This is a genomic window from Sphingomonas sp. Leaf33 (genome assembly GCF_001421785.1).
In the GTDB taxonomy this organism is placed as follows: Bacteria; Pseudomonadota; Alphaproteobacteria; order Sphingomonadales; family Sphingomonadaceae; genus Sphingomonas.
The window spans coordinates 946523-1000506 of the sequence record NZ_LMLB01000001.1 but is presented as its reverse complement, the minus strand read 5'-3'; the positions used below and the strand labels follow the sequence as shown (position 1 = coordinate 1000506).

The window sequence follows — 53984 nt, the reverse complement described above, 5'->3', positions numbered from 1 at the left end:
GACCGAGGCCGCCAGGCGCGGCGACCTGACGGTATCGGTATCGGCGACGGGCAAGCTTGCCCCGACCAACCAGGTGACGGTCGGGTCGCAACTGTCGGGGCTGGTCACGCGCGTCGTCGCCGACGTGAACGACCGGGTCGTCGCGGGTCAGGCGCTCGCGCTCATCGATCCCGAACAGATCGACGACCAGATCCGCGCCAGCCAGGCGCAGATCGCCGCCAACCAGGCGCAGGTGACGCAGGCCCGAGCGACGGTGGCGGAGGCGCAGGCGCAGCTCAACCGGCTGGAGGAAGTCTATCGCCTGTCCAACAAGCGTGTGCCCTCCGAAGCCGAATTGCAGACCGGCCGCGCCAATTACAGCCGCGCGGTCGCCGCGTTGAAGGTCGCGCAGGCCAATGTGACGGCCGCACAGGCCCAGCTTGCCCAGTCGCAGACGCAGCGCCAGCGCGCGATCATCCGGTCGCCGGTGTCGGGCGTCGTGCTCGCCCGCGCGGTCGATCCCGGCCAGACGGTCGCGGCGTCGTTCAACACCCCGACGCTGTTCGTCATCGCCGAAGACCTGTCGAAGATGAAGCTGGAAGTCTCGATCGACGAGGCCGACGTGGGCGAAGTGAAGACGGGGCAGAAGGCCACCTTCACGGTCGACGCCTTTCCGGGACGCACCTTTCCGGCACAGATCACGCGCGTCGATCTCGGCTCCAACCTGACGGTCAGCAGCGCGTCGTCGTCCAGCAGCGCGACGACGACCAGCGCGACCACCGGCCAGGTCGTGTCGTATGCCGCGGACCTGAGCGTCGCGAACCCCGACCTGACGCTACGCCCCGGCATGACCGCGACCGCGGACATCGTGACGACGCAGAAGCAGAACGTGCTGCTGGTCCCGAACGCCGCACTCCGCTTCCGCCCCGCGGCCGGCGGCCAGGGCGGCAACAGCGGGATCGCCGGATCGCTGGTGATGCGCGGCCCCCGCCGCGGACAAGGCAACGAACGCCAGGTGTCGACCAGCCGCGGTGCGCAGCAGACCGTCTATGTGAAGGGCGCCGACGGCACGCCGCAGCAGGTCCGCGTCGTGACCGGCGACACCAACGGCCAGATGACCGAAGTCATCGGCGGCGACCTGAAGCCGGGGATGCAGGTCATCACCGGACAGATGGCGAGCGATGCAGACACGCAGACCAAGGCTGGCGGGTCGGGCCGGCGCTCGGGCGGCGGTGGAGGTGGCCGTGGGCAGTAACGCCTGCAAAGCCCTCTCCCCCGCGGGGAGAGGGTTGGGAGAGGGGCAGGTGTCTCACCGAGACCGTCGTCTATGCGAGACCCCGCCCCCTCTCCCCGGAGGGGAGAGGGAGTTGTGAGCATCATCTCCCTGCGCGGCGTCACCAAGACCTATGGCGCCGGCGCGACGATGTTCCAGGCGCTCAAGGGCGTCGACCTCGACATCGAGGCGGGCGATTTCGTCGCGGTGATGGGGCCGTCGGGTTCGGGTAAGTCGACGACGATGAACATCCTCGGCTGCCTCGACGTGCCGAGCGGCGGCAGCTTCACGTTCCGCGGCCACCCTATCGAGACGCTGACCCGCGACCAGCGTGCGCTGCTGCGACGCAAGTATCTCGGCTTCGTGTTTCAGGGCTTCAACCTGCTGTCGCGCACGTCCGCGCTGGAGAATGTCGAATTGCCACTGCTCTACCGCGGCGAGGACAAGACGACGCGCCGCGAGCTGGGCATGGCGGCGCTCGACAAGGTCGGCCTTGCCAACTGGTGGGACCATACGCCCGCCGAACTGTCCGGCGGCCAGCAACAGCGCGTGGCCATCGCCCGCGCCATCGTGACCCAGCCCGACGTGCTGCTGGCGGACGAACCGACCGGCAATCTCGATTCGGAGCGCTCGGTCGAGATCATGGAACTGCTGACCGACCTCAACAGGAATTCGGGGATAACGGTGCTGATGGTGACGCACGAACCCGACATGGCGGCGTTCGCGCGAACCATCGTGCATTTCAAGGATGGCCTGGTCGAGCGGATCGAGCGCAAGACGGAGGTGGCGGCGTGACCAAAAACCACCGGTGCTCCCGCGCAGGCGGGAGCCTAGAGCCGCAAGCTACGCCCCTTGTAACCCTGGGCTTCCGCCTGCGCGGGAGCACGAGGACGTAATGCTCGGCACCACCTTCATCCTCGCGATCCGCTCGATCCGGCGCCACCTGCTGCGCTCGTTCCTGACCATCCTCGGCATCGTCATCGGCGTCGGCGCGGTCGTCACGATGGTCACGCTCGGCAAGGCGACCACGTCGGCCGTCCAGGCGCAGATTTCGGCGCTGGGCACGAATGTCCTCCAGATCCGCCCCGGCCAGGGCTTCGGTCGCGGTGGCGGGGGGCCGCGGCCGCCCGACTTCAAGCCCGAGGATGTGGACGCCATCCGCCGCCAGGTGACCGGCGTTACCGCCGTCGCCCCGCAGGCGCAGGCGACCGGCACCGCGATCTACGAAGGCAGCAACTGGTCGACGACGATCAACGGCACGACATCCGCGTATTTCCAGGTCCAGCCGTGGCCGCTGACGACCGGCCGCACCTTCATGCCGGCGGAGGAAGCCGCGGGGAAGGCCGTCTGCATCATCGGCAACACCGTCTACACCAACCTGTACCGCGGGGGCCAGGCGGTCGGCACGCGGATGCGGATCAACGGGATCAGCTGCGACGTCATCGGCGTGCTGACGACGCGCGGGCAGCAGGGGTTCGGCGGCGACCAGGACGACGTGGTCATCATGCCGCTGAAGGCGGTGCAGCGCCGCTTCACCGGCAATCGCGACATCCGCCTGATGCTGGTCGGCGTAAACACCGCCTTTTCGACCAGCACCGTCCAGTCGGGGATCGAGGACCTGCTGCGCGAACGCCGCAACATCTCGGGCGGCAAGCAGGACGATTTCAACATCTTCGACACCAAGCAGATCAGCGACACGCTGACCGGCACGACGACGATGCTGACCAACATCGTCGCGGCGGTCGCGGCGATCAGCCTGATCGTCGGCGGCATCGGCATCATGAACATCATGCTGGTGAGCGTGACCGAACGTACGCGCGAGATCGGCATCCGCCTGGCGATCGGCGCGGTGGCAAGCGAAGTGCTGTTGCAGTTCCTGGTCGAAGCGGTGGTGCTCTCGATGCTCGGCGGGCTGGTCGGCCTGGGCATCGCGCAGCTGGCCATCGCGGGCATCACGCCCCTGATGAAGGTGCCGTGGACGTTCGACCTGCAGATCAACCTGATCGCCTTTGCGATTTCGGCGGTGATCGGGGTCGTGTTCGGCTTCTTTCCGGCGCGGCGCGCGGCGGCGCTGAATCCGATCGACGCGCTGCGACACGAGTAAGGGCGGGCAACCCGCGAAGGCGGACACCGGTTCACGCACGGCAGCCACAAACCCGTCGTCCCCGCGCAGGCGGGGACCCACCTCGCGGACTGTCCTCTTGGCAAGCGCGGGAGATGGATTCCCGCCTTCGCGGGAATGACGGAGCTTTACCCCTGTGGCCGGGTGATCGTCAGTTCGGGCGCGTGGACCAGCGCGCGCAGCGCCTCCAGGTCTTCCGGCGTGTCGATGTCGATCAGTTCCGCGGGCGATGTCACGACGTGCTTGCCCGCCTGAACCAGGTCGCGCGCGCCGGCGTCGCCCTCCAGCGACATCAGGAAGTCGAACCGCCCCGCCCCGAACACGGCCGGCGGGCGCGGCTGGGTGCCGTCGCTGGATGCCACGACCGCATCGTCCGAGTCCGCCGCCTCCAGCAGGCGATAGATATGTGCAGCAGTTACGCGCGGCATGTCGGCGAGCGCGATCAGCACCGCCTTTGCGCCTGCGCCCTTCGCAGCTTCGACCCCCATCCGCACCGATCGCGCCATGCCGTCCTGCGGCTGGTCGTTGTGGAGGACGTGGTACCCCTGGAAATCGAGCGAGCAGCCGTCGCGCACGACGAAGCGGTCCTTGAACGGGATGTCCTCGAGCGCGGTCACGACGTGCAGCCCGACCGGCTTCTTCAGGAACTCCGCCTCCAGCTTGTTGCCGGTTTCGAAGCGCGACGAGCGCCCCGCCGCCAGCAGGATCAGGACAGTATCTTCAGCGCGGATCATTGAACGCTCCTATCATGGCGGCGGCGATCGACAGTGCGATCTCGGCCGGGCCGACCGCGCCGATGTCGAGCCCGACGGGCCCGTCGACGCGGTCGATCTGGTCTGGGGTCAGCCCGGCCGCAGCCAGTCGCTCTCGGCGGGCGGCGTGGCTGCGGCGGCTGCCGAGCGCGCCGACGTACGCCGCGTCGGTCGCCAGCGCGGCGATAAGCGCGGGGTCGTCGATCTTGGTATCGTGGCTGAGCGTCACCACCGCGGTCGAGGGGCCGGGCGTGTAGGCGGCGATTGCTTCGTCGGGCCAGCGATCATCGAGCGTGACGCCGGGAAACCGCTCTTCGGTCAGGAAGCGCGCGCGCGGATCGATGACGACGGTGCGGATGCCGAGCGTGGCCGCAAGCGCGGCGAGCGATTGCGCGATCTGCACCGCGCCGACGATCAGCAGCATCCGCGGCGGATCATAGCGGTTGACGAACGCCTCCCCGGTCTCGAGCGGGCGAAGGTCGCTATGGCCCGTCGCGAGGTCGGTCGCCACGACCAGCGCCTTGCCCTGCCCGCGCGCGTCGTCGATGCGGTCGAACAGTTCGGGGTCGAAGCCCTCCGCCGATACCGGCTGGACCAGTACCGCGATCTCGCCGCCGCACGGCAGGCCGACTTCCCAGGCCGCGGCATCGGCCACGCCGTAGCGCTTCACGACGGCGGGGGCGCCGGCGATCACGTCGGCCGCGGTCGCCAGAATGTCTGTCTCGACGCAGCCGCCCGACACCGACCCTTCGAACCGGCCATCGGCGTGGACGAGCATATGGCTGCCCCGCGGGCGCGGCGCCGAGCCCCAGGTCGACACGACCGTCGCCAGCGCAAGCGGCTCGCCCCGCCACGCGCGCGCGGCGGTCAGGACGCTGTCGTTATCGGCCATGGTCAACCCTTCCGCTACCGGGCCGTGGGCGATGCGGGCAGCGACCGGGCTTGGCAAGCCCCGGCGGCGATAACGGCTCGGATGGTCGATAGGCGCAAGTGACTGGTCCCGTGATGACAGCCACGCTAACGCTTGTTCCCGGTCAGGTATCCGGGACGAAAGGACAGTCGCATGTCGGCAGGATGGGCGCTGGTTCTGCTCGCCGCGGTCGGGCACAGTGGCGCGATGTCGGACCCCATCGTCATCGCCCACCGCGGCGCCAGCGGGCTGCGCCCCGAACACACCATCGCGGCCTACATGCTGGCGATCGAACAGGGCGCCGACTTCATCGAACCCGATCTGGTCCCCACGAAGGACGGCGTGCTGGTCGCGCGGCACGAGAACGAGATTTCGGAGACGACCGATGTCGCCGCGCATCCCGAATTCGCCGCGCGCAAGGGGACGAAGACGATCGACGGTGCACGCGTGACCGGCTGGTTCACCGAGGATTTCACGCTGGCCGAACTGAAGACGCTGCGCGCGAAGGAGCGGCTGCCGCTGCTGCGCGGGACGGCGCATGATGGCAAATTCGACGTGCCCACCTTCGCCGAAATCATCGCGCTCGCCAAAACGCACAAGGTCGGCGTCTATCCCGAGACCAAGCACCCGACCTATTTCGCGTCGATCGGGCTGGAGACGGACACGCCGCTGGTCGCGCAACTGAAGGCGGCCGGCTGGGACCGCGCCGATGCGCCGGTCTTTATCCAGTCGTTCGAGGTCGCGAACCTGAAGCGGCTGAAGGGGATGACCAGGGTCCGCCTGATCCAGCTGATGGATGCAAAGGGCGCGCCGGCCGACGGCACGCAGCCGAACTATGCCGCGATGGCGACGCCGGCCGGGCTGACCGCGATCGCCGCCTATGCCTACGGTATCGGCCCGAACAAGACGATGATCCGCGACGGCGACGCGGTGCCGACAAGCCTGGTCGCCGATGCCCATGCCGCGGGGCTGAAGGTCCACCCCTGGACGTTCCGGGCGGAGAATTTCTTCCTGCCGGCATCGCTGCGCAGCGGCATCGATCCGCGCGGACACGGGCGGCTACGCGATGAAATCGCGCGCTATCTCGAACTCGGCGTCGATGGTTTTTTCACCGACTTTCCGCTAGATGGGTCTAGCGCCCGCGACGCTCGCCGGCTGCGTTGAGCCTTGGGGGCCTGTATCGATGCGTAAAGTCCTGATCCTGTTGCCCTTCGCCGCGCTCGGCCTGTCGGGCTGCATCGCCAAGACTGCGGTCGATCTGGTCACCCTGCCGGTGCGCGCGGCGGGCCAGGCCGCCGACTGGGCGACCACCAGCCAGGACGAAGCCGACCGCAACTATGGCCGCCGGATGCGCCAAGCCGAAGCGCGCGAAGGCCGGGAACGCCGCGACTGGCAGAAGCGCTGCCGCAAGGACCCGCAGGGTTGCGGGTCGTACGATGGGTATGTCGCCGCGCAGGACGGGCGCGTGCACTAAGGCCGCCGGTGTGATGAAGCCATCTCCGTCATCCCCGCGAAGGCGGGGATAAATAGGCGCTGGTTCCCGTTGTGAATCGAGAAGTCAGCCAGAATTGATCCCCGCCTTCGCGGAGATGACGGGGGTTGGGGGCGTACCCAAAGTCTTCGCCACCGCAACCAGCACGTCCGGGTGCAGCTGCACCGCCAGATGCCCGCTGTGCACTTCGATCTCGCGACAATCCCCGCCGCGGCACGCCGCGCCTGCGACCAGGCCGTCCGAAGCGCTCCAGATCGCGGTTCCCGGTACCGGCAGCGGGCGGACGACTTCGGTCGCCAGCGCCGCCACATGCGGGTCGTCGACGCGCTCGCCCGTAAGCAGCTCGAACGCGCGCCAGACCCGCGTCGCGCGGGGATGCGCGGCATAGGGCGAACTGATCGTGACGACTTCGCGCACCAGATCGGGCCGGCGGTGCGCGACCAGCCGCGCCATGATGCCGCCCAGCGACACGCCGACCAGCGTCACCGGCTGCCCCGCCTCGGCCGCCAGCGATGCGACCTGTGCGACCAGCCGCTCGGCCTCCATCCCCACCGTCCGCGACCCGAAGTTGCGCCCCAGCCCCCAGCCGCGCGCGTCGTGGCCGATCCGACGCAGGTAGGTGCGCAGCGCGACGTTCGACCGGTCGCTGTTGAACATCCCCGGCAGGATCATCACCGGCCGCCCGTCACCGGACTGGCCCGCATCCAGCCGCCGCCAGCGCAGCGCCAGCCGCGCGACCGTCATTGCCGCGCGCGGCCATTCGCGAAAGGTCAGGGTCAGCGGCGGCGGGGGCAGGAGCGCGGTCATTGCGGCAACCAACGCATGACGCTGGCGGAAGTTGGCGTCCACGCGGCCGTACGGACGCCCGCGTGGCGCAGCGCTTCCCCGGTCCAGCTATTGCAGGTGCGGATCGCGCTGTAGCGGCCGTGCGCGGGATAGAAGACATCGTCCGGGCCATAGCCCGCGGTCGTGGCCCCGCCGGCGAAGCTCGCGCGGATGAACGCACTCAGTCGGGCGAATTCCTCCGGCCGCAGGATGACCGAGCGCACGTCGGGGCCCGGCACCGGCTCGGCCAGCGCATCGACGTGCATCACCGTGCGCTCGCTGCCCAATGCCGCGCGAATCACCGTCATCGGCCGCAGGTCGCGCCACGTCGGCGTCTCTACGTAAAAGGCGCGATCGCCCCAGCCGAAGCTGCGCCAGCGGTGCCAGGCATAGCGCGGATCGGCGAAGTCGCGCGGGCGGACGATGTCCCCCCATCCGTCCGCCGGCAGGACGATCCCGGTGTGGATGCCGTTGTCGATCACGTAGATGCGGATGCCCGTGCCGGCCTGGCGCCAGTCGCGGTTGACCGGCCACCATCCGCCGACCGCCGCCGCCGTCGCCCACAGCGCGATCGCGATCAGCGGCAGCGCGAGGAGCCAGCGAAACGCGCGGTATCGTATCATTTGCAACTATGCTAATCCCTGGTCATGGCCGACGACACCCACGTACTCGCCGCCCCGCCGCCGGGCGCCAACGCCGACTGGACGATCCCGCAGGAGTGGTCGCACTATACGGCCGAGGAACATGCCACCTGGGATACGCTGTTCGAGCGCCAGGCGAAACTGCTGCCCGGTCGTGCGTCCGAAGCGTTCCTGCGCGGGTTGGACGTGCTGAAGCTGTCGAAGCCGGGCATCCCCGATTTCGAGGAACTGAGCGCGCGGCTGACCGACCTGACCGGCTGGAGCGTCGTCGCCGTCCCCGGCCTGGTCCCCGACGACGTGTTCTTCGACCATATGGCCAACCGCCGCTTCGTCGCGGGCAATTTCATCCGCCGGCCCGACCAGCTCGATTACCTCCAGGAGCCCGACGTCTTCCACGACGTGTTCGGCCATGTCCCGATGCTGGCCGACCCGGTCTTCGCCGATTACCTCGCCGCCTACGGCCGCGGCGGCCTGCGCGCGCTGGAACTGGGGTCGCTGAAGCAGCTCGCGCGCCTCTACTGGTACACCGTCGAATTCGGCCTGGTCGCCGAGCCCGAGGGGCTGCGCATCTACGGCGCGGGCATCGTCTCCAGCTTTTCCGAATCGAAGTTCGCGCTCGACGACCCTAGTCCCAACCGCATCGGCTTCGACATGAAGCGGGTGATGCAGACCGACTACCGGATCGACGATTTCCAGCAGACGTACTTCGTCATCGACAGCTTCGACGACCTGCTGCGCCAGACCGTCGAAACCGACTTCGCGCCGCTGTACGACGAGATCGTCGGCAAGCCGGCAATCCCGGTCGATGCGGTGCTGAAGGACGATCACGCCATCACCGTAGGCACGCAGGATTATGCGCGGGGGAAGATAAGCTAGCGCTGCTTCTTCGTCAGCGTCGCGGTGAAGTCGGGGTCCTTCTTCGCGACCCAGTCGACGAATTTCCGGATGTTCGGGTTATCCAGCAGGCCGGTCACGTCCATCCCGTGCCGTTGCAGCTCGGAATTGGTGAAGTTGGCGATCAGCGTCTGCTGGCAGATCGGGTGCATCGGCACCACGTCCTTGCCGCCGCGGCTCTTGGGCACGGGATGATGCCAGACGATCGTGCTGCCGGTCGGTCGGCCGCATAGCCAGCAGGGCACCGGAGCGGCCGGGGCGTCGTCCTCCGGCTTCAGGTGATCATAGGGGTCCTGCTTCGAACGTCTGGCCATGGCTCGCTTCACCTGTCGTCTCGCCGCCCCCTGTAGCCGAGCGATCCGCTACGTCCTATGCAAACCACCGCGCACCGCCGGGGAAATGAACGATGACGACACCGACGAAACCCTGGGACGCAGCGGTGGTCCGCACCTGGCTGGAGCGTCGGCACGCGGCGGCGCGGCTCGATCAGGCGGCGGCGGACCGGCGCGGGTACGAAGCGCGCGACGATTTCGACAAGGCCGCGGCCGAGGAATGGGTCTGCCGCACCTTGAAGGGCGATGACAGCGTCGACGACCGGGTCGCGTTCGCCGCGCGGCTGAAGGCACTGATCGGCCAGGACGACTATCCCGCGACCGGGCTGCACGACGACATCCGGTTCGACCGCCACGTCCGCACCTATCTGCGCAAGGTCGCCAAGATGACGAAGGAAAACGCAGGCTTCGAGAAGCTTTTCCGGCACCAGTGAAGGGCGGATCGGGGGGAAGAAGCCCTTCGCTGGCGCTCCGGGAGTTTTACGGGAAATCGCGCCCCGCGCGATTTCTGCTCCGTAAAACTGGTGGACAGGGCTGGATTCGAACCAGCGTACGGGAAACCCGGGCAGATTTACAGTCTGCTGCCTTTAACCACTCGGCCACCTGTCCATCAGGTCTGCGCTTCCGGTAAGAAGCGGTCGCTCGTGGTGAAGCGAGGCGCGCCCAATGCCCAAGCGGATGCGTGCTGTCAACGCACCTTTGTGCGATGCGAGTTGCCTTGCGCCCCGCCCGTCCCCCGCATAGCAGAGTGGCAGCTCGAAAAATTCGACAAAGGGGACATCCATGCGCCGCTTGGCACTCGCGCTCGCCGCCACCACTTCGCTTGCCGCCGCCCTGCCCGCCACGGCGCAGACGGTCGACCGCACGCAGATCCAGCGGATCATCGACGAAGGCACCAACCAGTCCGAGGTCATGGTCAACAGCCAGTATCTGATGGACATGATCGGCCCGCGCCTGACCAACTCGCCCGGTATGCGCAAGGCCGAAGCCTGGACGATGGACAAGTTCCGCGACTGGGGCCTGAAGAACGTCCACAAGGAAGGCTTCGACTTCGGCCGCGGCTGGTCGATCGAGCGCGCCAGCGTCCGCATGGTCAGCCCGCGCCCGCTCCAGCTGACCGCGATCCCCATCGCCTGGACGCCGGGCACGAACGGCACGATTACCGCACCGGTCATCGTCGCGCCGATCTCGGCCGAGCGCCATTTCGACAAGTGGCGCGGCAAACTTTCCGGCAAGATCGTCATGATCTCGCGCCCGACCAACGGGTCGGAGGAAACCGACGCCCCGTTCGAGCGGCTGACCGGCGACCAGATCGCCAAGCTCGATACCTTCCGCCAGCCGCGCTACGACCCCGAAGCCGCCGATCGCCGCATGAAGCGCAACGACTTCGCCAAGAAGCTCGTCGCGTTCCTCAAGGCCGAGGGCGCGGTCGCCTATGCCACCGAAAGCTACCGTGACGGGATGCTGGTCCACGGCGAAGGCTATCTGTTCGGCGTCGGCGATACCTCCCCCCTCCCCGGCATCCAGCTGGCGGCCGAGGACTATCGCCGCCTGGCCCGCATCGCCAAGGCCGGCCCCGCGCCGACGCTGGAAGTGATGAGCGACGTCCGTTTCGACGACAGCGATCGCCAGGCGTACAACATCATCGCCGAAATCCCCGGCACTGATCCCAAAGCCGGCTATGTCATGGCCGGCGGGCACCTCGACAGCTGGGTCGCCGGCGACGGCGCGACCGACGACGGCGCGGGCGTGATGATGGTGATGGAGGCCGCACGCATCCTGTCCAAGATGAACGTGCGCCCGAAGCGCACCATCCGCTTCGCGCTCTGGTCGGGCGAGGAACAGGGCATCCTCGGCAGCCTGGCCTATGTCGAGAAGCATCTGGCGACGCGCGGGACGGGCACGAACACGCAGACCGGGCTCGACCGCTACATGGGCTGGGGCAACCGCTGGCCGGTGACGCCGCAGCCGGGCTACAACGACCTGGCGGCGTATTTCAACATCGACAACGGCGGGGGCAAGCTGCGCGGCATCTATGCCGAACAGAATATCGCGGCGGCACCGATCCTGCGCGAATGGCTCAGCCCGTTCGCCAGCATGGGCGCCAAGGACGTCGTGATTTCCAAGACCGGCGGCACCGACCATGTGTTCATGCAGGCGGTCGGCGTGCCCGGGTTCCAGTTCATCCAGGATCCGCTGGATTATGATTCGCGCACCCACCACTCCAGCGCCGACACGTTCGACAAGCTGAAGGGTGACGACATGCGCCAGGGATCGATCGTGCTGGCCGGAATGCTGCTGCAGGCCGCCAACGCCGACAAGCCGCTGCCGCGCGGGCCGCTGCCGCAGCAGCCCAAGGTCACCGATCCGTTCGCCTACGCCGATCCGGACGAAGACCGGTGAGCCGCCGCCCGCCCAAGACCGGGCACCGCCCGGGCAAGTCCGCCGCATCGTCGCGTCCCCGGTTCTGGGGGCGCCACCCGGTACTGGCGGCGCTCGCCAACCCGGAACGCCGCATCCGCAAGATCTGGGCGACACCCGATGCGGTCGGGCTGCTCGGCAAGCCCGACCCGTCGATCCCGCTGCTGATCGCCGATGCGCAGGACCTGGCACGGCTGGTGCCGAGCGACGCGCCGCACCAGGGGCTGGTGGCGGAGGTCGATCCGCTGGAGGACATCTGGCTGGGCGACCTGCTGGCGCAAGGGTCGGATGACGAACGGCCGATCATCGTGCTCGACCAGGTGACCGACCCGCACAACGTCGGCGCCGTGCTGCGTTCGGCCGCGGCGTTCGACGCACTCGGCATCGTCACCCAGGATCGCCACGCGCCACCCGAATCCGGCGCGCTGGCCCGCTCCGCCTCGGGCACGCTGGAAACCGTGCCGTGGGTCCGCGTCGTCAACCTGGCGCGCGCGCTGGAGGAGATATCGGAAGCGGGATACTGGCGCATCGGCCTGACCGGCGCCGGCACCGCGACGCTCAGCGAGGCGCTGGGCATCCGCAAGGTCGCGCTCGTGCTCGGGTCCGAAGGCGAAGGGATGCGCCAGAATGTCGAGGCGCACTGCGACCAGCTCGCGCGCCTGCCGATTTCCGACAAGGTCGAAAGCCTGAACGTGTCGAACGCCGCGGCGATCGCGCTGTACGCGGTGGCGGCGACGCGGTGAGCGCACCCCGGCTGGCGATCGCGACCACCGGGCTGACCAAGTCGCTCGGTGGTGCCTGCGTCGTCGACGATGTCGCGCTCGCGGTGCCGGCGGGGTCGGTCTATGGCTTCCTGGGCCCCAACGGTGCCGGCAAGACGACGACCATGCGATTGCTGCTGGGGCTGATGCGGCCCGATGCGGGCGACGTGCAGTTGCTGGGCCATGCCATGCCCGGCGATGCGCGCGCCGCGCTGGCGCGGATCGGGGCGTTTATCGAGACGCCGGGGCTGTACGATCACCTGAGCGGGCGCACCAACCTGGACCTCACGCGGCGCCTGCGCGATCTACCGGCGTCGGAAATCGACCGTGTGCTGGACCTCGTGGACCTGACCGACGCGGCGAAGCGGCGGGCGGGCACCTATTCGCTGGGGATGAAGCAGCGTCTGGCGCTTGCCCGTGCCCTGCTCGGCCGGCCGGAGCTGTTGCTGCTGGACGAACCGACCAACGGCCTGGATCCGGACGGTATCATCGCCATGCGCGACCTGATCCGCACCTTGCCGCAGGCGAGCGGCTGCACCGTGTTCGTGTCCAGCCACCTGTTGAGCGAAGTCGAGCAGATGGCGACGCATATGGGCATGATGCGGCGCGGACGGCTGGTGCTGCAAGGCGAGGTCCGCACGCTGATCGGCACCGCGCAGACGGTGCGGATCGCGCTTGGCGACGCGGTTCGCGGGGCGGCGCTGCTGAACGCGGCCGGGCTGGATGCGACGATCGACGGCGATGCACTGGTCCTCGCCGGCGATCCCGACGCGATGCGCGCCGTGATCGCCGCGGCCCTGCGCCATCTGGTCGGTGCCGGGATCGAGGTGTTCGGTGCGGTGCCTGAAACGCGCTCGCTGGAGGGGCTGTACCGCGACACGGTCGCACGTGAGGAGGCGGCATGATCGTCCTGCTATACGCCGAGGTGACGAAGCTGCGCGGGTCGCTCGCGCTGCTGCTGGCGGTCGTCGCCCCCGCGCTGCCAGCGCTGCTGGTCTTCCTGGGCATGATCGGCAGCCGCAAGGTGCCCGCCTGGGGCAGCATCTACCTCAGCTTCTCCTTGCCCGTCTGGTCGCTGTTCCTGATGCCGATGACGATCGCCGCCTTCGTGGCGCTCGTCGGCCAGATCGAACATCGCTCGCGCGGGTGGGATCACCTGCTGACCCTGCCGATCCGCCGCTGGCAGCTGTTCGCGGCAAAGCTGGTGGTGACGGTCGCGGTCATCGTCGGCATGACGCTGCTGATGCTTGCCTTTGCCACCGCAGCGGCGGCGCTGGCCGGATCGATCCGCGGTACCATGCCGGTCGGCACGATCCCGTGGCGTATGGTCCTGGATCGAACCGCCGCGATGCTTGTCGCCAGCGGGCTGTTCAGCGTCATCCTGCTGTGGACGGCGCTGCGCTTCGCCAGTTTCGTCGTGCCGCTGGGCGTCCGCATCGCCGGCGTCCTGGTCGCGCTATCGGTCGCGATCGCGCGAACGGACAAGGCGGATTACTTTCCCTGGCTGTTGCAGGTGAAGGTATTTCAGTCGCCCGATCCGTGGGTGTACGGCGCGATCGGCGGCGTCGGGGGCGCGGTGCTGGCGGTGGCGATGGTCGCTGCGATGGCGCGGCAGAGTTTTCGATAGGTTTCGGCGCACTGCACGGCTGTCCGTCAGCCCCGCCTCCCCGGGATTGACAAGGGAAGAGGAAAGACAGCCCAACGTCCGTTCGTGCTGAGCTTGTCGAAGCACCGTACTTCGTGCCGCGGGCGGTACGCGGGCGCATTGCAGAACCTAGCCTGGAAGAGTTCAGCACGAACCAGCATGAGAGCGGGAAGAGCGCCGCGGCAAAGCCGCGTTGTCGGTCGGGGCTTCCAGCGCGCCGACTCTCCCGCCACGCCGTCAGACGGGACGGCTTCGCCGCCCCGCTGCCCGCCGTGGCGAGTCCGCGACTTTGCTAACGCAAAGCCGCCGGCCGCCCGCTATGCCTTCTCCAGCGTGCATTGCAGCGGGTGCTGGTTCTGCTTGGCGAAGTCCATGACCTGGCCGACCTTGGTCTCGGCGACTTCGTAGCTGAACGTCCCGCACACGCCGACGCCCTTCTGGTGGACGTGCAACATCACTTGCGTCGCCTGGTCCATATCCATGCGGAAGAAGCGCTGGAGGACCAGGACGACGAATTCCATCGGCGTGTAATCGTCGTTCAGCATCAGTACGCGATAGGGCGTGGGCTTCTTGGTCTTGGCGCGGGTCTTGGTCGCGACGCCGATGTTGGTGCCGCCGTCGTCGTCGTCGGGGCGCTGGCCGGAAGCGGCGATGGGAGAGAGGTTATGCGTCACGGGCGGTAAAATATGCGCAGGGGCCGCTGCGGACAACCCTGATGCGCAGGCATTATCCATGAAAAAGGGGCGGCCGCCGCGTGGCGCCCGCCCCTGATCCCGGAATGCCGTCACCGGCACTGCCTGCACTTACGCGGCGGTCTTCACCTTCTCGACCGCAACGGCGAAGCGGTTCGACAGCGGCTGCGCGGCATCGCTGGTCAGCTTGATCATCGCTTCGGTCGTCTTCGACGACTGGGCAACCGCCTGGTCGAATGCCGAGCGGACATACTCGCTCTGCAGCTGGAAGAATTCGGTCGGCGACTTGACCGACGACAGGCTCTTCAGCGCGGCCGTCATGCCCTCGAACGAGCGGCGCGTGTAGTCGGCGGCGTCCTGGCCGAGCGTTTCCATGCCCTTGGCAGCGATCTTGCCGGCCTCGACCATCGCTTCGACGTTGCCCTTACCGAATTCGCCCATGTCGGCGACGCTGGTCTGGCTCTTCGAGAACATCGCCTTGGCGCGCTCGCTGACGTCGTTGAACATCTTCGGGGTTTCGAACTTGGTAGCCATGAAAGTCACGTCCTTCTTCTGCGTTGGAGCGACCTCGGGGGTCGCGGTAACGGCGGTTTCGACCGCCTTCTTAACGGGTTCGACGATGGCGGTCTTGACCGCCTTGGCGACGGGCTTGACGGCCTTCGCCACCGTGCGCCTGGCGGCTTTCGCCGTAGCGACGGGCGCCTTGACGGCGGCGGCGACCTTGGCCGGAGCCTCGATCATGGCCGCCTTCACGTCGGGAGGCGCGGCAGGCTTCGCCGGCTCGATCGCCTTGGCAACCGGTTGGGCGACCTTCGCCGCCGCAGCGACGGGCGCAGTCGCCGCCTTAGCCGCAGCCGTGGCGACCGGCTTGGTCGCTTCGGCCTGCGTGATTGCGGTTTTGGTCACCGCGTTCGCGACACCGGCAACCGCCTTGCCAGGCGTCGTCGGCGCGGTCTTCGGAGTCTTGCTCGCCATCATGCACTCGCAGTTTTGTTGCAGTGCACAAATAAGCGGCGAAACACGCGATTACAAGCGGATTTTTGTGCGCCGCAGCATAACCGGTTCTCACGAATAAAAGCGGCCGGACTCCACGGTGTCAGCGGGCGCGGACATACTCCCCCGGAGCATCGGCCAGCGCCGGACGCCCGCCCTTCCCCGGCACCCGCGCACCGCGAACCTTGACCATCTTGTCGCCTAGCGCGCGGACCCAGTCGATCCAATCCGGCCACCAGCTGCCCTTGGTCTCGGTCGCGCCGGCGACGAACTCGGCCAGCGACTCCACCTTCGCCGGATTGGTCCAATACTGGTATTTGCCTGCCGCCGGCGGATTGACGACCCCGGCGATATGGCCCGAGCCCGCCAGCACGAACTTCAGCGGCCCGGCGAAATGATGCGTGATCTTCCACACGCTGTCGGCCGGCGCGATATGGTCCTCGCGCCCCGCCTGGACATAGGTCGGCGTCTTTACGCGGGTCAGGTCGAGCGGCACGCCGAGCACGCTCAACGACCCCGGCACGACCAGCCGGTTGTCTCGGTACAGGTCGGTCAGATAGCTCTGGTGCCAGCCCGCCGGCAGGTTGGTGACGTCGCCGTTCCAGTGCAGCAGGTCAAACGGCGCATAGTCCTGGCCCATCAGGTAGTTGTTGCTGACGTAATTCCAGATCAGGTCGCGCCCGCGCAGCAGGTTGAACGTCACCGCCATGTAGCGCCCGTCGAGATAACCGTCGGTCGCTAGGCTGCGGATCATCGCCAGCTGTTCGTCGTCGACGAAATGCTGCAATTCGCCCGCACCACAGAAATCGACCTGCGCGGTGAAGAAGGTGGCACTCGCCGCCTTCTCCGCCTGCCCCCGCGCCGCCAGCACCGACAGCGTCGCGGCGAGCGTCGTGCCGGCCACGCAATAGCCGATCGTGTGGACGGACGGCACGTCGAGCAGGTCGCGAATCGTGTCGATCGCATCCAGCTGCGCGGCGACGTAATCATCCCACTGGATGTCGGCGAGGCTCGCGTCGGCCGACTTCCACGACACGACGAAGACGCTCAGGCCCTGCGCCACCGCCCAGCCGATGAAGCTCTTCTCCGGCGTCAGGTCGAGGATGTAGAAGCGATTGATCCATGGCGGAAAGATGACCAGCGGCGTCTCCAGCACCTTGTCGGTCGTCGGCGTATATTGGATCAGTTCGTACAGCGGCGTGCGGTGGACGACCTTGCCCGGCGTCGTCGCGATGTTGCGCCCGACCTCGAACGCGTCCGTATCGGTGTGGGTCAACTGCCCGCGCTGGATGTCGCCCAGCATGTTCTGCAGGCCCTTCAGCAGGCTCTCGCCGCGCGTCTCGATGGCTTTCGCGATGACCTGCGGGTTGGTCGCGGCGAAGTTCGACGGGCTCATCGCATCGACGAAGCCGCGCGTCGCGAAGCGCAGGCGTTCGCGCTGCGCGTCATCGATGCCCTCGACCTGGTCGACCGACTTCAGCAGATGCTCGGCGATCGTCAGATAGCTCTGGCGCAGGAAATCGAACACCGGCTGCTCGCGCCATTCGGGCGCCTTGAACCGCTTGTCTCGCGCCTGTTCAGGCGTCTCGGCGAACGGCTCGGCAGCGGCGGGATCGAGGAAGCGTTGCCACAGCTTCATCGTGTCGGTCCAGAAATCGGCCGAGGCCTGCAACATCTGCTGCGGGTCGATCGCCATTGCCGGGATGGCGGGCGTCAGGATCTTGGGCGCCGACTGGACCGCGTCGATCCCCGCCTCCAGCATCATCTGCTGTGCGCGGCCCAGCACCCAGGTCCAATGCTGCATGTCGGCAAGGCTCGGCACGGTCGGCTGGGTGGTGTCGGGCATGGGCGTCCTCTCCGTCTGTCGAGCACGTTCTAGCGCCGCTTCGCACGCACGTCATTCCCGGATGCGTCCGAATGGCGTAGGGAGGCGCCAATCGAAAGGGAGACGAGATGTCCGAAGAATTCTACCGCATGAAGCGCCTGCCGCCCTACGTCATCGCCGAAGTCAACGCGATGCGGGCAGCGGCACGTGCAGGCGGAGAGGACATCATCGACCTGGGCATGGGCAACCCCGACCTGCCGCCCCCGCCGCACGTGCTCGAAAAGCTGTGCGAAGTCGCGATGAAGCCGGACGCGCACGGCTATTCGCAGTCGAAGGGGATCCCGGGGCTGCGGCGCGCCCAGGCGAACTATTACGGCCGCCGCTTCGGCGTCGATCTCAATCCCGAAACCGAGGTCGTCGTGACGATGGGGTCGAAGGAGGGGCTCGCCAGCCTGGCGACCGCGATCACCGCGCCGGGCGACGTCGTGCTGGCCCCGAACCCCAGCTACCCGATCCACATGTTCGGCTTCATCATCGCCGGCGCCACGATCCGTTCGGTTCCGACGACGCCCGACGAGAAATATTGGGAAGCGCTCGACCGCGCGATGGCGTTTACCGTGCCGCGGCCGAGCGTGCTGGTCGTCGGCTATCCGTCGAACCCGACCGCCGAGACGGTCGACCTCGCCTTCTACGAACGGCTGGTCGCCTGGGCGAAGGAGAACAAGGTCTGGGTGCTGAGCGACCTGGCCTATTCCGAGCTCTACTACGACGGCAATCCGACGCCCTCGATCCTCCAGGTGCCGGGCGCCAAGGATGTCGCGGTCGAATTCACGTCGCTTTCGAAGACCTATTCGATGGCCGGCTGGCGGATCGGCTTCGCGGTCGGCAACCCGACGCTGATCGCGGCGCTGACGCGGGTGAAGTCGTACCTCGACTACGGCGCGTTCACGCCGATCCAGGCAGCGGCGTGTGCGGCGCTGAACGGCCCGCAGGACATCGTCGCGCGGAATCGCGAGCTGTATCACAAGCGCCGCGACGTGCTGGTCGAAAGCTTCGGCCGCGCCGGTTGGGACATCCCCGCGCCCAAGGCGTCGATGTTCGCGTGGGCCCCGCTGCCGCCGGCCCTGAAGGACATGGGCAGCCTCGAATTCTCCAAGCAGCTGCTGACCCATGCCAAGGTCGCGGTCGCTCCCGGCGTCGGCTATGGCGAGGACGGCGAAGGGTTCGTTCGCATCGCGCTAGTGGAGAACGAGCAGCGGCTGCGCCAGGCAGCGCGCAACGTGAAGAAATACCTCCAGTCGATGGGTGTGAATACGGGCACGAAGGCGGCGAGTTAGGCGGGACGCCGTTACCCCCTGCCGTCGTTCCCGCGCAGGAGAGGAGCGCCACACCTCGCCCTTCCACAAACAAAAACTCTCTGGCGCGCCATCCACCGCTGCGCCACACCGACGCGCATGACCGCGATCGATCCGCTCTATTCGCTGGCCGGCATCGTGGTCGGCATGATCGTCGGGCTGACCGGTGTCGGCGGCGGATCGCTGATGACGCCGCTGCTGGTGCTCGCCTTCGGATTCCACCCGGTCACCGCGGTCGGGACGGACCTGTTGTATGCCGCGGCGACCAAGACGGTCGGGACCGCAGTGCATGGGTGGCGCGGGACGGTCGACTGGCGAGTGGTCCGACGGCTGGCGACGGGCAGCCTGCCCGCGACGATCGTCACGTTGATCCTGCTGCAGCGTGCAGGCGTCGGAAAAGCCGATACGGGCCATGTCGTCAGCGTACTGCTGGGCGTCACGCTATTGCTGTCGGCGCTGGCAACCCTGCTGCGCGGGCGGATCACCGCGTGGATCGCGCGGTTCCCGCCGATGGGCGAGCGGCGCGTCGCGATCGTGACGACGATCGTCGGCGTGGTGCTGGGCGTGCTCGTGTCGCTGACGTCGGTCGGGGCGGGCGCGCTGGGGATGACGGCGTTGCTGCTGCTCTACCCCGCTTTGCCGGTGAATCGGCTGGTCGGGTCCGACATTGCGCATGCGGTGCCGCTGACGCTGATCGCCGGGATCGGTCACTGGATGCTGGGATCGGTCGACCTGATGCTGCTCGCCTCACTGCTGATCGGGTCGGTGCCGGGGATCATCGTCGGCAGCCTGGTTGCCGCCCGCGTGTCCGATCGCGCGCTGGCGCCGGTGCTGGCGACGGTGCTGGCGATCGTCGGCGTGCGGTTGATGCTGTGACGGGGCGCGAAAACGCTTTTCCAATTCCGGTCGCCCTGAGCCTGTCGAAGGGCCGTACCGCGACACGCCCGCTGCGCGTTTACGGCACAGAGACCGGTGCTTCGCCAAGCGCAGCACGAACGGGATTTGGCTAGTACCGCCACCGACGCCCGCCGCGGCGAGTCGACGATTTGCTAACGCAAATCGCCGGCCGCCCGCTCCCCGCCCCGCTCCAGCTCTTCGCGGAGCACCCACCTGAGGTCGTCCTTTTCCAGCTCCCGCCCATCACGGCTCAGCACCCGCACAGCCCGGATCGGCTGCCCGTCGCGGGCATCGACCAGCACGGGGTCGGCGGGCTTGCCGGTTTCCCACCGCTCGCCCCATTGCCGGAGCGCGACCATCGCGGGCAGCAGCGCGTGCCCCTTGTCCGTCAGGCGATATTCGATCTTGCGGCGATCGTCGGCCATCGCGCGACGTTCCAGAATGCCGTGGTCGACGAAGCGCGCCAGCCGGTTGGCCAGGATGTTGCGCGCGATGCCCAGTTCGGACTGGAATTCCTCGAAGTGATGATAGCCGTTGAAGGCCGCGCGCAGGATCAGGAACGCCCAGCGTTCGCCCATCGCCTCCAGCGCGGCGGGCAGGCTGCACGTCGCCGCCAGTTCCCGCAGCGGCTCTCGCACTTTCGACACCATCGGCGGACCCTATCCGTAAAGTAGCGGAAACTCGAAACAAATATCGTGCTGCGTGACAGCATAGGTTTCTGATTGCAACTTACATATCTGTTCGCTAGGCGCGGTGCGAAACCCCACGCACAAGGATGTTTGTTCGATGAAGATCGTCGCCGGAATCGCTGCCGCCCTTGTCACGCTGACGTCCGCCGCCCCCGCGCTGGCCCAAGCCAATTACTACAGCGCGACGCCCAAAGCCGCGTTCGCAAAGTCGAGCGTCGTGACCCGATCGACCATGTGGAAGTGCGTCGATGGCACCTGCACCGCCGCACGGGCCGGGGAACGCGATGCGGTCCTGTGCGAACTGGTCGTCCAGCGCGTCGGTGCGCTCGCCAGCTTTTCGGCCGGCGGCACCGCGTTCGGCGACGAGGCGCTCGCCAAATGCAACGCGCGCGCCCGCTGACGCATAAAAGCGTTGCAATGCAGCGCCGGCACGCCCCATCTTGAGCGACGTGCTGCGCCAATATGAACTCGTCGATCGGGTCCTGAGCTACGATCCGCAGGCCGATGAGGCCATGCTGAACCGCGCCTATGTGTTTTCCGTGAAGGCGCACGGGACGCAGAAGCGCGCCAGCGGCGACCCGTATTTCAGCCACCCGATCGAGGTCGCGGGCATCCTGACCGACCTGCATCTCGATGACGAGACGATCACCACCGCCATCCTCCACGACACGGTGGAGGATACGGTCGCGACCCCGCAGGAGATCGAGCGGCTGTTCGGCGCCAACGTCGCGCGCATGGTCGACGGGGTGACCAAGCTCAGCAAGATCGAGGCGCAGACCGATACGCAGCGCGCGGCGGAGAACCTGCGCAAGTTCCTGCTGGCGATGTCCGACGACATCCGCGTGCTGCTGGTGAAGCTGGCCGATCGCCTGCACAACATGCGCACGCTGCACTTCATATCGAAGCCCGAGAAGCGCCGGCGCATCGCCAAGGAGACGATGGACATCTACGCACCGCTCGCGGAGCGGATCGGCATGTACGAGTTCATGAAGGAGATGCAGACGCTCGCCTTCCGCGAACTCGAGCCCGAGGCGTACCAGTCGATCGTCAAGCGGCTGGCGGCACTGGCCGAGGAAGGCCACCGGATCGAGAAGATCGGCGAAACCGTGCACACGCTGCTGAAGCGCGCCGGGATCGAGGCCGATGTCGGCGGGCGCCAGAAACATCCCTATTCGATCTGGCGCAAGATGTCGGAACGCCACGTCAGCCTGGAACAGCTCTCCGACGTCATGGCCTTCCGCGCGATCGTCGCGACCGAGGAGGAATGCTACCGGGCACTTGGCGTCATCCACCGCAAATGGCCGATGGTGCCGGGGCGGTTCAAGGATTACATCTCGACGCCCAAGCGCAACGGCTATCGCTCGCTCCACACATCGGTGTTCATCGGCGAGAATACGCGCATCGAAATCCAGATTCGCACGCAGGCGATGCACGCGCAGGCCGAATATGGCATCGCCGCGCACTGGGCGTACAAGCAGGACGCGGTGCGCCCCGACACGCAGGTGCCGTGGATCAGCGACCTGGTCGAAATCCTGGAGGCAGCCGAAAGCCCCGAGGAACTGCTAGAACACACGCGGATGGCGATGTACGCCGACCGCATCTTCGCCTTCAGCCCCAAGGGCGAGCTGATTCAGCTGCCCAAGGGCGCGACGCCGATCGATTTCGCCTACGGCGTCCACACCGATCTGGGGGACCAGGCGGTGGGCGCGAAGATCAACGGCCGGGTCGTGCCGCTGCGCACCGAGATTCAAAACGGCGACAGCGTGCAGATCCTGCGGTCGAAGGGGCAGATGCCGCAGGCCAACTGGATGAGTTTCGCCGTCACCGGCAAGGCGCGCGCGGCGATCCGCCGCCACCTGCGCCACAAGGAACGCGCCGAGCGACTGGAGCTCGGGCGCAAGCTGTACGACGACATCGTGCAGCGCCTGCCGGTCGCGATCGGCGCCGATGCGATAAAGCCCGCGATCCGCCGCCTGAAGCTGACCGATATGGATGCGCTGCTGGAGGCGATCGCGCTGCGCAAGCTGTCGGATGCCGAAGTGATGGAAGCGCTGATGCCCGGATCGGCCGGCGGCGAGGACGCGCACAAGGCCCCGCCGCAGCGCCACGCGATAACCATCACCGGGCTGACGCCGGGGGTGGCGTTCGACCTGGCGCAGTGCTGCCGCCCGGTCCCCGGCGACCGCATCGTCGGTATCCGGCGCGAAGGCGAAGGTATCGTCGTCCACGACATCGCCTGCCCGCAGATCGGCGAGGACGGTGGCGTCGACGTGGAAGACTGGGTCGATCTGGCCTGGGGTGACACGGCGGAGGGCGGTATCGCCCGGATCAACGTTACGTTGAAGAACGAACCCGGCGCGCTGGGCGCGGTGGCGACCGTCATCGGCGCGCACAAGGCGAACATCCTGGGCCTGCGCATGGACGATCGCGACACGACGTTCCACACCAACGCGATCGAGGTCGAGGTCCGCAACGCGGCGCATCTGACTCGGCTGCTGGCGGCCCTGCGCGCCGCCGACGCGGTCAGCGACGCGCAGCGCGCCTGACACGCCTTCGGTCGGGCATGACGAAGACCGACACGACCGAGTTGGTAGCGGCCCTGCGCGACGGATCGCCGTTCGTGCTGCTGGACGACTGTCGACCGGGCGGTGCGCCGGCGCGACTGTTCCGCGATCCGGTCGCGATCATCCGGACGGACGATAGCGACACGATCGACGACGCGCTGGCGCGGGTGCGCGTGGCGGTGCGCGACGGACGCCAACTCGCGGGCTTCCTTGGGTACGAAGCCGGGCTGGGGCTGGAGCCGCGTCTGCGTGCGCTGGCCCGCGGGCGTGCCGCGACGGACCCGCCCGCGCTGTGGTTCGGCGTGTTCGACCGGGTCGAGCGGATCGCATCCGAAACGCTGGCCGCCGCCCTGCCCGATCCGCGCGGCGCCTGGGCGGGGCCGGTCGTGCCGCGGGTGACGTCCGCGGACTATGCCGAGGCGTTCGAGCGGGTCGCCGAATTCATCCGCGCCGGCGACATCTATCAGGCGAACCTCAGTTTTCGCGCCGATGTCACGGTGGCGGGCGATCCGCTGGCGCTCTACGCCCGGCTGCGCGGCAGCAGCTCGGCGGGCTGGGGCGGCGTCATCCATACCGGCGACCACTGGATTCTCTCCGCCTCGCCCGAGCTGTTCTTCACCCGCGAAGGCGGCCGCATCACCGCACGGCCGATGAAGGGCACTGCCCCGCGCGCCGCCGATCCGGCCGCGGATGCAGCGTCGGCCGCTTCCCTCGCCGCTGATCCCAAGGAGCGCGCCGAGAACCTGATGATCGTCGATCTGCTGCGAAACGACCTGTCGCGCGTGGCGGTGCCGGGCAGCGTCCGCGTGCCCGACCTGTTCACGGTCGAAACCTACCCCACGCTCCACACACTGACCTCGACCGTCGTCGCCGACAGCCTGCCCGACGCCGATGCGGTCACGACCCTGCGCGCGCTGTTCCCGTGCGGATCGATCACCGGCGCGCCCAAGATCCGCGCGATGGAGGTCATCCGCATGGTCGAACCGGACGCCCGCGGGCTCTACACCGGATCGATCGGCTGGATCGGCCCGAACGACGATTCCGCGTTCAACGTCGCCATCCGCACGCTGACGATGCCGGCCGCCGAGACGCCTGGGCGGACCGCGACGCTAGGACTGGGTTCGGCGGTGGTCGCCGACAGCACGGCTGACGCCGAATGGCGCGAGTGCCTGTTGAAGGCGCGGTTCGTGACGCACACTGACCACCGGTTCGACCTGATCGAGACGATGAAGGCTGTGCCCGGCCATGGCATCGTCGATCGTGACCTGCATCTGGCGCGCCTCGCCGCATCGTCCGCGACGCTGGGTTTCGAGGTGCCCGCCGATTTGACCACGCAGTTGGACGGCGCCGTCGCCGGTCTGGAGCAACCTGTGCGCGTGCGCTTGGCGCTCGCCAGCGATGGGACGGTCGCGGTCCAGGTCGCTCCCCTGCCCGACACGCACGCCGAACCGGTGCCGGTCGCTATCGTCCCGCTGCCGGTCGATACGTGCGACTTCCGCCTGCGCCACAAGACCAGCGATCGCGGCTTCTACGACACCGCCCGTAGCGCGGCCGGCACGTTCGAGGTCGTGTTCGTCGACCCCGCAGGCTACCTGACCGAAGGCAGTTTCACATCGCTGTTCGTCGAACGCGACGGGCGCCTGCTGACTCCGCCCGCGACGCGCGGCCTGCTGCCGGGCATCCTGCGTCGCCGCCTGATCGAGGACGGCCGTGCGATCGAGGCCGATCTGCGGCCCGACGATCTGGCCGACGGATTTCTGATCGGCAACGCGCTACGCGGCCTGATTGCCGCTGTGCCGGTCGGGCTCGATGCTATAGCGTGACGCCCATGACCCGCCTGCTGCTCGCCGCCATCGCCCTCGCCGCTCCCGCCCTGGCCCATGCCCAAGCGCTGCCCGATCCGCAGCGCGCCGCGATCCTGGCCGATGTCGATGCCCGCGCCGCGACGCTTGCCAGCACCGCCAGGACGATCTGGGACTTCTCCGAAGTCGGCTATCAGGAGGCCAAGAGCAGTGCGCTGCTCCAGTCGCAGCTGACCAGGGGCGGCTTCACGGTAACGCCCGGCGTCGCCGACATCCCGACCGCCTTCGTCGCCAGTTTCCGGAACGGCGCCGGCCCAGTGATCGCGATCCTCGCCGAATATGACGCGCTGCCCGGCACCGCGCAGACCACCGACCCGACGCGCAATCAGATCGCCGGCAAGGCCGCGGGCCATGCGTGCGGGCACAATCTGTTCGGCGCGGCGAGCATCACCGCGGCGCTGGCGATCCGGGACTGGATGATCGCCAACAAGGTGCCGGGCGAACTGCGCGTCTACGGCACGCCGGCCGAGGAAGGCGGTTCGGGCAAGGTCTACATGGTCCGCGCGGGGCTGTTCGACGACGTGTCGGCGACGCTCCACTGGCATCCGGGCAGCGCCAACGTCGTGTCGGTCGGCCCCAGCCGCGCCAACATCTCGGGCAAGTTCCGGTTCAAGGGCCTGTCCGCCCACGCTTCCGCCTCGCCCGAGCGCGGACGCTCCGCGCTCGACGGGATCGAGGTGATGAACGTCGCGGTCAACATGATGCGCGAGCATGTGCCCTCCAGCGTGCGCATCCATTATGTCGTGACCAACGGCGGCGACGCGCCCAACGTCGTCCCCGACTTCGCCGAGAGCTATTACTACGTCCGCGATGTCGATCCGGCGCTGGTCAAGTCGGTGTGGACGCGCGTGGCGAAGGCGTCCGAAGGTGCGGCGCTGGCGACCGAAACCAGCGTCACGCACGAGATCACCGGCGGCGTCTATTCGATGCTGGCGAACGAGACGCTGGCCAGGGTCATGGACCGCAACCTGACCGCGGTCGGCGGCGTCGCCTACACCACGCAGGAAACCGCGTGGGCGACGCAGCTGCAATCCTCGCTCGAAGTGAAGCGCCCGATCGACAGTGCGGCCCGTGTCCTGCCGCTGGAGCGCGGCGGCGACGGCGGCGGGTCGACCGACGTGTCCGACATCAGCTGGGTGTCGCCGACCATCGGGCTCAGCACCGCGACCTGGGTGCCCGGCACGCCGGCACACAGCTGGCAGGCGGTCGCTGCGTCGGGCATGTCGATCGGCGCGAAGGGCGGCGTGGTGGCGGCCAAGACGCTGGCGCTGACCGCCGCCGACCTGTTCCGATCGCCCGACACGCTGGCGGCGGCAAAGGCCGAACTGCTGAAGGCGCGCGGGCCGACGTTCCGGTACGAGGCGATGCTGGGCAACCGCAAGCCGGCACTCGACTATCGCAAGCCGATGGCGGCGGGCATCATGCCGGAGTAGAGTCGTGGTGGGTCCGCCGGGGCTCGAACCCGGGACCTCTCGATTAAAAGTCGCTTGCTCTACCGACTGAGCTACGGACCCCAACCACGGATCGCCCGACTAGGGGCCGGACGACGAACGGTCAACCGGGCACGGAGTTGCCGGACGGTCAATCCGCTCACCGGATCGCGCCAGTCGGGCGCGATTGCGGCGAGCGGCGTGAGGACGAAGTCGCGCTCGCGAAAGTGTGGATGCGGTATCGTCAGGTCACGACCGCTCCACGCCCCGCCAGACCACAATATGATGTCGAGATCGATCACGCGCGCGCCCCAACGCCGTCCGCGGCGGCGGCCGAACGATCGCTCGATACGCTTCAGCCACGCGAGCATCTCCGGCGGCGTCAGGTCGCTGTCGAGAATGGCGACCGTATTGGCATAGCGGCGGAGCGACGGTCCGACCGGCGCGCTGGTCATCACCGGCGCAGCGTGTCCGCCGAGCAGAGCCAGCGCCGCGCGGACCTCGACCGCGGGCGCGCCGTGTCGTCCACACCGGTTGCTGCCGACCGCAATCGCATAGCTTGTCGTCGCCATCGCCTCCGCCTACCCGAGCGTCATGCCCGATGCACCCCTCGCCGCCACCGAACCGCCCCGCGACTGCACGCTCTGCCCGCGCCTCGCCGCGTTTCGCGAAACGGTGCGGTCCGAGCATCCCGACTGGTGGAACGCGCCGGTCCCCGCATTCGGCGACCGGGATGCGTGGCTTGCGATCGTCGGCCTGGCGCCGGGCAAGCAGGGCGCACACCGCACCGGGCGCCCGTTCACCGGCGACGGCGCCGGGCCGCTGCTGTTCGGCACGCTCGCCGACCACGGCCTGACGGACGGCGTGTACGACGCGCGCGCCGACGACGGGCTGCGGCTGACCGGCGCGATCATCCTCAACGCGGTCAAATGCCTGCCGCCCGAGAACAAGCCGACGCCCGAGGAAGTCCGCACCTGCCGCCCGTTCCTCGATGCGCAACTCGCCGCGCTGCCGAACGCGCGCATCGTCGTGGCGCTCGGCCAGATCGCGCATCAGTCGGCAGTGAAGGCGATGGGCGGCAAGCTGCCCAAGTGCCGCTTCGGCCATCTTGCCGAACACCGGATGCCCGACGGGCGCATCCTGATCGATAGCTATCACTGCTCGCGCTACAACCAGAACACCGGCCGGCTGACACCCGAGATGTTTGCTGCCGTCTTCGCCCGCGCGAACACATTGCGCGAGATCAAGTAGCGGAACGCGTACCGAATCATCGCCGTTAAGTCCCGCAAAACAGGGGACGTGCCATGCGCAGATTTGCGGCCCTCGGGCCCGACACCGTTATCGCCAGCCTGCTGGGCGTCGTGACGCTGGCACTGCAGAGCTACGCATATCTGATCGGCTAGATATCCTGCGTCAGCCGCCCGTACAGCTCCGGCCGGCGATCGCGGAAGAAGCCGAAGGCGGCGCGGTGGCGGCGGATGCGGTCGAGGTCGAGCGTCGCAGTAATGACGCCCTCTTCCTCGCGGTCCAGTTCGGCCAGGATGTCGCCGCGCTCATCGGTGATGAAGCTGGTGCCGTAAAAAGTCTGGCCGTGCTCCACGCCGACGCGGTTCGCCGCAACCACCGGCACGACGTTCGACACCGCATGACCGACCATCGCGCGCCGCCATAGCCGCGCGGTGTCGAGCGAGGTGTCGTGCGGCTCGCTGCCGATAGCAGTCGGGTAGAACAGGACTTCGGCGCCCATCAGCATCATCGCACGCGCGGTTTCGGGGTACCATTGGTCCCAGCAGATACCCACGCCGAGCTTCGCAGGCCCCTCCCAGACCTTGAAGCCGGTGTTGCCGGGGCGGAAGTAGAATTTCTCTTCGTAGCCTGGGCCGTCGGGAATGTGGCTCTTGCGGTAGACGCCCTGCACCTTCCCGTCCGGGCCGATCATCGCCAGCGAATTATAGTGATGCGGGCCGTCGCGCTCGAAGAAGCTGGTCGGAATATTCACCTTCAGCTCGGCGGCCAGCGACTGCATCGCGATCACCGCCTTGTGCTCGTTGGTCGGCTTCGCGTTGGCGAACAGGCCCTCGTCCTCGACCCGGCAGAAATATTCGCCCTCGAACAGTTCGGGCGGCAGGATGACCTGCGCACCGCGCGCGGCCGCCTCGCGCACCAGCCGCGAGACGTGCGCGATGTTGGAGTCGATATCGGTCGAAAAGGCGAGCTGCACCGCAGCGACGGTGATTTCGGTCATGGGGCGACCATGTAGGGGGTCGCGCGCGCGCTGCAAAGCCATGTGGACTTCGCCATCTGAACTTCCACGTCGATCGATGCGTTAGCAAGCTTCCAATCACCCCAACCCCCAGGAGTTTGCCCCGATGAAGATTCTGCTGGCCGCGCTTGCGGCAACGATCGCCAGCGTTCCGCTCGCCGCGCCGACCCCGGCCGAGGCCCAGAACCGCGATTATCGCTGGCAGGGTGAGCGGCGCGACTGGGACGCGTCGCGCTCGTACCGCGACGGCCGCTACCGCGAGCGTCGCCTGACCCGCAACGACCGCATCTATCGCGGACGTGACGGCCGCGCCTATTGCCGCCGCAACGACGGCACGACCGGCCTGGTCATCGGCGGCGTCGGTGGCGCCGTGCTGGGCAATCTGGTCGGCGGCGGCCTGCTCGGCACGCTGGTCGGCGGCGGTGGCGGTGCGCTGCTCGGCCGCGAGATCGACCGCGGCAAGGTGCGCTGCCGCTAAGCTCTTCCCCGCATGAAGCCGCAGCCCCGGCACGACACGCGTCGTGCCGGGGTCTTGCGTTATTCGGGGTCGGCGCCGAGCTTGGTCAGCCAGATCGCGGCCTGTTTGGGTTCGCCGACCGCGTTAGGGCCAACCGGGCCGCGGGCGGCGAGAAACTCTGGATGCAGCGCAAAGGGCTCCATGCCGAACCGCGCGCGGATCGCGTCGATCTCCGCCGCAGTCTCATCCAGCTCCGCCAAGATGGGCGCAATCGCCTTTTGCTGCGTCTTGTCCCGGGCATGCCCGAACAGCCCCACCTTCCCCGTGGCCGTCCGGCGCAGCGCAGCGATCAGCGCCTCTCGATACTCGCCTTCCAGTTCGACGCGGCGCTCATCGAGACGCTCCAGCCGGTCCGCCTTGCCCATGCGCGCGTCAGCGGCTCGGCAGTTGCTGGCTGATGCAGTGGAAACTGCCGCCACCGGTCAGGATCGCATCGGCGCGGAAACCCACCACCTGCCGATCCGGGAACAGCGCCTGGATCGCCGCTATCGCCGCTTCGTCGTTCGGCTGGCCATACAGCGGCACGACCACCGCGGCGTTGCCGATGTAGAAGTTCATGTAGCTGGCCGGCACGATTTCTTCGTCTTGGTTCAGCACCCGCCCCGGCGACGGGATGCGGACGACGTCCACCCCGAACGCCTCCGCGCGTGCGGCGGCATCCTGATAGATGCGCCAGTTGGGGTCGTTCTCCGCCGCCTCCGGTATCGCCAGCCGGTTCTCGCCGACGAAGCGCGCGAGATTGTCGACATGGCCGTCGGTGTGGTCGTTGAGCAGCCCGTCCCCCAGCCACAGCACGCGGGTCAGCCCCAGGTCGCGGTCCAGTCGCGCCTCGACCTCGTGCACCGACAATCGCCCGTTGCGATTGGGGTTCAGCAAGCATTGTTCGGTCGTCACGACCAACCCGGTGCCGTCGCCGTCGATCGCGCCGCCTTCCAGCACCCAGTCGCACGCCTCGACGCCGATCCCGCCCGCCGTCGCCAGCCGCGCGCCGATCGTGTCGTCGCCGGGCAGGTCGTACTTGCCGCCCCAGCCGTTGAACTGGAAATCTCGCGCGATGCCGTCGCCGCCGAGGATCGGGCCGGTGTCGCGCAGCCAGATGTCGCCGAACGGCTGGATGACGATCTCCGCGAACGGGGCCGACGCCCGCGCCGCGTCCGCCGCTTCGCTGTCGGCGGCGACCAGCAGCACGCGCTCGCCGCGCCCGCCCGCATGGACCGCGCGGGCGAACGCCACGACTTCCTCGCGCGCGGGCTCCAAGTCCTCGAGCCACAGTTCTCCGTGCGAGGGAAAACCGATCCAGACCGCGTCGTGCGGTGCCCATTCGGGGGGGGGAGGCAGCGTCATGGCGCCCCCTTACCGCTCCCCCCGCGGCTTGTCATGACCCGGCGTCAGTTCCCGGCCCGCGATCGATCGCGGATGCTGCGGAATTCGTCGCCCTTTACCCAGTTCGGCCAGTCCTTGCCCCCGGCCAGCTCGCGCCCGACGCGGTAGTAGAGCCGCAGATCGCCGGCGACGCCGTCCCAGTTCCAGGCCGGATCATATTCGTCCTTCGGCCCGTGGTAGCGATGCTCCTCGTAATCCTTTGCCGCTGCGGCTCCCGCTGCGCGACCGCCGGTCACCAGATCGTCGCCGCCTTCGAAATACAGCATCGGCACGCCCTTGCGCGCGAAGGCGAAATGGTCGGAGCGATAGTAGAAGCCCTTCTCGGGCGTCGGCTCGATCGTCGCGACGCGCCCCTCCGCCGCGAGCGCGCGGTTGAGGTACGCGTCGAGGTCCGACTTGCCCTTGCCGATGACGACGACGTTCTTTGCAGGGCCAGCCATCGACAGCGCGTCCATGTTGACGCCCCCGACCGTCTGGCGCAGCGGCACGACCGGGTTGGCGGCATAATATTGCGCGCCGAGCAGGCCCGATTCCTCGGCCGTCAGCGCAATGAACAGCTGGCTGCGCGGGGTCGGTCCCGCCTTCACGTTCGCCTCCGCCAGCGCGACGAGGGCGGCGGTGCCGGTCGCGTTGTCGATAGCGCCGTTGCAGATATCGTCCCCGTCCGGCGCCTTTTCGCAGCGGCCCAGGTGATCCCAGTGCGCGGTGTAGAGGACAAACTCGTCCTTCTGGGTCGTCCCCGACAGCAGCGCGACGACGTTCTTCGACAGATGCTTGCGCGTCTGGTTGTCGAACGCGACCGAGGCCTTTAGCCCCAAATCGACCGCCTTGAACCCCGGCTTTTTTGCCGCGGCGCTGAGCGTCGCCAGATCCTGCCCGGCCGATGCCATCAGCGTTTTTGCCGTATCGTTCGAGATCCACCCGATCGCGGTCGACTGGTCTTTGTTGCCGGGTGAGCCTTCGGCGACCTGCTGCGCGCCGGTCCAGCTCGACTGGACGACGTTCCAGCCGTAGGCGGCGGGCACGGTGTCATGGACGATCAGCGCGGCGGCAGCGCCCTGGCGCGCAGCCTCCTCGAACTTGTAGGTCCAGCGCCCGTAATAGGTCATCGCGCGGCCATTGAAGGTGCCGGTCAGCCCGGGCGTCTCGTAATCGGGATCGTTGACCAGGATGACGACGGTCTTCCCCCGCACATCCAGGCCGGCGTAGTCGTTCCAGCCCTTTTCGGGCGCATTGATGCCGTAGCCGACGAAGACGACCGGCGAATTCTTGACGACCGATCGCCCGCCATTGGTGCGATAGGTGCCGACGACCATCTGCGCCCCATAGGTGGCGCTGACCGGCGTCTTGCCGCCGGCGAAGGTCAGCGGCGTCACGTCTTTTGCCGTGATCTCGACCATCGGCACGTCCTGGAACCAGCTGCCCTTGTTGCCAGGCTTCAGCCCCAGTTTCGAGAACTCGGCAACGAGCAGGTCGAGCGTCTTCTTCTCGCCCTCGGTACCGGGCGCGCGCCCCTCGAACGCGTCGGACGAGAGTTGCTGGACGACGCGCTTCATCGTTTCGATCGGCGGCTGGACGGTGGAGGACGCGGACCTGGCCTGCTCGGCATTGCCGGAGGAGCAGGCGGCGAGGAGCGCGAGGGAGATCAGGGGAAAGAGGCGCATGCGGCGGGGATGTCCTGAGCTGGGTATCGATCGATCCTAGCCGCGGCGCGCAAAACGCGGAAGCCCTGCACGCTGCATCGTCGCTGCCGCCTTTTTTCGTCACACCCGCCTCCGCGGGAATAACGACGATGGGGCGTAGCGCAGACAAACAAAAAGGGCGGCCGTTGCAGGCCGCCCTTTTCTGTCTTGCCAGCGTCGCGGCAAAGCCGCGCCGTCGGTCCTCGCTGGAGCGAGGCCGGCCGAACCGAGCCTCTGCTCCTTCTATTCGCGTTAGCGCGAATAGAATTCGACGACGAGGTTCGGTTCCATCTTCACCGGATAGGGCACTTCGTCCAGCGTCGGCACGCGGGTGAACGTGACCTTTGCAGCGCCGTCGGCTGCGACATATTCCGGTACTTCGCGCTCGGCGAGGCCCTGCGCTTCGAGCACCAGCGCCATTTCCTGCGCCTTATTGCCGAGCGTGATTTCCTGGCCCGGGAAGACGCGGCGCGAGGCGACGTTGCACTTCACGCCGTTCACGCGGACGTGACCGTGGCTGACCAGCTGGCGCGCGGCGAAGATCGTCGGGGCGAACTTGGCGCGATAAACGATCATGTCCAGGCGCTGTTCGAGCAGGCCGATCAGGTTCTGGCCGGTGTCACCCTTCATGCGGGCCGCTTCGTGATAGCACGCGCGGAACTGCTTCTCGGTGACGTCGCCGTAATAGCCCTTCAGCTTCTGCTTGGCGCGCAGCTGGATGCCGAAGTCCGACATCTTGCCCTTGCGGCGCTGGCCGTGCTGGCCGGGGCCATACTCGCGCTTGTTGACCGGGCTCTTCGGGCGACCCCAGATGTTCTCGCCCATCCGGCGGTCGAGCTTGTACTTGGCGCTGGCGCGCTTCGACATACTGAATTCCTTGCAATCGCTGTAACGTTGGTCCCGGTCTCCGCCGATCCCGCCTGAGGCAGGATCGGGCCACCACTTCACCGGGGTGTGGGGCCATTGCGAAGCGGCGCGCCTAGCGGGCGGTGGCCGTCAGGTCAAGGGCAGCGCAGTCGGCGGCCTATTCCTGACCACGGTTCCGTTCATCCGCGTTGGTGTGATCGGCATCCACACCATGCGCATTGTTGGCCGCATCGATCCGCGCCCACTCGGACTTGGTCTTGCAAATCCGCTTGTCGTCCATGCGCGATCCAGTGTTGCCGACGCGGCGACAGGTCCTCGCTTCCTTCTTCGGCGTTTCTGTCGGCGGCGCGGCCTGCACGGCGGTAGACATCAGCGCGAGTACAACGGCAGCGATCATGGGCGATTTCCTCGTATGAAACCAAATGCGTAGTCGGATGCTATCGACCGGACCCGCGCAGGTAAATCACCCACGCGGCCGCTTCTTGCCCTCCAGCGCCGACAGCACGCCGCGCACCGTGCGCAATTCGTTGCTCGACCAGGCGGGCTTGGTCAGCAGGCTGCGCAGCGACAGGCGGGTGGAGGGGACGCGGTCGGGAGGGAAATAGAAGCCCGAGGACTGCAGCATCGTGTCGAGCTGGCCGAACATCCCCTCCCATTCCTCCTGCGGTGCGGGCGGGTCGAGATCGACTGCGGGGGGGCTCTTCAGCGCGATGCCTTTCGACCATTCGTACGCGACCAGGATCACCGCCTGGGCAAGGTTGAGGCTGCCGAATTCCGGGTTGATCGGCACGGTGATGATGGTGCGGGCGAGCGCCACGTCCTCGGTTTCCAGGCCGGAACGCTCAGGCCCGAACAGGATCGCCGAGGCGCCGGGGCCGGCGTGGATGTCGCGGGCGGCGACTTCGGGCGTCACGACGGGCTTGGTCACGCCGCGCTTGCGGACGGTCGTCGCATAGACGTGCGCGCAGTCGGCGACCGCGTCCGCGACCGTGTCATACACCTGTGCGTTCGCAAGGACCACGTCCGCGCCGGAGGCCGCCGGCCCGGCCTGCGGGTTCGGCCAGCCATCACGCGGGGCGACCAGGCGCATGTCGGTGAGGCCGAAATTGAGCATGGCGCGCGCCGCCTTGCCGATGTTCTCTCCCAGTTGCGAGCGGACCAGGACGATGGCGGGGGGTGGAACGCGCGTCATGCCGTGCCGCCTATCCTCCGATGGGCCCGTTCGACAAGCCCTACTCCGCCCGGCCCACCTCCTCGACACTCCCCGCAAACGCCTCGAAGTCCCGCGCTTCGGTGAAGTCCTTGTACACGCTTGCAAAGCGGATGTAGGCGACCGAATCGAGCGCTTTCAGCCCGTCCATCACCAGTTCGCCGATGCGGGTCGAGGTCACTTCTGCCTCCCCGCTCGTTTCCAGCTGACGCTGGATGCCCGACACCAGTTGTTCGATCCGGCCGCTTTCGATCGGCCGCTTGCGGCAGGCGACGGACACGGATCGGATCAGCTTGTCGCGTTCGAACGGTTCGCGGCGGTTCTCGCTCTTCACGACGGTCAGGTCGCGCAGCTGGATGCGTTCGAACGTGGTGAAGCGCGCGCCGCACGCCTCGCACTGGCGGCGCCGGCGGATGGCCGCCCCGTCTTCGCTGGGGCGGCTATCCTTTACCTGGCTGTTTTCATGGGCGCAGAAGGGGCAGCGCATTCAGAGCCGCTTGTCGCGCTTCATGTACGCGTAGCCGGCACCGGCGAGCGCGCCGATGATAGGGCCGACGAACGGCACGGGGATGGCGACGACGGCGCCCAAAGCGCCCCACTTCGCCATGCTCTTGCCGAGGCCCGGCGTGTTCTTGATGTTGGACTGGACGTCGTCAAGCTGCGACATGGTCTGGTTTATCCTTGATAGATCGGGAAGCGCGCGCAAAGAGCACGCACTCGGGCCAGAACGTCCGCCTCGACCTTCGGGTCCCCGGTTTCGCCTGCCGACTTCAGCCCATCGAGCACGTCGGCGACCATATGGCCGATCTCGCGGAACTCGGCGGTACCGAAGCCGCGGGTCGTGCCGGCCGGCGATCCGACGCGGATGCCGCTGGTCTTCATCGGCGGCAGCGGGTCGTTGGGGATGCCGTTCTTGTTGCAGGTGATGCCGGCGCGCTCGAGCGCCTCGTCGGCATCCTTGCCGGTGATGCCGAGCGGGGTCAGGTCGACGAGTGCCAGATGCGTGTCGGTGCCGCCGGAGACGAGGTTCGCGCCCCGCTCCCTCAGCGTCGCGGCCAGCACCTTCGCATTCTCGACGACCGCGGCGATATAGCCCTTGAATTCGGGCTGGAGCGCTTCGCCGAACGCGACCGCCTTGGCCGCGATCACATGCATCAGCGGGCCGCCCTGGAGCCCGGGGAAGACCGCCGAGTTGAACTTCTTGCCCAGCGCCTCGTCGTTGCTGAGGATCATGCCGCCGCGCGGGCCCCGCAGCGTCTTGTGCGTGGTCGTCGTCACGACGTGCGCGTGCGGCAGCGGCGACGGGTGGAGCCCGCCGGCGACGATGCCGGCGAAGTGCGCCATGTCCACCAGCAGCTTGGCACCCACCTTGTCGGCGATGGCGCGGAAGCGTTCGAAGTCGATCTGGCGCGGATAGGCCGAGCCGCCGGTGATGATGAGCGTCGGCTTGTGCTCGACCGCGAGGGCCTCGACCGCGTCATAGTCGATCAGGTGCGTGTCGGGCGTCACGCCATACTGGACCGCATTGAACCACTTGCCGCTCATCGCCGCGCGCGCGCCGTGGGTCAGGTGGCCGCCGGCATCCAGGCTGAGGCCGAGGATGGTGTCGCCCGGCTTGGTCAGCGCAAGCATCACCGCGCCGTTAGCCTGCGCGCCCGAATGCGGCTGGACGTTGACGTACGCGCAATCGAACAGCTGCTTGGCGCGATCGATCGCCAGCTGCTCGACCTCGTCCGACGGATGGCAGCCCTGGTAATAACGCTTGCCCGGATAGCCTTCGGCGTACTTGTTGGTGAAGACCGAGCCTTGAGCCTCCAACACCGCCTGCGACACGATGTTCTCGCTGGCGATCAGTTCGATCTGGGTCTGCTCGCGGGTCAGCTCGTGGCTTACGCCGGCGAAGACCGCAGGGTCGGCATCGGCCAGGCCGCGGGTGAAGAAACCGTCCGGCTGAACGTCGTTGGCGGCAGCGGGATTGGTGCTCATGCGGCGTCTCCATCGAGAGTTGGGGAAGTGAGTTTGGCCACGCGGCCAGCATGCCGGCCGCCGGCAAAGTCGCCGGCCAGGAAGGCCGTGATGCAGGCCTTCGCCATGTCCTCGCCGACAAGCCGCGCGCCGAGCGCGATCACGTTGGCGTCGTTGTGTTCGCGCGCTAGCGCCGCGGAATAGGGTTCGTTCACCAGCGCGCACCGGCATGCGGGCTCGCGGTTGACCGCGATCGAGATGCCGACGCCCGAACCGCACAGCGCGACCCCCCGATCGGCATCGCCGCCCTTGATCGCGCGGGCCAGCTTGTAGCCGAAGTCGGGATAATCCACCCGCGCGTCGCTGTCCGGGCCGAGGTCGAGCACGTCGTGCCCCAACTCGCGCAGCCAGGCGACCAGCGTCTGCTTCAGGGCGAACGCGGCATGATCCGCGGCGATGGCGATGCGCATGATGGCGGCTTCGAATCCTAATCGGGATCGGTGGGCTCGCGCGAGCCAGTAGCGCCGCCAGCGTACGAAAGCCAGCGGCCGATGCATCCATTCGCCGGCCCGCGACGTATTTGATGACGAGCGATGGGGCGGATCGATCTTTCTCTAGGAGTGAACAGGATGACCAAGACCCTTATGCGCGGCCTGCTGGCCGGCGCGGCACTGGCGATGGCGGCGACCCCGGCAGTGGCGACCCAGAAGAACCCGACCGTCGGCGGCGCGCCGATGGCGGCCAGCAAGACGATCGTCCAGAACGCGTCGGCGGCACCCAACCTGACCACGCTGGTCGCCGCGGTGAAGGCTGCCGGCCTTGTCGAGACGCTGTCGGGCCCCGGTCCCTTCACCGTCTTCGCACCGACCAATGACGCCTTCGCCAAGCTGCCGGCCGGCACGGTGGACACGCTGGTGCAGCCGGAGAACAAGGCGCAGCTGACCTCGATCCTGACCTATCACGTCGTGCCGGGCCGGATCACCGCGAACGACATCGCCAAGAAGGCGAAGGCGAACGGCGGCACTGCGACCTACACGACCGTTGCCGGCGGCACGCTCAGCTTCATGAAGATGGGCAAGGGCTGGGGCATCAAGGACGCCAAGGGCGGCCATGCGATGATCACCACCGCCAACGTCATGCAGTCGAACGGCGTCGTGCACGTCATCGACAGCGTGCTGATGCCGTAAGACCCATCAGGGTCTGATGGCCCCGGGCGGCGGAACCCTCCCAACGCCGCCCGGGTTGTCGCTTCGTCTCACTGGAGCCTGCACGATGAAGACCATCGCCCCGATCGCCCTCGCCCTCACCGGCCTGCTTGCCGCCTGTTCGTCGCAACCGGTAAACGAGACCCCGGCGAACATCGCGGCAGAGAACACGGTAGAGGAGGTCATGCCGTCCGAAGGCGCCGCGACCGAGGAGCAGGCGGCCGACATCGCCGATGCCAACGCGAACTCGGCGACGCCCGACGCCGCCGGTCCCGCGGACGCGGCAAGGATGGAACGCGACTATCTCGGCAAATGGACCGGCGTCGAAGGCATGAGCCTGAATGTCGCGGCCAAGCCCGGCGGCGGTGTCACGATGGATATGCGCTGGGGCCTGGACGACGATATGGCCGGCAAAATCGACGGATCGGTGACGGCGGAAGGACTACGCTTCATGCGGGGCGGCGTCGCGGAAACCGCTGTCTTCACAGACGGCGATGCGACCGGGCTGAAATGGCTGGCGGGCAAGAAGACGTGCCTGACGGTCAAGCCGGGCGAAGGCTATTGCCGTGGCTGAGGCGCGGGTGGGCGGGGTCGCCCGCCTGCTGGGGTTCGCCGGGCTCGCGCCGGCTGTCGCTGCTACCATCCTGATAGCGCTGGGCGAACTCGACGCCGCGATCGTCAGCGTCGCCTATGCGCTGCTGATCCTGAGTTTTCTCGGCGGCACCTGGTGGGGTTTTGCGATGCACGCGCCCCGGCATCAGGCGATGCTCGCTATCGTCGCGGTGATCCCAAGCCTCGTCGCCATGGCGCTCGGAGCAGGCGTCCTTATGACGCAGGGCTCGGGCTGGTCGCTCGTCGCGATCGGCGTCGCGCTGATCCTGACGCTGGCGGTCGATCGCTGGCTGGTCGCACGCGGCTTCGCACCGGCCGGCTGGATGGCGCTGCGCATCCCGCTGTCCCTTGGGCTGGGCGCGGTCACGATCGTCGCTGGCGCACTGATCGGCCAGGCCATCGGCCACCCATAGTCGCTCCCCTGCCCCAACCGTTCGTGCCGAGCCGTCTAAGCACCGCCCTTCTTTGCGCACGAAAGGCGCGGAGACGCGGTAAGGGCAGCCTTTCGCCAGGGCTCAGGCAAACGGAGCTACTCCGACACGGCTTCGATAAGCCACTCGCGAAACGCCGTCATCGCCGCGGTCGGCGCTCGGGTCTTGAGCCGGGTCAGCCAGTAGCGACCGGTGTCGATCGCGATGTCGAACGGCGCGACCAACGTCCCTGCACCCAATGCGTCGCCGAACATCGCCATCGGCAACAGGGCGACTCCGCCGCCGCCCATAGCGGCGACGGCGATCGTGACCGACGAATCGAACATTGGCCCGGTCAGCGGCGGTGCCGTGGCGCCGGCTGCGTCGAACCAGCGCGGCCATTCGTCGGCGCGGTAGGAGCGGAGCAATGTCTCGCGCATCAGATCGCCGGGCGCGGCCAGCCGTTCGGCGATCGCCGGCGCCGCCATCGGTACCAGCGGCGCCGGCATCAGCGCATCCGCATCCGCCCCATGCCACGCGCCGTCACCGAAGCGGATCGCGTAATCCAGCCCTTCGCCGGCCAGATCGACGCGGTTGTTGTTGGTCCGCAGGCGCACATCGACGAACGGATGCGCAGCGTGAAAGTCGGCGAGCCGCGGCAGCAACCAGCCGGTCGCGAAGGTGCCGACCACGCCCAGCGCCAGCGGCTCGCGCATCCGCCCGCCCTGGTACCGCTCCAGCACCGCGGCGATCCGGTCGAAGCCGTCGGCCAGCACCGGCACCAGCGCGGCGCCCTCGTCGGTGAGCGCAAGCCCCCGTGGCAGGCGGCGGAACAGGCGGACGCCCAGCAGCGCCTCCAGCCGATTGACCTGGTGGCTGACCGCCGCCTGCCCGACGCACAGTTCGAGGCCCGCCCGCGTGAAGCTCAAGTGCCGCGCCGAGGATTCGAACGCGCGCAGGGCATTGAGCGGCAGTTGTGCGCGATCCATCCGATCCCCTGATTTTTCTAGTGGCTCGGCCGAGATATGATCGATTGTCCGCACCGGTGCCAGCCCGCACCTTGTCCGTACTGGACTTGGGAGACGGACATGGAACGACGGACATTCCTCGCAACGATCGGCACGGGTGCGGCGGCAGCGGTGGTAGCGCCCAGGCTCGCCTTTGCCGGCCCGGCCGGCGCGTTCGGGGGCACCGCCCTTGCCACCGCGATCGCTGCGGCCGAGCGTCGATCGGGCGGACGACTGGGCGTCGCGGTGCTCGATCTGGCGACCGGCGCGCGTTTCGATCACCGGGGTGACGAGCGGTTCGCGATGTGCAGCACCTTCAAATTTCCTTTGAGCGGCGCGGTGCTGGCCGCGGCCGATGCCGGTCGCCTGCGGCTGAACCGCGCCGTGCCGGTCCCGCGCGCCCCCCTGCCCGGCAATTCACCGGTGGTCTCGAAGCACAAGGGCAGCGCGATGACCGTCGAACAGCTCTGCGCGGCGACGATGACGTTCAGCGACAATGCCGCGGCCAACCTGCTGCTGCCGCTGATCGGCGGGGTCGATGGCTTCAACGCGTTCGTCGCGCGACTGGGCGACCGGACGACGCGCCTCGACCGGCAGGAGCCGGAACTCAATACCGCGATCCACGGCGACGACCGCGACACGACGACGCCCACCGCGATGCTCAACACGATGCGCGCGCTGCTGTTCGGCCCTGCCCTGACACCGGCGGCGCGGGCGAAGCTGACCGGCTGGCTGGTGGCCAACACGACCGGTGGCACGCGCCTGCGCGCCGGTTTGCCCCGTGGCTGGCGGGTCGGCGACAAGACCGGCAGCGGCGAGAACGGCACCTACAACGACGTCGCGGTCATCTGGCCGGGTGCGACGCGCCGCCCGATCCTGGTCACCTGCTACCTGACCGGCGCGACCGTTCCGCAGCGGGCCGCGCACCGCATCCACGCCGATGTCGGCCGCGCGGTCGCCGCCGCCACCGCGTGATCGACCGACGCAGGGGTCAGCCGGCCGTCTTCTCCGGCTGGCCCCGCGTCGACCACAGCGACCACAGGACACCCGCGCCCAGGATGCCCAGCGTCACCGACAGCGACAGCAGCGGCGGGATCTTGGCGATGCCCAGCGCGTCGGCGGCGAAGATCTTCGACCCGATGAAGATCAGCACCGCGGCCATCGCGTATTTCAGATAGTGGAAGCGGTGGATCGCCGCCGCCAGCGCGAAATACAGCGCGCGCAGGCCCAGGATCGCAAAGATGTTCGACGTGTAGACGATGTACGGATCGGTCGTGATCGTGAAGATCGCCGGCACCGAATCGACCGCAAAGACGATGTCGGCCGCCTCGATCAGGATCAGCGCGACGGCGAGCGGGGTCAGCCACGTCTTGACCTGGCCCGTCGCGGGGTCGGGTTCGCGGACGATGAAATGATCGCCTTCGATCTTGTCCGTCACCGGCAGGTGCTTGCGAACGAACTTCAGCACCGGGTTGTCGCCGACCGATGCCTCCTTGCCGACCGTGAACAGCAGGCGGATGCCGGTGACGACCAGGAACGCGGCGAAGACGTAGAGTACCCATTCGAACCGCTCGACCAGCGCCGCGCCCGCCGCGATCATGATCGCGCGCAGCACGATGACGCCCAGGATGCCCCAAAACAGCACGCGGTGCTGATACTGGCGCGGCACGCCCAGATAGGTGAAGATCATCGCGATGACGAAGATGTTGTCGAGCGCCAGCGTCTTCTCGACGACGAAGCCGGTCAGGTACGCAATGCCCGATTCCTGGCCCATCCACCACCAGATGCCGCCGCCCCACAGCAGGCCGAACGCGATGTAGAAGGCGGAGAGCTTCAGGCTCTCCTTCACGCCGATCTCATGATCCTTGCGGTTGAGCACACCCAGGTCGAACACCAGCAGCGCGACGACGACACACAGAAAGCCGAGCCACATCCAGATCGGCTTGCCAAGAAACGCTTCGGTCAGCAGTTCCATTCGTCGTCCCTATCGGTCGGTTCGCAGCGGGAACGGCCGGACTTCGAATGGGATGCAGCAGCAACATTTACGCACAATCGGGCGTCGGGACGCCTGCGGATCAGGCCGCCCGGCGCATTTCCAGTCGGCCCCAGATCTCGACCAGCGCCTGTGTCAGTTCGACCATCATCGCCTCGTCATGGGCCGGGCCCGGCGTGAAGCGCAGGCGTTCGGTGCCGCGCGGCACGGTCGGGTAGTTGATCGGCTGGACGTACACACCGTATTCGGCGAGCAGGATGTCGCTGATCCGCTTGGCCTTGACCGGATCGCCGACCATCAGCGGCACGATGTGCGTCGTGGTCGGCAGCACCGGCAGACCGGCATCCTCGAACAGCGATTTCAGCTTCGCCGCGGCCGCCTGCTGGCCGTCACGCTCCACGCTGGAGCCCTTCAGGTGACGCACGCTTGCCAGCACGCCGGCGACCAGCACCGGCGAAAGCGAAGTCGTGAAGATGAAGCCCGGCGCGTAGCTGCGAATGACGTCGATGATCGTGCGATCGGCGGCGATGTAGCCGCCCATCACGCCGAACGCCTTGCCGAGCGTCCCCTCAATCACGGTGATGCGGCTCGCCGCGTCGTCACGCTCCGAAATGCCGCCGCCGCGCGGGCCGTACATGCCGACCGCATGGACTTCGTCGAGGTACGTCAGCGCATTGTACTTGTCCGCCAGATCGCAGATCGCGTGGAGCGGCGCCACATCGCCGTCCATCGAATAGACGCTCTCGAACGCGATCAGCTTGGGAACCGAGGGATCGTCGGCGGCCAGCAGTTCCTCGAGGTGCGCCAGGTCGTTGTGCCGCCACACGCGCTTCTCGCAGCCCGAATTGCGGATGCCGGCGATCATCGAGGCGTGGTTGAGCTCGTCCGAATAGATGATGCAGCCCGGCAGGACCTTGGCCAGCGTCGCCAGCGTCGCTTCGTTCGAGACGTAACCGCTGGTGAACAGCAGCGCGCCTTCCTTGCCGTGCAGGTCGGCGAGTTCGCCCTCCAGATCGACGTGGTAGTGCGTGTTGCCGCCGATGTTGCGGGTGCCGCCCGATCCTGCACCGACGTCGTGCAGCGCCTCTTCCATCGCGGCGATCACCTTCGGGTGCTGGCCCATCGCGAGGTAATCGTTGGAACACCATACCGTGATCGGCTTCGGCCCGTTGTGCCCGGCGAAGCAGCGCGCGTTGGGAAAATTCCCCTTGTTGCGCAGGATGTCGATGAAGACGCGGTAGCGCCCCTCGGCATGAAGGCGATCGATCGCCTGGCTGAAGACGCGCGAGTAATCGACAGCGCGCGCGGAAGTGCCCTCACCGGTCATTCCCGCCCCCTAGCGAAAACCGCGCGGCTTCGCCAGTCGCGATGCGACGATCAGCGTGATCGATTTGGGCGCGCCGGTGGCGATTGCTCAAGATCAAGCCGGGGCCGTTACAACCATGCTATGTTCCCTAAATCGCTGGCTTTCATTCCCAAGCGCGTCAGCGACCGGAGGTATTCTGGAAAGCCCTCGCTTGCGTGCCGGAGTCGCGCCATGCAGACCGAGCCGCGTGCAAAGACCAACTATTACTCCCACCGCGCCGCGCAGGAACGCGCGGCCGCCGATCGGACGACCGACAGCGTCGTGCGGCGGGTGCATCTCGAACTCGCCGATCGCTACGACGCGCTGATCGCGCCCTTGCCGATCGCGCTATAGTCCCTCGATCCGCGTCAGGCCGAAGCGCGCGAGCGCGAGCGCGGGCGCCAGCGCGAACGCGGCATCGTCCGCGCGAGTGAACACCGCCCGGCCCGTACCGCCCCCCGCCGGCCAGTCCTGCCCCGTCGTCAGATAGGCGACCCGGCGCGCGATCCCGGCGCCACCGTCAACGAATCGCATGTGCCCTGGCGACACGGCGGCAAGCTCGTCCGCGACCAGCGGAAAATGCGTGCAGGCGTTGACGACCACGTCGATCCGCTCGCCGCCCGGCTGGTCGAGCAGTCCCGCCATCACCGCGCGATAGGCGGCCCAGTCCGGCGCCATTCCGGCCAGCTTCGCCTCGGCCAGCGCGACGAGGTCCGCCGACCCGTGGCGCAGGACCGTGCAATCGGCGGCAAAGCGCGCGGCGAGATCGTCGACATAGGGTTGCCGCACGGTCGCCTTCGTCCCCAGCACGCCGATGACGCGGCTCACGCTCGCCTCCGCGGCCGGCTTGATCGCCGGCACGGTGCCGACGACCGGCACGTCGAGCGCGGCACGCACCGCGCCCAGCGCGATGGTCGAGGCGGTGTTGCAGGCGATGACGATCAGCCGCGGCCGATAGCGTTCCGACAGACGCCCGAGCAGCGCGGGCACACGCGCGGCGATCTCGCCCTCCGTCTTGGTACCGTAGGGGTAGCCCGCGTTGTCGGCGACATAGACGACGTTTGCGTGGCGGAGTAGCGCGCGCGTGGGCGCCAGGACCGACAGCCCGCCGACGCCGGAATCGAGGAACAGGATCGGGGCATCGCGCTCGGTCATCGCGGCGGAGGTATCCGTTGCGGCGGGGGGCGACAACCGCCTCGCGTTGGAACCCCGGCTTCGGACGCGACGTTGCCCGTACGCATCATGGGATGATCGAGATCATGGACGGACGGACGATCGCGGGGCCGGTGTTGGCGGCGATGTTGGCGGGATGTGGCGGGGCGCCCCCGGCCACGAACGTCACGGCGAACGCAGCCGGGTCGATGACCGCCGCGCCTGCGCCCACTGCAACGCCCACGCTCGCGCCTGCGCCGGCCGGCACGCCGCTGACGCTCGCGCCTCCCTCCCCGCGCGCCGATCGGGCCGCCGCCTTCGTTGCAGGGAAAGACGGCTGGACGCCGATCCTGTACCTTTGCGACGGAGTCGATGGATCGCAGGTCGCGGCGGTGTCGGCGACGACCCTCCGGACCTTTGCCAAGCCGGGCATGAGCGCGACCATGCGGACGATCGCGCTGGGTGCCGAAGACGCCGGCGCCGGATCGATCTGGCGCGACATGACGCGTGGCGGCGAAACCGTCGGCGCGGTGCGGTCGATCAATCCGGGGATGCTCGGCATGGCCGAGGCGACGACGCTGCCCACCCTGTCGAGCGTGCGCCTGGGCGACCGCGAGACGCGCTGCCGCTGGCTGCCGCGCGCCCGGCTGCTGATCGTGGCGCCCAGGCGATCGGCGATCGTCACGCGCGAGGCGGACGGCAGCTACACTTACCGCAGCTTCGATTACGCGAGGCCCGGTCCGGTGAGCGAGGGTGGCGAGGCAGGCACATCGAGCACGCCGACCGTCGACGTCCGCGGCGGCCGGCTGATCGCGGCGCCGGCGGGGCAGGAAATCTATGAATTCAGCGCCGCGCCTTGGGTCTACCGCGTAGCGGCATCCGCGCGAACTGGGGCGCCGGGGGCTTCGGTCACGGTGCTGAAGGACGGCCGCGAGGTGTCGCGGGCGGAAGCGATCACGTATGAAATGGCGGCGGCGCGGGTCGACTGACCACCGCACTCCCCACGCCAGTTCGCCCTGAGCGTGTCGAAGGGCCGTTCGCAGATGCGCCCGTTCGCTCGTGGTGCGAAGATCGGTGCTTCGACAAGCTCAGCACGAACGGGGAGAGGTTGATGCATTAGGGGTCAGATATCCAGCGCCCAGCCGTCGCGTCCCTTGGGATCGGGCGGAGTCGTCGGCACGTAGCGCGTCGCCCCCGCGGTCAGGCGCAGGATCGTCCAGTCGCCGCGGCGATCGATTTCGCCGAGCGTACACCCGCACGCCGCGAACGCCTCGACCACTGCGGCGCGCTGCGTTTCCAGCAGGCCCGCCAGCACGATCGTCGCGTTCGGCGCGGCGATGGCGGCGACTTCGGGCGCCATCGAGACCAGAGGCCCGGCGAGGATGTTGGCGATCAGCAGATCATACGGTGCCCCGGCCGTGATCGCATCGCTCAGCGCGCCGTCGGCGACGATCAGGTCGAGGCCCGCAACGTCGTTCAACACTGCGTTCTCGGCCGTCACGTCGATCGCCGACGGATCGATATCGGTCGCGACGATGTGCGCCTGCGGCCACAGATGCGCGGCGGCAAAGGCGAGCAGGCCGGTGCCGGTACCGATGTCGATGATCCGGGCGAACGCATGGCCCTCCAGCCGATCGAGCATCGCTAGGCACCCGCTGGTCGTCGCGTGGTGACCGGTGCCGAACGCCCGCCCGGCATCGATGCGGAACGCGCGGCCACCGGTCGGCGGTGGGACGTCATGCGCGGCGGTGTGGACGACGAAGCGGCCCTCGACGATCGGCTCCAGCCCCTCCTGGCTCATCGCCACCCAGTCCTGCGCGGTCAGCGGTTCGATGACCGGCTCTACGTCGGCGGCACTCGGCACCAGCGCACGCAGGTGCGCGATCATCGCGTCGTTGGGGCGGTGTTCGCTATACGCATCGAGCCGCCAACGCTCGCGGTCGTCCTCGACCTCTTCCGTCGTCATCAGCACCGCATCGATCGCGAGATCGTCGGCGGCGTCGATCGCCTCGGCCTCGGCGCGGGTGCAGGGCAGGCTGGTCTTCCATGAATCCACCGCCGACCCCGCCGTCGCGGGGCCGTCGGCCGTCGCCGCAGGATCGGCGACGCCGGCCGGTCCGATATCGCTCGCGTTATCGGACATAGCTTGCTCCGTTCACGTCGAGCACTGCGCCGGTCATCGACGCCGGCGCCTCCAGCGCCAGCCAGCGCGCCATTTCGGCGACCTCGTCCGGCATCGCGACGCGACCCAGCGGAATATCGGCGAGCAATTTGTCGCCGCCGCGGCTCTCCAGATAATCCTCGGCCATGCCGGTCATGGTGAAGCCGGGGCAGATCGCAAAGGCCAGGATATTCTCCGACGCATAGGCGCGCGCGATCGTCTTGGTCATCGCGACCATGCCTGCCTTCGACGCGGCATAGTGCCAGTGCGCCGGGCTGTCGCCGCGGTAGGCCGCGCGGCTGGCGACGTTGACGATTCGCCCGCCGGTGCCGCTGTCCTGCCAGCGCCGGACGGCGAAGCGGCAGAGCTCGGCCGATGCGGTCAGGTTGACCCGCATCGTGCGGTCCCAGCCCGACACCCAATCCTCGTCCGCGCTGTCGAGCGGGTTCGCCTCGAACACCCCGGCGTTGTTGATCAGCACGTCGATGCGGCCACCCAGCGCTTCGAGCGCGCGGTCCCACAGGTCGCGCGGCGCGGAGGGCACGGCGAAGTCGGCGGCGAATTCTCCGCCGGTCGACTGGCCGACGACGGTGGCGCCCGAGTCGCGCAGGGCCTGCAGCGTCGCCGCGCCGATCCCGCGCGACGATCCGGTGACGAGGATGTTGGTCATGCAGCGCGGCTTAGGGCGGAGACACATCAATGCAAAGCCCTCCAGTGCTCCCGCGCAGGCGGGAGCCCAGGGCCGCACGCGATGTCCTCCGTAACCCTGGGCTCCCGCCTGCGCGGGAGCACAGGTATTTACTCCCCGAACGCCCGCTTCATCAGGTCCTGCGTGGAGGCATCGAAACCCGCCCCGCCCTCGCCGGCGGCCTTGGCCATTTCCTTGCCCAGCTCGACGCCGAACTGGTCGTACGGATTGATCCCCAGCAGCGCGCCCGAGACGAACGTGCGATGTTCGTAGAACGCCAGCAGCGCGCCCAGCGCGCGGGCGTCGAGCTGGTCGATCAGGATCGTCGACGACGGCCGGTCGCCGGGATACGCCCGCTGCGGGTCGTCCGCGTTCTCGCGGCCCTTCATCAGTGCCGCACCCTGGGCGAACGCGTTGAGCAACAGCGCCTCGTGATGCTCGGCGGCCAGCGAATCGCCCGCCTCGATCACCGCGACGAATTCGACCGGCACCAGATTGGTGCCCTGGTGGAGCAGCTGGAACACCGCATGCTGCGCATCGGTGCCGACCCCGCCCCACACGATCGGCGACGACGGCCGGTCGAGCGGCTGGCCGTCGGCGGTCACGCCCTTGCCGTTCGATTCCATCTCCAATTGCTGGAGGTAGCTCGGCAACAGCCGCAGCCGCTCGTCATAGGCGAAGGTCGCGCGCGTCTGGCACTTGCGGACCTGCGCGTAATACAGGTCAGCGAACGCCGCGAGCATCGGCGCATTCTCGTGTGCTGCGGTCAGGCGGAAGTGGCGGTCCATTTCGGCTGCCCCCTCCAGCAGTTCCTGGAACGCGTCCCAGCCCAGCGCCATCGCGGCGGGAAAGCCGATCGACGACCACAGCGAATACCGCCCGCCGACCGATTCGGCGAACGGCAGGATGCGCGTCTCGTCGATGCCCCATTCGATCGCCTTGTCGGGAGCGGCAGTCAGCGCGATCACGCGGCCATAGGGATCCTCGACGCCGTCGTCCTGCATCCAGTCGAGCGCGCTTTCGGCGTTCGTCAGCGTCTCGGTGGTGGTGAAAGTCTTGGACGCCAGCACCAGCAGCGTCGCATGCGGGTCGAAGGCGTTGAACACTTCCTCCAGCGCGACGCCGTCGATGTTCGACACGACCGCCACGTCATAGCGGTCCGCGTCGCGACCCAGCGCATCGATCAGCAGGTCTGGCCCCAGCGCCGACCCGCCTATGCCGATGTGCAGGATGTGGCGAATCGGCCCCAGCGCCTCACCTTCGATCGCATCGATCAGCCCGCGCATCCGGGCGTGGAGCGCGGCCGCCTGCGCCACGTCCTCGTCCGACCCCTCGCCGCGTTCGGCGGTGTGGGTGACGGCGCGGCCTTCCGACGTGTTGACCTTTTCCCCTGCAAACAGCGCGTCGCGCTTGGTGGCGAAGTTCGCCGACTTGGCCAGCCCCTCGAACGCAGCGATCGCGTCGGCGTCGAGGTGGGTCTTGGAAAAATCGAAGTGCAGCCCGCCGACATCGACCGAAAATCTGGCGACGCGGTCGGCGTCTTCATCGAACAACTGCGTCAGCCTGGGCGGGTTCAGCGCCTCGACCTTGGACCAATCGACCATATGCACCTCCCGTTCGTTCGACGCCCCTCTAAGCCTGAAAGCTTGACGCGCAAGGCGCTCGGTCACATGCGCTGAAGATATGGCCGAACCGACAATCGCTCCGCCGAGCGCTCCTGCGAGCACGCCCCCGGCGCCCAAGCCGAAGTCCGAACTGCGCGATACGCTCGGCTTCCTCGTGAAGCTCGCGATCGTCGTGTTCATCTTCCGCAGCTTCTTCTTCTCGCCGTTCAGCATCCCCAGCCAGTCGATGCTGCCGCGGCTGCTGATCGGCGACTATCTGTTCATCACCAAGTGGAACTACGGCTATTCGCGCCACAGCTTCCCCTGGTCGCTGCCGCTGATACCGGGTCGCATCTTCGCGTCCACGCCCGCGCGCGGCGACGTGGTGGTGTTCAAGGCGCCGCCGGGCAACCGTGAGGACTATATCAAGCGTGTCATCGGCGTGGCCGGCGACACCATCCAGATGGTGAACGGCCAGCTGGTCCTGAACGGCAAGCCGGTCCCGAAGCAGCGCGTCGCCGACTTCATCGTGCCGCTGACGCCGAACTATCCGGCCGACACCGAATGTCCCGCCGAATTCCAGGCAAGCGCGGCGAACCAGCCGGTCTGCCGCTACCTGCAGTATCGCGAGACGCTGCCGAACGGGAAGAGCTACACCGTTCTTGACCGCGGCAACTTCCCGGAGGCCGACAACACACAGGTCTACACGGTGCCCGCCGACCACGTGTTCCTGATGGGCGACAACCGCGACGCTTCGGCCGACAGCCGCTTCCCGGCCAGCGAAGGCGGCGCGATCGGCATGGTCCCGCTGGTGAATATCGAAGGCAAGGCGCTGGTCACCTTCTGGTCGACCGACGGCAGCGCGTCCTGGGTGAAACCGTGGACCTGGGTGTCGGCCGCGCGCTGGAACCGGATCGGAGAGGGCTTCTGAGCGACGACCTCGATGCCTGGCTGGCAAGCGTCTTCGGCCAGGCGCCCAGGGATCGCGCCCGCTTCGTCCGTGCGCTGACCCACGGCAGCCAGTCGGCGGAGAATTACGAGCGGCTGGAATTCCTGGGCGACCGCGTGCTGGGCCTGACGATCGCCGAATGGCTGTTCGACCGCTTCTCGAAGGAACCGGAAGGGCAGTTGTCGAAGCGGCTGAACGCGCTGGTGACCGGCCCGGTGTGCGCCGAGGTCGCGCGCGAGATCGGCGTGCCCGCGCACCTGAAGCTCGGCAAGCAGGCCCGCGACGACGGAGCGGCCGCCAGCGACAACATTCTGGGCGATGTCATGGAGGCGCTGATCGGCGCCGCCTTCCTCGATTTCGGGCCGGAGGCGGCGCGCGCGTTCGTGCGGCGCCTATGGGCCGGACGGATCGACGGCCAGGGCAAGGCACCGCAGCACCCCAAGTCCGCACTCCAGGAATGGGCCGCGGCGCACAACCGCCGTCCGCCGGAATATACGATCGTCGACCGATCCGGGCCCCACCACGCGCCGCGGTTCACGATCCGGGTATCGGTGGGCAAGCTCGCCGAGGCGGTCGGCGAGGGGACGTCCAAGCATCAGGCCGAGACGGCGGCGGCGGCGGCGTTGCTGGCGGAATTGAAGCGGTGAAGAAGATCGGCGCTGCGAAAAGTTCGGGACGGACGGTTCTTGGTGTCGGCGACGCCCCCTCCCCCGTTCGTGCTGAGCTTGTCGAAGCACCGCTCTGTACCTTCACCGGGCGATGACGTTCTGGGTCTATATCCTCCATTGCCGCGGTGGCGTCTTCTATACCGGCCACACCGATACCCTGGAGGCAAGGATCGCCGCCCACGAAGCCGGCCACTCCGAATATACCCGTGACTATCGGCCGCTCGAACTGGTCTGGTCGCAGGAATTTCCTTCGCGTATCGAGGCGCTCGAAATGGAACGCCGGATCAAGGGCTGGGGGCGCCCCAAGAAGCTCGCGCTGATCCGCGGGGATTGGACCGCCCTGTCGCAGCTTGCGGCAGGGAAGAGCGGTCCTTCGACAAGCTCAGGACGAACGGAATAGTGGAAACGTCAGTCAACCAATCCTGCGGCCTGATCGCGGTCGTCGGCGCCCCCAACGCGGGCAAGTCGACCCTCGTGAACGCGCTCGTCGGGCAGAAGGTCGCGATCGTCAGCCCGAAGGCGCAGACGACGCGCGCGCGCCTGATGGGCATCGCGATCGACGGCGATACGCAGCTGCTGCTGGTGGACACACCGGGCATCTTCGAACCCAAGCGCCGGCTCGACCGCGCGATGGTGCAGGCGGCGTGGGGCGGGACCGACGGGTCAGACGTCATCGCGCTGGTCGTCGATGCGAAAGGCGGGCTCGGAGCCAAGGTCACCGACATCGTCGAGTCGCTGAAGGACCGGCCCGAGCCCAAGCTGCTGATCCTCAACAAGGTCGACCTGGCCGACAAGGGCAAGCTGCTGATCCACGCCGAGCGGCTGAACGAACTCGCGAATTTCGAGGAGACGTTCTTCGTCAGCGCGATGACCGGCGACGGGGTGGCGCACCTGAAATCGGTGCTCGCCGCGCGGATGCCGGAAGGGCCGTGGCATTTCCCCGACGACCAGGTTGCCGACGTCACCGACCGGATGCTGGCGGCCGAAGTCACGCGCGAGCAGCTCTACCTGCAGCTCCACGCCGAACTGCCCTATGACAGCGCGGTCGAGACCGAGCGCTATTCGGAACGCGACGACGGATCGGTCGAGATCCACCAGCAGATCCTGGTCGCCCGCGACACCCAGCGCGCGATCGTGCTGGGCAAGGGCGGTGCGCGGATCAAGGAAATCGGCGCGCGGGCGCGTGCGCAGCTGAAGGAGCTGCTGGGCGTGCCGGTACACCTGTACCTGCACGTGAAGGTCAACCCAAAGTGGGAAGAAGACCGGGGGCTGTACCGCGATATCGGATTGGATTGGGTCGAATGACGGGGGCGGCCTGAAGTAGCCACGCTATTTCAGGACCCGCCCCGGCACGGCCGGCGGTGCACCGCACCGACCGACATAGCCTGTCCTGAGCGACTGCCGCAGGCAGGCAGTCGAAGGGCGGCTTCGCCGCGGCGGGCCTGCATCGTCTGACCTCTCTTCCGGTCGCACTGAGCTTGTCGAAGTGCTGCCCTTGCTCGCCAAGAAGGACAGGGCTTCGACAAGCTCAGCCCGAACGGAAGAGAGGTTCGCCCCCTCGCCTATCCCCACCCGACTCGCTACATGGCCCGCATGGCCGACGATCCCATCACGATCTTCGACGCCTGGCTGCGCGAGGCTGAGGCGGGCGAACCCAATGACCCCAATGCGGTGGCGCTCGCCACTGCCGATGCTCGGGGCCGCCCTTCGGTGCGCATGGTCCTGCTGAAGGGCCATGACGAGCTCGGTTTCGTATTCTACACCAACCGCCAGAGCCGCAAGGCGGGCGAGCTGGCCGATAACGCGCAGGCCGCCCTGCTCTTCCATTGGAAATCGCTGCGCCGGCAGGTCCGCGTCGAAGGGCCCGTCGCCCCCGTCACCGACGCCGAATCGGACGCCTATTTCGCCACTCGCAGCCGTGCGTCGCAGCTGGGCGCCTGGGCATCGGACCAGTCGCGGCCGCTCGACGACCGATCGACCTTCGAAGCGCGCTACGCCGACATGGAGCAGCGCTTCGATGGCCGGGACATTCCCCGCCCGCCGCACTGGGGTGGCTACCGCGTCACGCCGGACGTGATCGAGCTGTGGGAGGATCGCCCAGGCCGCCTGCACCACCGCCGCCTGTTCACGCGCGCGGATACCGGCTGGAGTGAAGGGCTGCTTTACCCATGACCGAAAGCGAACGCCGCCGCGTCATCCCGCTCGCCATCCGCGCGGCGCTGTTCAGCGTCGGCATGGCGACCTTCCTGCTCGCGCTGAAGAGCGTGGCCGCTTGGCATACAGGCTCGGTCGCGATGCTGGGTTCGCTCGCCGACACCGCGCTCGACCTGCTGGCAAGCCTCGTGACCCTCTACGGCGTGAAGCTGGCCGCGGAGCCGGCCGACCACGACCACCGTTTCGGCCATGGCAAGGCAGAGGCGCTGGCGGCGCTGTTCCAGGTCGGCCTCATTACCGCGTCGGCCATCGGTATCGCCTGGCGCGCGATCGTCGCGTTCGGCGATCCGGCACGCACGCAGGACGCCGACATCGGCATCGGCGTGTCGATGGTCGCGATCGGTGCGACGCTGATCCTGCTCGCCTATCAGCGGCGCGTCATCCGCCAGACCGGATCGGTCGCGATCCTGGCCGATAATGTCCATTACCAGTCCGACGTTCTGCTGAACGGGTCGGTGATCGTCGCGCTGGTGCTCGACCAGGTCCTGGGCTGGCGCGGCGCCGATCCGGTAATGGGCATCGCCATCGCGCTGTGGCTCGGCTGGGGCGCGTTCCAGGCGTCGTCGAACGCGATCGACCAGCTGATGGACAAGGAATGGCCGGAGGCGGAACGCAGCGCCTTCATCGAGGTCGCGGCGCGCCAGCCGGGCCTGCGCGGCATCCATGACTTCCGCACCCGCCGATCGGGCAGCCACGACTTCGCGCAGTTCCACATGGAGGTCGGCCGCGAGCTGACCGTCGCCGATGCGCACGAGATCGTCGAAGGCGTCGAACGCGCACTGCGCCGCGCCTATCCCAAGGTCGAGGTGCTGATCCACCTCGATCCCGAAGGCCATGTCGACACCGACAACCCGCTGGTCGAGGCGGACGTCACCCCCCACTGGTTCGGGAAACGCATGTGAGAATCCCCTTCGCCCAGATCGATGCCTTCGCGCACCAGCCGTTCGAGGGTAATCCGGCAGCAGTGATGCCGCTGACCCACTGGCTGGACGACGCCCCGCTCCAGCGGATCGCGGCGGAGAACAACCTGTCGGAAACGGCGTTTCTCGTCGCAATCGCCGACAGCGCGGATGACGGCTGCGACGGGCCGGACTTCGAACTGCGCTGGTTCACCCCCGCCGCCGAAGTCGCGCTGTGCGGTCATGCGACGCTGGCGAGCGGGCATTTCGTACTGGCGGGCGATCCGTCGCGCGACCGCGTGCGGTTCGCGACGCGTCAGGCCGGCGTGCTGGAAGTCGCGCGCGAGGGCAATGGCTATGCGATGGCGCTCCCGGCCTGGGAGCCCGCGCCCAAGGCCATGCCCGAGATCGTCGCGGCGCTGGGCGTCGAGCCGATCGAGACGCTGTGGCACGACAAGGGCTATGCGCTGGTCGTGGTGAAGGACGAAGCCGCGGTTCGCGCCGCCGCGCCCGATGGCCGCGCGGTCAAGGCGCTCGGCCCGTACGTGCTGATCGTCGCGGCGCAGGGCGAAACAGCGGAGGTCGTCAGCCGCGTGTTCACCGACTATTTCGACATTCCAGAGGATCCCGTGACGGGGTCGGCCCACGCCGTGATGGTCCCCTATTGGGCGGCGAAGTTCGGCCGCGACCGGTTCAGTGCGTACCAGGCAAGCGCGCGTGGCGGGCATGTCGGATGCGAAATGGCCGGCGACCGCGTGATCCTGCGCGGGCATTGCGTTACCGTGATCGAAGGCACGTTCCTGCTGTAGCTTAATCCTCCCCGGCACGGGGAGGGG

General features: G+C 67.9%; 60 protein-coding genes and 2 tRNA genes (1 of these 62 cut by a window edge). 32 read left to right on the top strand and 30 right to left on the bottom strand.

Translation table 11 applies throughout. The annotated features are described in order from the left end of the window. The 3 genes from ASE86_RS05025 to ASE86_RS05015 all read left to right on the top strand — a co-directional run. A protein-coding gene (locus ASE86_RS05025; protein WP_056423152.1) for an efflux RND transporter periplasmic adaptor subunit crosses the window boundary here: on the top strand, positions 1 to 1234 show its 3' portion. Its footprint begins 158 nt before the window's first position; only the last 1234 of its 1392 coding nucleotides appear in the window; its start codon lies off the left edge, out of view; it ends in the stop codon at positions 1232 to 1234. A 72-nt stretch (positions 1235 to 1306) separates the two neighbouring features. Then, positions 1307 to 2047 (top strand): ABC transporter ATP-binding protein, encoded by a 741-nt coding sequence (locus ASE86_RS05020; RefSeq protein ID WP_056423149.1) that lies wholly within the window; start codon positions 1307 to 1309, stop codon positions 2045 to 2047. A gap of 100 nt (positions 2048 to 2147) precedes the next feature. Beyond that, positions 2148 to 3356 (top strand): ABC transporter permease, encoded by a 1209-nt coding sequence (locus tag ASE86_RS05015; protein ID WP_056423146.1) that lies wholly within the window; start codon positions 2148 to 2150, stop codon positions 3354 to 3356. A gap of 146 nt (positions 3357 to 3502) precedes the next feature. Here the strand turns inward: ASE86_RS05015 and ASE86_RS05010 are convergent, their stop codons facing one another. Together ASE86_RS05010 and ASE86_RS05005 are read right to left on the bottom strand one after the other, a co-directional pair. Continuing rightward, positions 3503 to 4108, bottom strand: coding sequence for an NTP transferase domain-containing protein (locus ASE86_RS05010; RefSeq protein ID WP_056423143.1), 606 nt, complete (start codon positions 4106 to 4108; stop codon positions 3503 to 3505). Continuing rightward, complete coding sequence (locus ASE86_RS05005; protein WP_056423141.1) at positions 4095 to 5018, bottom strand: XdhC family protein; 924 nt, start codon at positions 5016 to 5018, stop codon at positions 4095 to 4097. The genes ASE86_RS05010 and ASE86_RS05005 overlap by 14 nt, the downstream gene beginning before the upstream one ends. Positions 5019 to 5189: 171 nt before the next feature. Here ASE86_RS05005 and ASE86_RS05000 point away from each other — a divergent pair, with 171 nt between their 5' ends. Further along, positions 5190 to 6200: a glycerophosphodiester phosphodiesterase gene (locus ASE86_RS05000; RefSeq protein ID WP_056423138.1), complete on the top strand. Its 1011-nt coding sequence runs from the start codon at positions 5190 to 5192 to the stop codon at positions 6198 to 6200. A 19-nt stretch (positions 6201 to 6219) separates the two neighbouring features. Beyond that, a complete protein-coding gene (locus ASE86_RS04995) occupies positions 6220 to 6510 on the top strand; it encodes a hypothetical protein (protein ID WP_056423135.1) in 291 nt (96 codons plus the stop codon). 84 nt (positions 6511 to 6594) lie between these two features. On the opposite strand, the gene ASE86_RS04990 is transcribed toward ASE86_RS04995, so the two are convergent. Together ASE86_RS04990 and ASE86_RS04985 are read right to left on the bottom strand one after the other, a co-directional pair. Continuing rightward, entirely contained in the window at positions 6595 to 7335 is a 741-nt protein-coding gene (locus tag ASE86_RS04990; protein WP_056423132.1) for an alpha/beta fold hydrolase, read from the bottom strand. Continuing rightward, positions 7332 to 7976 carry a TIGR02117 family protein gene (locus tag ASE86_RS04985; protein WP_082441677.1) on the bottom strand — a complete coding sequence of 215 codons (645 nt, stop codon included), beginning with the start codon at positions 7974 to 7976 and terminating at the stop codon, positions 7332 to 7334. The genes ASE86_RS04990 and ASE86_RS04985 overlap by 4 nt, the downstream gene beginning before the upstream one ends. A 24-nt stretch (positions 7977 to 8000) precedes the next feature. Here ASE86_RS04985 and phhA point away from each other — a divergent pair, with 24 nt between their 5' ends. Then, the gene (gene phhA, locus ASE86_RS04980) at positions 8001 to 8870 is read left to right on the top strand and encodes a phenylalanine 4-monooxygenase (protein WP_056423129.1); all 870 of its coding nucleotides are present in this window, start codon (positions 8001 to 8003) and stop codon (positions 8868 to 8870) included. On the opposite strand, the gene ASE86_RS04975 is transcribed toward phhA, so the two are convergent. Beyond that, positions 8867 to 9202: a hypothetical protein gene (locus ASE86_RS04975; protein WP_056426651.1), complete on the bottom strand. Its 336-nt coding sequence runs from the start codon at positions 9200 to 9202 to the stop codon at positions 8867 to 8869. The two genes, phhA and ASE86_RS04975, sit on opposite strands and share 4 nt — an antisense overlap. A 92-nt stretch (positions 9203 to 9294) precedes the next feature. On the opposite strand from ASE86_RS04975, the gene ASE86_RS04970 reads away from it, so the two are divergent. Next, positions 9295 to 9654, top strand: a complete 360-nt coding sequence (locus ASE86_RS04970; RefSeq protein ID WP_200911487.1) for a hypothetical protein — start codon at positions 9295 to 9297, stop codon at positions 9652 to 9654. Between the two features lie 88 nt (positions 9655 to 9742). On the opposite strand, the gene ASE86_RS04965 is transcribed toward ASE86_RS04970, so the two are convergent. After that, a tRNA-Tyr gene (locus ASE86_RS04965) sits at positions 9743 to 9829 on the bottom strand. Positions 9830 to 10003: 174 nt separating this feature from the next. On the opposite strand from ASE86_RS04965, the gene ASE86_RS04960 reads away from it, so the two are divergent. From ASE86_RS04960 to ASE86_RS04945, 4 genes are read left to right on the top strand one after another with little or no spacing between them, the layout of a single operon-like run. Next, a complete protein-coding gene (locus ASE86_RS04960; RefSeq protein WP_056423127.1) occupies positions 10004 to 11623 on the top strand; it encodes a M20/M25/M40 family metallo-hydrolase in 1620 nt (539 codons plus the stop codon). After that, positions 11620 to 12384 (top strand): 23S rRNA (guanosine(2251)-2'-O)-methyltransferase RlmB, encoded by a 765-nt coding sequence (rlmB, locus tag ASE86_RS04955; protein WP_056423124.1) that lies wholly within the window; start codon positions 11620 to 11622, stop codon positions 12382 to 12384. The genes ASE86_RS04960 and rlmB overlap by 4 nt, the downstream gene beginning before the upstream one ends. Next, positions 12381 to 13307 carry an ATP-binding cassette domain-containing protein gene (locus tag ASE86_RS04950; RefSeq protein ID WP_200911486.1) on the top strand — a complete coding sequence of 309 codons (927 nt, stop codon included), beginning with the start codon at positions 12381 to 12383 and terminating at the stop codon, positions 13305 to 13307. Before rlmB ends, ASE86_RS04950 begins: the two co-directional genes overlap by 4 nt. Continuing rightward, positions 13304 to 14029, top strand: coding sequence for an ABC transporter permease (locus ASE86_RS04945; RefSeq protein WP_056423119.1), 726 nt, complete (start codon positions 13304 to 13306; stop codon positions 14027 to 14029). The genes ASE86_RS04950 and ASE86_RS04945 overlap by 4 nt, the downstream gene beginning before the upstream one ends. 335 nt (positions 14030 to 14364) lie before the next feature. Here the strand turns inward: ASE86_RS04945 and clpS are convergent, their stop codons facing one another. The 3 genes from clpS to ASE86_RS04930 all read right to left on the bottom strand — a co-directional run bounded on the left by clpS (position 14365) and on the right by ASE86_RS04930 (position 17578). Beyond that, entirely contained in the window at positions 14365 to 14721 is a 357-nt protein-coding gene (gene clpS / locus ASE86_RS04940; protein ID WP_235523991.1) for an ATP-dependent Clp protease adapter ClpS, read from the bottom strand. A 129-nt stretch (positions 14722 to 14850) separates the two neighbouring features. Continuing rightward, positions 14851 to 15717 carry a phasin family protein gene (gene phaP / locus ASE86_RS04935; protein ID WP_235523990.1) on the bottom strand — a complete coding sequence of 289 codons (867 nt, stop codon included), beginning with the start codon at positions 15715 to 15717 and terminating at the stop codon, positions 14851 to 14853. Between the two features lie 118 nt (positions 15718 to 15835). Continuing rightward, entirely contained in the window at positions 15836 to 17578 is a 1743-nt protein-coding gene (locus ASE86_RS04930) for a PHA/PHB synthase family protein (RefSeq protein ID WP_056423116.1), read from the bottom strand. A gap of 107 nt (positions 17579 to 17685) precedes the next feature. Here ASE86_RS04930 and ASE86_RS04925 point away from each other — a divergent pair, with 107 nt between their 5' ends. Then, complete coding sequence (locus ASE86_RS04925; protein ID WP_056423114.1) at positions 17686 to 18894, top strand: LL-diaminopimelate aminotransferase; 1209 nt, start codon at positions 17686 to 17688, stop codon at positions 18892 to 18894. 117 nt (positions 18895 to 19011) lie between these two features. After that, positions 19012 to 19788, top strand: a complete 777-nt coding sequence (locus ASE86_RS04920) for a sulfite exporter TauE/SafE family protein (RefSeq protein WP_056423111.1) — start codon at positions 19012 to 19014, stop codon at positions 19786 to 19788. Between the two features lie 173 nt (positions 19789 to 19961). On the opposite strand, the gene ASE86_RS04915 is transcribed toward ASE86_RS04920, so the two are convergent. Continuing rightward, entirely contained in the window at positions 19962 to 20459 is a 498-nt protein-coding gene (locus tag ASE86_RS04915; protein WP_056423109.1) for a winged helix-turn-helix transcriptional regulator, read from the bottom strand. Between the two features lie 136 nt (positions 20460 to 20595). On the opposite strand from ASE86_RS04915, the gene ASE86_RS04910 reads away from it, so the two are divergent. The 4 genes from ASE86_RS04910 to ASE86_RS04895 are packed head-to-tail and all read left to right on the top strand — an operon-like array spanning position 20596 to position 26357. Beyond that, positions 20596 to 20898, top strand: a complete 303-nt coding sequence (locus ASE86_RS04910; RefSeq protein WP_056423106.1) for a CC_3452 family protein — start codon at positions 20596 to 20598, stop codon at positions 20896 to 20898. Positions 20899 to 20947: 49 nt separating this feature from the next. Continuing rightward, a complete protein-coding gene (locus ASE86_RS04905) occupies positions 20948 to 23044 on the top strand; it encodes a RelA/SpoT family protein (protein ID WP_056426635.1) in 2097 nt (698 codons plus the stop codon). Positions 23045 to 23061: 17 nt separating this feature from the next. Beyond that, positions 23062 to 24885, top strand: coding sequence for an aminodeoxychorismate synthase component I (pabB, locus tag ASE86_RS04900; RefSeq protein WP_200911485.1), 1824 nt, complete (start codon positions 23062 to 23064; stop codon positions 24883 to 24885). A 5-nt stretch (positions 24886 to 24890) separates the two neighbouring features. After that, on the top strand, positions 24891 to 26357 hold the full coding sequence (locus ASE86_RS04895) for an amidohydrolase (RefSeq protein WP_056426631.1): 1467 nt from the start codon (positions 24891 to 24893) through the stop codon (positions 26355 to 26357). A 5-nt stretch (positions 26358 to 26362) separates the two neighbouring features. Here ASE86_RS04895 and ASE86_RS04890 read toward each other — a convergent pair. Together ASE86_RS04890 and folK are read right to left on the bottom strand one after the other, a co-directional pair. Further along, positions 26363 to 26438: transfer RNA gene (locus ASE86_RS04890), tRNA-Lys, on the bottom strand. Further along, the gene (folK, locus tag ASE86_RS04885; RefSeq protein WP_056426628.1) at positions 26429 to 26926 is read right to left on the bottom strand and encodes a 2-amino-4-hydroxy-6-hydroxymethyldihydropteridine diphosphokinase; all 498 of its coding nucleotides are present in this window, start codon (positions 26924 to 26926) and stop codon (positions 26429 to 26431) included. Before folK ends, ASE86_RS04890 begins: the two co-directional genes overlap by 10 nt. Before the next feature lie 22 nt (positions 26927 to 26948). Between folK and ASE86_RS04880 the strand changes: the two genes are divergently transcribed. Beyond that, complete coding sequence (locus tag ASE86_RS04880) at positions 26949 to 27605, top strand: uracil-DNA glycosylase (protein WP_056423103.1); 657 nt, start codon at positions 26949 to 26951, stop codon at positions 27603 to 27605. A gap of 148 nt (positions 27606 to 27753) precedes the next feature. Here the strand turns inward: ASE86_RS04880 and aguB are convergent, their stop codons facing one another. Continuing rightward, the gene (aguB, locus tag ASE86_RS04875; protein ID WP_056423100.1) at positions 27754 to 28599 is read right to left on the bottom strand and encodes an N-carbamoylputrescine amidase; all 846 of its coding nucleotides are present in this window, start codon (positions 28597 to 28599) and stop codon (positions 27754 to 27756) included. Positions 28600 to 28723: 124 nt separating this feature from the next. Here aguB and ASE86_RS04870 point away from each other — a divergent pair, with 124 nt between their 5' ends. Next, positions 28724 to 29095 carry a glycine zipper 2TM domain-containing protein gene (locus ASE86_RS04870; RefSeq protein WP_056423095.1) on the top strand — a complete coding sequence of 124 codons (372 nt, stop codon included), beginning with the start codon at positions 28724 to 28726 and terminating at the stop codon, positions 29093 to 29095. A gap of 59 nt (positions 29096 to 29154) precedes the next feature. On the opposite strand, the gene ASE86_RS04865 is transcribed toward ASE86_RS04870, so the two are convergent. From ASE86_RS04865 to rpiB, 10 genes are all read right to left on the bottom strand, one after another. Then, positions 29155 to 29499: a hypothetical protein gene (locus ASE86_RS04865; RefSeq protein WP_056423092.1), complete on the bottom strand. Its 345-nt coding sequence runs from the start codon at positions 29497 to 29499 to the stop codon at positions 29155 to 29157. A gap of 7 nt (positions 29500 to 29506) precedes the next feature. After that, positions 29507 to 30478: an agmatine deiminase family protein gene (locus ASE86_RS04860; RefSeq protein WP_056423090.1), complete on the bottom strand. Its 972-nt coding sequence runs from the start codon at positions 30476 to 30478 to the stop codon at positions 29507 to 29509. 44 nt (positions 30479 to 30522) lie between these two features. After that, positions 30523 to 32181 (bottom strand): M28 family peptidase, encoded by a 1659-nt coding sequence (locus ASE86_RS04855; protein WP_056423087.1) that lies wholly within the window; start codon positions 32179 to 32181, stop codon positions 30523 to 30525. A gap of 270 nt (positions 32182 to 32451) precedes the next feature. Continuing rightward, positions 32452 to 33066, bottom strand: a complete 615-nt coding sequence (rpsD, locus tag ASE86_RS04850) for a 30S ribosomal protein S4 (protein ID WP_056423084.1) — start codon at positions 33064 to 33066, stop codon at positions 32452 to 32454. A gap of 157 nt (positions 33067 to 33223) precedes the next feature. Beyond that, complete coding sequence (locus ASE86_RS04845; RefSeq protein ID WP_056423080.1) at positions 33224 to 33463, bottom strand: hypothetical protein; 240 nt, start codon at positions 33461 to 33463, stop codon at positions 33224 to 33226. A gap of 66 nt (positions 33464 to 33529) precedes the next feature. After that, on the bottom strand, positions 33530 to 34258 hold the full coding sequence (locus ASE86_RS04840; protein WP_056423077.1) for an RNA methyltransferase: 729 nt from the start codon (positions 34256 to 34258) through the stop codon (positions 33530 to 33532). 40 nt (positions 34259 to 34298) lie between these two features. Next, positions 34299 to 34763 carry a transcriptional regulator NrdR gene (gene nrdR, locus ASE86_RS04835; RefSeq protein WP_056423075.1) on the bottom strand — a complete coding sequence of 155 codons (465 nt, stop codon included), beginning with the start codon at positions 34761 to 34763 and terminating at the stop codon, positions 34299 to 34301. Beyond that, entirely contained in the window at positions 34764 to 34943 is a 180-nt protein-coding gene (locus tag ASE86_RS04830; protein WP_056423071.1) for a hypothetical protein, read from the bottom strand. Between the two features lie 8 nt (positions 34944 to 34951). After that, complete coding sequence (glyA, locus tag ASE86_RS04825) at positions 34952 to 36262, bottom strand: serine hydroxymethyltransferase (protein WP_056423066.1); 1311 nt, start codon at positions 36260 to 36262, stop codon at positions 34952 to 34954. Continuing rightward, on the bottom strand, positions 36259 to 36711 hold the full coding sequence (gene rpiB / locus ASE86_RS04820) for a ribose 5-phosphate isomerase B (protein WP_056423064.1): 453 nt from the start codon (positions 36709 to 36711) through the stop codon (positions 36259 to 36261). The genes glyA and rpiB overlap by 4 nt, the downstream gene beginning before the upstream one ends. Positions 36712 to 36870: 159 nt before the next feature. Here rpiB and ASE86_RS04815 point away from each other — a divergent pair, with 159 nt between their 5' ends. The 3 genes from ASE86_RS04815 to ASE86_RS04805 all read left to right on the top strand — a co-directional run bounded on the left by ASE86_RS04815 (position 36871) and on the right by ASE86_RS04805 (position 38471). Next, complete coding sequence (locus tag ASE86_RS04815) at positions 36871 to 37428, top strand: fasciclin domain-containing protein (protein WP_056423061.1); 558 nt, start codon at positions 36871 to 36873, stop codon at positions 37426 to 37428. A gap of 85 nt (positions 37429 to 37513) precedes the next feature. Next, the gene (locus ASE86_RS04810) at positions 37514 to 38020 is read left to right on the top strand and encodes a hypothetical protein (RefSeq protein WP_056423058.1); all 507 of its coding nucleotides are present in this window, start codon (positions 37514 to 37516) and stop codon (positions 38018 to 38020) included. Continuing rightward, on the top strand, positions 38013 to 38471 hold the full coding sequence (locus ASE86_RS04805) for a DUF3429 domain-containing protein (protein WP_235523989.1): 459 nt from the start codon (positions 38013 to 38015) through the stop codon (positions 38469 to 38471). Before ASE86_RS04810 ends, ASE86_RS04805 begins: the two co-directional genes overlap by 8 nt. A 116-nt stretch (positions 38472 to 38587) precedes the next feature. On the opposite strand, the gene ASE86_RS04800 is transcribed toward ASE86_RS04805, so the two are convergent. After that, entirely contained in the window at positions 38588 to 39457 is an 870-nt protein-coding gene (locus ASE86_RS04800; protein WP_056423051.1) for a LysR family transcriptional regulator, read from the bottom strand. A gap of 99 nt (positions 39458 to 39556) precedes the next feature. Here ASE86_RS04800 and bla point away from each other — a divergent pair, with 99 nt between their 5' ends. Continuing rightward, a complete protein-coding gene (bla, locus tag ASE86_RS04795; RefSeq protein WP_082441675.1) occupies positions 39557 to 40450 on the top strand; it encodes a class A beta-lactamase in 894 nt (297 codons plus the stop codon). 16 nt (positions 40451 to 40466) lie between these two features. Here the strand turns inward: bla and ASE86_RS04790 are convergent, their stop codons facing one another. Together ASE86_RS04790 and hemA are read right to left on the bottom strand one after the other, a co-directional pair. Beyond that, on the bottom strand, positions 40467 to 41450 hold the full coding sequence (locus ASE86_RS04790) for a TerC family protein (protein ID WP_056423046.1): 984 nt from the start codon (positions 41448 to 41450) through the stop codon (positions 40467 to 40469). Between the two features lie 100 nt (positions 41451 to 41550). Beyond that, a complete protein-coding gene (gene hemA / locus ASE86_RS04785) occupies positions 41551 to 42795 on the bottom strand; it encodes a 5-aminolevulinate synthase (protein WP_056423045.1) in 1245 nt (414 codons plus the stop codon). A gap of 210 nt (positions 42796 to 43005) precedes the next feature. On the opposite strand from hemA, the gene ASE86_RS16285 reads away from it, so the two are divergent. Next, positions 43006 to 43167 (top strand): hypothetical protein, encoded by a 162-nt coding sequence (locus ASE86_RS16285; protein WP_200911484.1) that lies wholly within the window; start codon positions 43006 to 43008, stop codon positions 43165 to 43167. Here ASE86_RS16285 and murI read toward each other — a convergent pair. Beyond that, a complete protein-coding gene (gene murI / locus ASE86_RS04780) occupies positions 43162 to 43968 on the bottom strand; it encodes a glutamate racemase (RefSeq protein ID WP_056423041.1) in 807 nt (268 codons plus the stop codon). The two genes, ASE86_RS16285 and murI, sit on opposite strands and share 6 nt — an antisense overlap. 92 nt (positions 43969 to 44060) lie before the next feature. Between murI and ASE86_RS04775 the strand changes: the two genes are divergently transcribed. Further along, the gene (locus tag ASE86_RS04775; RefSeq protein WP_056423038.1) at positions 44061 to 44954 is read left to right on the top strand and encodes a hypothetical protein; all 894 of its coding nucleotides are present in this window, start codon (positions 44061 to 44063) and stop codon (positions 44952 to 44954) included. A gap of 134 nt (positions 44955 to 45088) precedes the next feature. On the opposite strand, the gene ASE86_RS04770 is transcribed toward ASE86_RS04775, so the two are convergent. From ASE86_RS04770 to pgi, 3 genes are all read right to left on the bottom strand, one after another. After that, positions 45089 to 46021: a 50S ribosomal protein L11 methyltransferase gene (locus ASE86_RS04770; RefSeq protein ID WP_056426625.1), complete on the bottom strand. Its 933-nt coding sequence runs from the start codon at positions 46019 to 46021 to the stop codon at positions 45089 to 45091. Between the two features lie 76 nt (positions 46022 to 46097). After that, complete coding sequence (locus ASE86_RS04765; RefSeq protein WP_056423035.1) at positions 46098 to 46796, bottom strand: SDR family NAD(P)-dependent oxidoreductase; 699 nt, start codon at positions 46794 to 46796, stop codon at positions 46098 to 46100. A 128-nt stretch (positions 46797 to 46924) separates the two neighbouring features. After that, a complete protein-coding gene (pgi, locus tag ASE86_RS04760; RefSeq protein WP_056423032.1) occupies positions 46925 to 48418 on the bottom strand; it encodes a glucose-6-phosphate isomerase in 1494 nt (497 codons plus the stop codon). Between the two features lie 79 nt (positions 48419 to 48497). On the opposite strand from pgi, the gene lepB reads away from it, so the two are divergent. The 7 genes from lepB to ASE86_RS04725 all read left to right on the top strand — a co-directional run bounded on the left by lepB (position 48498) and on the right by ASE86_RS04725 (position 53957). Continuing rightward, a complete protein-coding gene (gene lepB, locus ASE86_RS04755) occupies positions 48498 to 49349 on the top strand; it encodes a signal peptidase I (RefSeq protein WP_056423030.1) in 852 nt (283 codons plus the stop codon). After that, on the top strand, positions 49304 to 50014 hold the full coding sequence (gene rnc / locus ASE86_RS04750; RefSeq protein ID WP_082441834.1) for a ribonuclease III: 711 nt from the start codon (positions 49304 to 49306) through the stop codon (positions 50012 to 50014). The genes lepB and rnc overlap by 46 nt, the downstream gene beginning before the upstream one ends. A 112-nt stretch (positions 50015 to 50126) precedes the next feature. Next, on the top strand, positions 50127 to 50435 hold the full coding sequence (locus ASE86_RS04745) for a GIY-YIG nuclease family protein (protein ID WP_056423028.1): 309 nt from the start codon (positions 50127 to 50129) through the stop codon (positions 50433 to 50435). After that, positions 50435 to 51340, top strand: a complete 906-nt coding sequence (era, locus tag ASE86_RS04740) for a GTPase Era (protein WP_156347028.1) — start codon at positions 50435 to 50437, stop codon at positions 51338 to 51340. The genes ASE86_RS04745 and era overlap by 1 nt, the downstream gene beginning before the upstream one ends. Positions 51341 to 51628: 288 nt before the next feature. Beyond that, positions 51629 to 52207: a pyridoxamine 5'-phosphate oxidase gene (pdxH, locus tag ASE86_RS04735; protein WP_056426614.1), complete on the top strand. Its 579-nt coding sequence runs from the start codon at positions 51629 to 51631 to the stop codon at positions 52205 to 52207. After that, entirely contained in the window at positions 52204 to 53151 is a 948-nt protein-coding gene (locus tag ASE86_RS04730) for a cation diffusion facilitator family transporter (protein WP_056423025.1), read from the top strand. Before pdxH ends, ASE86_RS04730 begins: the two co-directional genes overlap by 4 nt. Next, entirely contained in the window at positions 53148 to 53957 is an 810-nt protein-coding gene (locus ASE86_RS04725; RefSeq protein WP_056423021.1) for a PhzF family phenazine biosynthesis protein, read from the top strand. The genes ASE86_RS04730 and ASE86_RS04725 overlap by 4 nt, the downstream gene beginning before the upstream one ends. Positions 53958 to 53984 lie beyond the last annotated feature (27 nt).

What these genes read in the sequence shown, in the direction of transcription:
- pdxH (WP_056426614.1), top strand. Translation starts at nt 51,629, where the DNA reads ATGGCCGACGATCCCATCACGATCTTCGACGCCTGGCTGCGCGAGGCT.
- ASE86_RS04745 (WP_056423028.1), top strand. Translation starts at nt 50,127, where the DNA reads ATGACGTTCTGGGTCTATATCCTCCATTGCCGCGGTGGCGTCTTCTAT.
- ASE86_RS04845 (WP_056423080.1), bottom strand. Translation starts at nt 33,463, where the DNA reads ATGATCGCTGCCGTTGTACTCGCGCTGATGTCTACCGCCGTGCAGGCC.
- ASE86_RS04945 (WP_056423119.1), top strand. Translation starts at nt 13,304, where the DNA reads ATGATCGTCCTGCTATACGCCGAGGTGACGAAGCTGCGCGGGTCGCTC.
- ASE86_RS04730 (WP_056423025.1), top strand. Translation starts at nt 52,204, where the DNA reads ATGACCGAAAGCGAACGCCGCCGCGTCATCCCGCTCGCCATCCGCGCG.
- lepB (WP_056423030.1), top strand. Translation starts at nt 48,498, where the DNA reads ATGGCCGAACCGACAATCGCTCCGCCGAGCGCTCCTGCGAGCACGCCC.
- ASE86_RS04960 (WP_056423127.1), top strand. Translation starts at nt 10,004, where the DNA reads ATGCGCCGCTTGGCACTCGCGCTCGCCGCCACCACTTCGCTTGCCGCC.
- ASE86_RS04865 (WP_056423092.1), bottom strand. Translation starts at nt 29,499, where the DNA reads ATGGGCAAGGCGGACCGGCTGGAGCGTCTCGATGAGCGCCGCGTCGAA.
- ASE86_RS04915 (WP_056423109.1), bottom strand. Translation starts at nt 20,459, where the DNA reads ATGGTGTCGAAAGTGCGAGAGCCGCTGCGGGAACTGGCGGCGACGTGC.
- folK (WP_056426628.1), bottom strand. Translation starts at nt 26,926, where the DNA reads ATGGCGACGACAAGCTATGCGATTGCGGTCGGCAGCAACCGGTGTGGA.
- ASE86_RS04930 (WP_056423116.1), bottom strand. Translation starts at nt 17,578, where the DNA reads ATGCCCGACACCACCCAGCCGACCGTGCCGAGCCTTGCCGACATGCAG.
- nrdR (WP_056423075.1), bottom strand. Translation starts at nt 34,763, where the DNA reads ATGCGCTGCCCCTTCTGCGCCCATGAAAACAGCCAGGTAAAGGATAGC.
- ASE86_RS04895 (WP_056426631.1), top strand. Translation starts at nt 24,891, where the DNA reads ATGACCCGCCTGCTGCTCGCCGCCATCGCCCTCGCCGCTCCCGCCCTG.
- ASE86_RS04995 (WP_056423135.1), top strand. Translation starts at nt 6,220, where the DNA reads ATGCGTAAAGTCCTGATCCTGTTGCCCTTCGCCGCGCTCGGCCTGTCG.
- ASE86_RS04990 (WP_056423132.1), bottom strand. Translation starts at nt 7,335, where the DNA reads ATGACCGCGCTCCTGCCCCCGCCGCCGCTGACCCTGACCTTTCGCGAA.
- ASE86_RS04985 (WP_082441677.1), bottom strand. Translation starts at nt 7,976, where the DNA reads ATGATACGATACCGCGCGTTTCGCTGGCTCCTCGCGCTGCCGCTGATC.
- ASE86_RS04815 (WP_056423061.1), top strand. Translation starts at nt 36,871, where the DNA reads ATGACCAAGACCCTTATGCGCGGCCTGCTGGCCGGCGCGGCACTGGCG.
- ASE86_RS04860 (WP_056423090.1), bottom strand. Translation starts at nt 30,478, where the DNA reads ATGACGCTGCCTCCCCCCCCCGAATGGGCACCGCACGACGCGGTCTGG.
- ASE86_RS04810 (WP_056423058.1), top strand. Translation starts at nt 37,514, where the DNA reads ATGAAGACCATCGCCCCGATCGCCCTCGCCCTCACCGGCCTGCTTGCC.
- rpsD (WP_056423084.1), bottom strand. Translation starts at nt 33,066, where the DNA reads ATGTCGAAGCGCGCCAGCGCCAAGTACAAGCTCGACCGCCGGATGGGC.
- ASE86_RS04840 (WP_056423077.1), bottom strand. Translation starts at nt 34,258, where the DNA reads ATGACGCGCGTTCCACCCCCCGCCATCGTCCTGGTCCGCTCGCAACTG.
- phhA (WP_056423129.1), top strand. Translation starts at nt 8,001, where the DNA reads ATGGCCGACGACACCCACGTACTCGCCGCCCCGCCGCCGGGCGCCAAC.
- rpiB (WP_056423064.1), bottom strand. Translation starts at nt 36,711, where the DNA reads ATGCGCATCGCCATCGCCGCGGATCATGCCGCGTTCGCCCTGAAGCAG.
- hemA (WP_056423045.1), bottom strand. Translation starts at nt 42,795, where the DNA reads ATGACCGGTGAGGGCACTTCCGCGCGCGCTGTCGATTACTCGCGCGTC.
- ASE86_RS16285 (WP_200911484.1), top strand. Translation starts at nt 43,006, where the DNA reads ATGCAGACCGAGCCGCGTGCAAAGACCAACTATTACTCCCACCGCGCC.
- ASE86_RS04800 (WP_056423051.1), bottom strand. Translation starts at nt 39,457, where the DNA reads ATGGATCGCGCACAACTGCCGCTCAATGCCCTGCGCGCGTTCGAATCC.
- ASE86_RS04910 (WP_056423106.1), top strand. Translation starts at nt 20,596, where the DNA reads ATGAAGATCGTCGCCGGAATCGCTGCCGCCCTTGTCACGCTGACGTCC.
- ASE86_RS05000 (WP_056423138.1), top strand. Translation starts at nt 5,190, where the DNA reads ATGTCGGCAGGATGGGCGCTGGTTCTGCTCGCCGCGGTCGGGCACAGT.
- ASE86_RS04830 (WP_056423071.1), bottom strand. Translation starts at nt 34,943, where the DNA reads ATGTCGCAGCTTGACGACGTCCAGTCCAACATCAAGAACACGCCGGGC.
- ASE86_RS04970 (WP_200911487.1), top strand. Translation starts at nt 9,295, where the DNA reads ATGACGACACCGACGAAACCCTGGGACGCAGCGGTGGTCCGCACCTGG.
- bla (WP_082441675.1), top strand. Translation starts at nt 39,557, where the DNA reads ATGGAACGACGGACATTCCTCGCAACGATCGGCACGGGTGCGGCGGCA.
- ASE86_RS05020 (WP_056423149.1), top strand. Translation starts at nt 1,307, where the DNA reads ATGCGAGACCCCGCCCCCTCTCCCCGGAGGGGAGAGGGAGTTGTGAGC.
- ASE86_RS04765 (WP_056423035.1), bottom strand. Translation starts at nt 46,796, where the DNA reads ATGACCAACATCCTCGTCACCGGATCGTCGCGCGGGATCGGCGCGGCG.
- ASE86_RS04855 (WP_056423087.1), bottom strand. Translation starts at nt 32,181, where the DNA reads ATGCGCCTCTTTCCCCTGATCTCCCTCGCGCTCCTCGCCGCCTGCTCC.
- ASE86_RS04790 (WP_056423046.1), bottom strand. Translation starts at nt 41,450, where the DNA reads ATGGAACTGCTGACCGAAGCGTTTCTTGGCAAGCCGATCTGGATGTGG.
- pgi (WP_056423032.1), bottom strand. Translation starts at nt 48,418, where the DNA reads ATGGTCGATTGGTCCAAGGTCGAGGCGCTGAACCCGCCCAGGCTGACG.
- murI (WP_056423041.1), bottom strand. Translation starts at nt 43,968, where the DNA reads ATGACCGAGCGCGATGCCCCGATCCTGTTCCTCGATTCCGGCGTCGGC.
- aguB (WP_056423100.1), bottom strand. Translation starts at nt 28,599, where the DNA reads ATGACCGAAATCACCGTCGCTGCGGTGCAGCTCGCCTTTTCGACCGAT.
- ASE86_RS04920 (WP_056423111.1), top strand. Translation starts at nt 19,012, where the DNA reads ATGACCGCGATCGATCCGCTCTATTCGCTGGCCGGCATCGTGGTCGGC.
- ASE86_RS04870 (WP_056423095.1), top strand. Translation starts at nt 28,724, where the DNA reads ATGAAGATTCTGCTGGCCGCGCTTGCGGCAACGATCGCCAGCGTTCCG.
- phaP (WP_235523990.1), bottom strand. Translation starts at nt 15,717, where the DNA reads ATGATGGCGAGCAAGACTCCGAAGACCGCGCCGACGACGCCTGGCAAG.
- glyA (WP_056423066.1), bottom strand. Translation starts at nt 36,262, where the DNA reads ATGAGCACCAATCCCGCTGCCGCCAACGACGTTCAGCCGGACGGTTTC.
- ASE86_RS04880 (WP_056423103.1), top strand. Translation starts at nt 26,949, where the DNA reads ATGCCCGATGCACCCCTCGCCGCCACCGAACCGCCCCGCGACTGCACG.
- ASE86_RS04775 (WP_056423038.1), top strand. Translation starts at nt 44,061, where the DNA reads ATGATCGAGATCATGGACGGACGGACGATCGCGGGGCCGGTGTTGGCG.
- ASE86_RS05005 (WP_056423141.1), bottom strand. Translation starts at nt 5,018, where the DNA reads ATGGCCGATAACGACAGCGTCCTGACCGCCGCGCGCGCGTGGCGGGGC.
- ASE86_RS05015 (WP_056423146.1), top strand. Translation starts at nt 2,148, where the DNA reads ATGCTCGGCACCACCTTCATCCTCGCGATCCGCTCGATCCGGCGCCAC.
- ASE86_RS04925 (WP_056423114.1), top strand. Translation starts at nt 17,686, where the DNA reads ATGTCCGAAGAATTCTACCGCATGAAGCGCCTGCCGCCCTACGTCATC.
- ASE86_RS04975 (WP_056426651.1), bottom strand. Translation starts at nt 9,202, where the DNA reads ATGGCCAGACGTTCGAAGCAGGACCCCTATGATCACCTGAAGCCGGAG.
- ASE86_RS05010 (WP_056423143.1), bottom strand. Translation starts at nt 4,108, where the DNA reads ATGATCCGCGCTGAAGATACTGTCCTGATCCTGCTGGCGGCGGGGCGC.
- pabB (WP_200911485.1), top strand. Translation starts at nt 23,062, where the DNA reads ATGACGAAGACCGACACGACCGAGTTGGTAGCGGCCCTGCGCGACGGA.